The 56799-nt window shown below is 57.3% G+C and carries 61 protein-coding genes (1 of these 61 only partly in view); 59 read left to right on the plus strand and 2 right to left on the minus strand.

Going from position 1 to position 56799, the window contains the following annotated elements; all coding sequences use genetic code 11:
- The 8 genes from ETC00_RS20490 to spoVG form a co-directional block, all read left to right on the plus strand.
- Positions 1–261: hypothetical protein (locus ETC00_RS20490; protein ID WP_216369538.1), on the plus strand; the 261-nt coding region annotated here is incomplete at its 5' end.
- Between the two features lie 128 nt (positions 262–389).
- Positions 390–662, plus strand: a complete 273-nt coding sequence (veg, locus tag ETC00_RS16340; RefSeq protein ID WP_029098036.1) for a biofilm formation stimulator Veg — start codon at positions 390–392, stop codon at positions 660–662.
- Positions 663–833: 171 nt separating this feature from the next.
- Positions 834–1016 carry a small, acid-soluble spore protein, alpha/beta type gene (locus tag ETC00_RS16345; RefSeq protein WP_029098035.1) on the plus strand — a complete coding sequence of 61 codons (183 nt, stop codon included), beginning with the start codon at positions 834–836 and terminating at the stop codon, positions 1014–1016.
- A gap of 271 nt (positions 1017–1287) precedes the next feature.
- Positions 1288–2445: a YdcF family protein gene (locus ETC00_RS16350; protein WP_171567195.1), complete on the plus strand. Its 1158-nt coding sequence runs from the start codon at positions 1288–1290 to the stop codon at positions 2443–2445.
- An 88-nt stretch (positions 2446–2533) separates the two neighbouring features.
- Positions 2534–3412, plus strand: coding sequence for a 4-(cytidine 5'-diphospho)-2-C-methyl-D-erythritol kinase (gene ispE / locus ETC00_RS16355; protein ID WP_171567196.1), 879 nt, complete (start codon positions 2534–2536; stop codon positions 3410–3412).
- A 58-nt stretch (positions 3413–3470) separates the two neighbouring features.
- Positions 3471–4301 carry a pur operon repressor gene (gene purR, locus ETC00_RS16360; protein WP_171567197.1) on the plus strand — a complete coding sequence of 277 codons (831 nt, stop codon included), beginning with the start codon at positions 3471–3473 and terminating at the stop codon, positions 4299–4301.
- A 7-nt stretch (positions 4302–4308) separates the two neighbouring features.
- Positions 4309–4692, plus strand: a complete 384-nt coding sequence (locus tag ETC00_RS16365) for a RidA family protein (protein WP_171567198.1) — start codon at positions 4309–4311, stop codon at positions 4690–4692.
- A 190-nt stretch (positions 4693–4882) separates the two neighbouring features.
- A complete protein-coding gene (gene spoVG, locus ETC00_RS16370; RefSeq protein ID WP_029098031.1) occupies positions 4883–5170 on the plus strand; it encodes a septation regulator SpoVG in 288 nt (95 codons plus the stop codon).
- 121 nt (positions 5171–5291) lie between these two features.
- On the opposite strand, the gene ETC00_RS16375 is transcribed toward spoVG, so the two are convergent.
- Positions 5292–6308, minus strand: coding sequence for a CobW family GTP-binding protein (locus ETC00_RS16375; RefSeq protein WP_171567199.1), 1017 nt, complete (start codon positions 6306–6308; stop codon positions 5292–5294).
- Between the two features lie 267 nt (positions 6309–6575).
- On the opposite strand from ETC00_RS16375, the gene glmU reads away from it, so the two are divergent.
- The 27 genes from glmU to nadA all read left to right on the plus strand — a co-directional run bounded on the left by glmU (position 6576) and on the right by nadA (position 36429).
- Complete coding sequence (glmU, locus tag ETC00_RS16380) at positions 6576–7958, plus strand: bifunctional UDP-N-acetylglucosamine diphosphorylase/glucosamine-1-phosphate N-acetyltransferase GlmU (RefSeq protein ID WP_171567200.1); 1383 nt, start codon at positions 6576–6578, stop codon at positions 7956–7958.
- Between the two features lie 24 nt (positions 7959–7982).
- A complete protein-coding gene (locus ETC00_RS16385; RefSeq protein WP_171567201.1) occupies positions 7983–8933 on the plus strand; it encodes a ribose-phosphate diphosphokinase in 951 nt (316 codons plus the stop codon).
- 89 nt (positions 8934–9022) lie between these two features.
- Positions 9023–9646, plus strand: coding sequence for a 50S ribosomal protein L25 (locus ETC00_RS16390; RefSeq protein ID WP_230077608.1), 624 nt, complete (start codon positions 9023–9025; stop codon positions 9644–9646).
- 105 nt (positions 9647–9751) lie between these two features.
- Complete coding sequence (gene pth, locus ETC00_RS16395; protein WP_171567203.1) at positions 9752–10318, plus strand: aminoacyl-tRNA hydrolase; 567 nt, start codon at positions 9752–9754, stop codon at positions 10316–10318.
- A 115-nt stretch (positions 10319–10433) separates the two neighbouring features.
- The gene (locus ETC00_RS16400; RefSeq protein WP_171567204.1) at positions 10434–10664 is read left to right on the plus strand and encodes an anti-sigma-F factor Fin; all 231 of its coding nucleotides are present in this window, start codon (positions 10434–10436) and stop codon (positions 10662–10664) included.
- A gap of 143 nt (positions 10665–10807) precedes the next feature.
- On the plus strand, positions 10808–14356 hold the full coding sequence (gene mfd / locus ETC00_RS16405) for a transcription-repair coupling factor (protein ID WP_171567205.1): 3549 nt from the start codon (positions 10808–10810) through the stop codon (positions 14354–14356).
- 36 nt (positions 14357–14392) lie between these two features.
- Positions 14393–15451: a peptidylprolyl isomerase gene (locus tag ETC00_RS16410; protein ID WP_171567206.1), complete on the plus strand. Its 1059-nt coding sequence runs from the start codon at positions 14393–14395 to the stop codon at positions 15449–15451.
- 273 nt (positions 15452–15724) lie between these two features.
- Positions 15725–16267, plus strand: a complete 543-nt coding sequence (spoVT, locus tag ETC00_RS16415) for a stage V sporulation protein T (RefSeq protein WP_171567207.1) — start codon at positions 15725–15727, stop codon at positions 16265–16267.
- Between the two features lie 144 nt (positions 16268–16411).
- Positions 16412–18049, plus strand: a complete 1638-nt coding sequence (locus ETC00_RS16420) for a putative polysaccharide biosynthesis protein (RefSeq protein ID WP_171567208.1) — start codon at positions 16412–16414, stop codon at positions 18047–18049.
- A gap of 30 nt (positions 18050–18079) precedes the next feature.
- The gene (gene yabN, locus ETC00_RS16425; RefSeq protein ID WP_171567209.1) at positions 18080–19555 is read left to right on the plus strand and encodes a bifunctional methyltransferase/pyrophosphohydrolase YabN; all 1476 of its coding nucleotides are present in this window, start codon (positions 18080–18082) and stop codon (positions 19553–19555) included.
- Between the two features lie 21 nt (positions 19556–19576).
- Entirely contained in the window at positions 19577–19870 is a 294-nt protein-coding gene (locus ETC00_RS16430; RefSeq protein WP_029098019.1) for an RNA-binding S4 domain-containing protein, read from the plus strand.
- 90 nt (positions 19871–19960) lie between these two features.
- Positions 19961–20629 (plus strand): tetratricopeptide repeat protein, encoded by a 669-nt coding sequence (locus tag ETC00_RS16435; protein ID WP_171567210.1) that lies wholly within the window; start codon positions 19961–19963, stop codon positions 20627–20629.
- A gap of 162 nt (positions 20630–20791) precedes the next feature.
- The gene (locus ETC00_RS16440; RefSeq protein WP_216369541.1) at positions 20792–22831 is read left to right on the plus strand and encodes a copper amine oxidase N-terminal domain-containing protein; all 2040 of its coding nucleotides are present in this window, start codon (positions 20792–20794) and stop codon (positions 22829–22831) included.
- A gap of 151 nt (positions 22832–22982) precedes the next feature.
- Positions 22983–23267, plus strand: a complete 285-nt coding sequence (gene yabP / locus ETC00_RS16445) for a sporulation protein YabP (RefSeq protein WP_171567212.1) — start codon at positions 22983–22985, stop codon at positions 23265–23267.
- Positions 23264–23836: a spore cortex biosynthesis protein YabQ gene (yabQ, locus tag ETC00_RS16450; protein ID WP_171567213.1), complete on the plus strand. Its 573-nt coding sequence runs from the start codon at positions 23264–23266 to the stop codon at positions 23834–23836. Before yabP ends, yabQ begins: the two co-directional genes overlap by 4 nt.
- Positions 23837–23857: 21 nt before the next feature.
- The gene (locus ETC00_RS16455) at positions 23858–24166 is read left to right on the plus strand and encodes an FtsB family cell division protein (RefSeq protein WP_171567214.1); all 309 of its coding nucleotides are present in this window, start codon (positions 23858–23860) and stop codon (positions 24164–24166) included.
- Positions 24167–24208: 42 nt separating this feature from the next.
- A complete protein-coding gene (locus tag ETC00_RS16460; RefSeq protein ID WP_171567215.1) occupies positions 24209–24574 on the plus strand; it encodes a S1 RNA-binding domain-containing protein in 366 nt (121 codons plus the stop codon).
- 293 nt (positions 24575–24867) lie between these two features.
- Positions 24868–27342: a stage II sporulation protein E gene (spoIIE, locus tag ETC00_RS16465; RefSeq protein ID WP_171567216.1), complete on the plus strand. Its 2475-nt coding sequence runs from the start codon at positions 24868–24870 to the stop codon at positions 27340–27342.
- A 72-nt stretch (positions 27343–27414) separates the two neighbouring features.
- Positions 27415–28170, plus strand: a complete 756-nt coding sequence (locus ETC00_RS16470) for a vWA domain-containing protein (RefSeq protein ID WP_171567217.1) — start codon at positions 27415–27417, stop codon at positions 28168–28170.
- Positions 28160–29083, plus strand: coding sequence for a serine/threonine protein kinase (locus tag ETC00_RS16475; RefSeq protein WP_171567218.1), 924 nt, complete (start codon positions 28160–28162; stop codon positions 29081–29083). Before ETC00_RS16470 ends, ETC00_RS16475 begins: the two co-directional genes overlap by 11 nt.
- A 16-nt stretch (positions 29084–29099) precedes the next feature.
- Positions 29100–29849 (plus strand): threonine/serine exporter family protein, encoded by a 750-nt coding sequence (locus tag ETC00_RS16480; protein ID WP_171567219.1) that lies wholly within the window; start codon positions 29100–29102, stop codon positions 29847–29849.
- A 6-nt stretch (positions 29850–29855) separates the two neighbouring features.
- A complete protein-coding gene (locus ETC00_RS16485; protein ID WP_216369542.1) occupies positions 29856–30323 on the plus strand; it encodes a threonine/serine exporter family protein in 468 nt (155 codons plus the stop codon).
- Positions 30295–31722: a tRNA lysidine(34) synthetase TilS gene (gene tilS, locus ETC00_RS16490; protein WP_171567257.1), complete on the plus strand. Its 1428-nt coding sequence runs from the start codon at positions 30295–30297 to the stop codon at positions 31720–31722. The genes ETC00_RS16485 and tilS overlap by 29 nt, the downstream gene beginning before the upstream one ends.
- Entirely contained in the window at positions 31719–32258 is a 540-nt protein-coding gene (hpt, locus tag ETC00_RS16495; RefSeq protein ID WP_171567220.1) for a hypoxanthine phosphoribosyltransferase, read from the plus strand. Before tilS ends, hpt begins: the two co-directional genes overlap by 4 nt.
- Positions 32259–32327: 69 nt before the next feature.
- Positions 32328–34253 carry an ATP-dependent zinc metalloprotease FtsH gene (ftsH, locus tag ETC00_RS16500; protein ID WP_171567221.1) on the plus strand — a complete coding sequence of 642 codons (1926 nt, stop codon included), beginning with the start codon at positions 32328–32330 and terminating at the stop codon, positions 34251–34253.
- A gap of 267 nt (positions 34254–34520) precedes the next feature.
- Positions 34521–35390, plus strand: a complete 870-nt coding sequence (locus ETC00_RS16505; protein WP_171567222.1) for an HAD family hydrolase — start codon at positions 34521–34523, stop codon at positions 35388–35390.
- Positions 35391–35484: 94 nt separating this feature from the next.
- Positions 35485–36429, plus strand: a complete 945-nt coding sequence (gene nadA / locus ETC00_RS16510; RefSeq protein ID WP_171567223.1) for a quinolinate synthase NadA — start codon at positions 35485–35487, stop codon at positions 36427–36429.
- Positions 36430–36550: 121 nt separating this feature from the next.
- On the opposite strand, the gene ETC00_RS16515 is transcribed toward nadA, so the two are convergent.
- Positions 36551–37042, minus strand: coding sequence for a PCYCGC domain-containing protein (locus ETC00_RS16515; RefSeq protein WP_171567224.1), 492 nt, complete (start codon positions 37040–37042; stop codon positions 36551–36553).
- A 169-nt stretch (positions 37043–37211) separates the two neighbouring features.
- On the opposite strand from ETC00_RS16515, the gene ETC00_RS16520 reads away from it, so the two are divergent.
- The 24 genes from ETC00_RS16520 to ETC00_RS16635 form a co-directional block, all read left to right on the plus strand.
- Positions 37212–38219, plus strand: a complete 1008-nt coding sequence (locus tag ETC00_RS16520; RefSeq protein ID WP_171567225.1) for a metal ABC transporter substrate-binding protein — start codon at positions 37212–37214, stop codon at positions 38217–38219.
- A 139-nt stretch (positions 38220–38358) separates the two neighbouring features.
- A complete protein-coding gene (locus ETC00_RS16525) occupies positions 38359–39129 on the plus strand; it encodes a metal ABC transporter ATP-binding protein (RefSeq protein WP_171567226.1) in 771 nt (256 codons plus the stop codon).
- A gap of 31 nt (positions 39130–39160) precedes the next feature.
- Entirely contained in the window at positions 39161–40000 is an 840-nt protein-coding gene (locus tag ETC00_RS16530; protein WP_171567227.1) for a metal ABC transporter permease, read from the plus strand.
- Between the two features lie 30 nt (positions 40001–40030).
- Complete coding sequence (locus ETC00_RS16535) at positions 40031–40453, plus strand: Fur family transcriptional regulator (RefSeq protein WP_171567228.1); 423 nt, start codon at positions 40031–40033, stop codon at positions 40451–40453.
- A gap of 306 nt (positions 40454–40759) precedes the next feature.
- A complete protein-coding gene (gene nadB, locus ETC00_RS16540; RefSeq protein WP_171567229.1) occupies positions 40760–42382 on the plus strand; it encodes an L-aspartate oxidase in 1623 nt (540 codons plus the stop codon).
- The gene (gene nadC / locus ETC00_RS16545; RefSeq protein ID WP_171567230.1) at positions 42372–43217 is read left to right on the plus strand and encodes a carboxylating nicotinate-nucleotide diphosphorylase; all 846 of its coding nucleotides are present in this window, start codon (positions 42372–42374) and stop codon (positions 43215–43217) included. Before nadB ends, nadC begins: the two co-directional genes overlap by 11 nt.
- An 11-nt stretch (positions 43218–43228) precedes the next feature.
- The gene (locus ETC00_RS16550) at positions 43229–43993 is read left to right on the plus strand and encodes a type III pantothenate kinase (RefSeq protein ID WP_171567231.1); all 765 of its coding nucleotides are present in this window, start codon (positions 43229–43231) and stop codon (positions 43991–43993) included.
- A 572-nt stretch (positions 43994–44565) separates the two neighbouring features.
- A complete protein-coding gene (locus ETC00_RS16555; protein ID WP_171567232.1) occupies positions 44566–44724 on the plus strand; it encodes a hypothetical protein in 159 nt (52 codons plus the stop codon).
- 122 nt (positions 44725–44846) lie between these two features.
- Positions 44847–45575 carry an RcpC/CpaB family pilus assembly protein gene (locus tag ETC00_RS16560; RefSeq protein ID WP_171567233.1) on the plus strand — a complete coding sequence of 243 codons (729 nt, stop codon included), beginning with the start codon at positions 44847–44849 and terminating at the stop codon, positions 45573–45575.
- Positions 45572–46975, plus strand: a complete 1404-nt coding sequence (locus ETC00_RS16565) for a CpaE/TadZ family protein (RefSeq protein ID WP_171567234.1) — start codon at positions 45572–45574, stop codon at positions 46973–46975. The genes ETC00_RS16560 and ETC00_RS16565 overlap by 4 nt, the downstream gene beginning before the upstream one ends.
- A 13-nt stretch (positions 46976–46988) precedes the next feature.
- Positions 46989–48473, plus strand: coding sequence for a TadA family conjugal transfer-associated ATPase (locus ETC00_RS16570; RefSeq protein WP_171567235.1), 1485 nt, complete (start codon positions 46989–46991; stop codon positions 48471–48473).
- Between the two features lie 12 nt (positions 48474–48485).
- Positions 48486–49385, plus strand: coding sequence for a type II secretion system F family protein (locus tag ETC00_RS16575; protein ID WP_171567236.1), 900 nt, complete (start codon positions 48486–48488; stop codon positions 49383–49385).
- Positions 49386–49389: 4 nt separating this feature from the next.
- The gene (locus tag ETC00_RS16580) at positions 49390–50298 is read left to right on the plus strand and encodes a type II secretion system F family protein (protein ID WP_171567237.1); all 909 of its coding nucleotides are present in this window, start codon (positions 49390–49392) and stop codon (positions 50296–50298) included.
- 65 nt (positions 50299–50363) lie between these two features.
- On the plus strand, positions 50364–50540 hold the full coding sequence (locus ETC00_RS16585) for a pilus assembly protein (RefSeq protein ID WP_171567238.1): 177 nt from the start codon (positions 50364–50366) through the stop codon (positions 50538–50540).
- Positions 50537–51016 carry a prepilin peptidase gene (locus ETC00_RS16590; protein ID WP_171567239.1) on the plus strand — a complete coding sequence of 160 codons (480 nt, stop codon included), beginning with the start codon at positions 50537–50539 and terminating at the stop codon, positions 51014–51016. Before ETC00_RS16585 ends, ETC00_RS16590 begins: the two co-directional genes overlap by 4 nt.
- A 4-nt stretch (positions 51017–51020) precedes the next feature.
- Positions 51021–51440 (plus strand): TadE/TadG family type IV pilus assembly protein, encoded by a 420-nt coding sequence (locus tag ETC00_RS16595; RefSeq protein WP_171567240.1) that lies wholly within the window; start codon positions 51021–51023, stop codon positions 51438–51440.
- Complete coding sequence (locus ETC00_RS16600; protein ID WP_171567258.1) at positions 51440–51946, plus strand: hypothetical protein; 507 nt, start codon at positions 51440–51442, stop codon at positions 51944–51946. Before ETC00_RS16595 ends, ETC00_RS16600 begins: the two co-directional genes overlap by 1 nt.
- Before the next feature lie 92 nt (positions 51947–52038).
- Positions 52039–52656: a DUF4046 domain-containing protein gene (locus tag ETC00_RS16605; RefSeq protein WP_171567241.1), complete on the plus strand. Its 618-nt coding sequence runs from the start codon at positions 52039–52041 to the stop codon at positions 52654–52656.
- 106 nt (positions 52657–52762) lie between these two features.
- Positions 52763–53041 (plus strand): hypothetical protein, encoded by a 279-nt coding sequence (locus ETC00_RS16610; protein WP_171567242.1) that lies wholly within the window; start codon positions 52763–52765, stop codon positions 53039–53041.
- 146 nt (positions 53042–53187) lie between these two features.
- A complete protein-coding gene (locus ETC00_RS16615; protein WP_171567243.1) occupies positions 53188–53946 on the plus strand; it encodes a hypothetical protein in 759 nt (252 codons plus the stop codon).
- A 3-nt stretch (positions 53947–53949) separates the two neighbouring features.
- On the plus strand, positions 53950–54822 hold the full coding sequence (locus ETC00_RS16620; RefSeq protein WP_171567244.1) for a CpaE/TadZ family protein: 873 nt from the start codon (positions 53950–53952) through the stop codon (positions 54820–54822).
- Positions 54819–55607, plus strand: a complete 789-nt coding sequence (locus ETC00_RS16625) for an SAF domain-containing protein (RefSeq protein ID WP_171567245.1) — start codon at positions 54819–54821, stop codon at positions 55605–55607. The genes ETC00_RS16620 and ETC00_RS16625 overlap by 4 nt, the downstream gene beginning before the upstream one ends.
- Entirely contained in the window at positions 55604–56725 is a 1122-nt protein-coding gene (locus ETC00_RS16630; protein WP_171567246.1) for a CpaE/TadZ family protein, read from the plus strand. Before ETC00_RS16625 ends, ETC00_RS16630 begins: the two co-directional genes overlap by 4 nt.
- Positions 56722–56799 carry the start of an ATPase, T2SS/T4P/T4SS family gene (locus ETC00_RS16635; protein ID WP_171567247.1) on the plus strand. Its footprint extends 1272 nt past the window's final position, so 78 of the gene's 1350 nt are visible here — the first part of the coding sequence; it begins with the start codon at positions 56722–56724; its stop codon lies off the right edge, out of view. The genes ETC00_RS16630 and ETC00_RS16635 overlap by 4 nt, the downstream gene beginning before the upstream one ends.

A 56799-nucleotide genomic window follows, 5' to 3' on the forward strand; every position in this document is an offset into this window, starting at 1 on the left:
GCCAATTGGCTATGGAAGGCAGGCAAAGGGAGGCACAATGCCTTTCATTTTCGCTTCATTTTCGAATACATACAGGACAAAAACTCCCTCGACTGCAATGGCAACGAGGGAGTTTGTCTGCAATCTGGAACGCCCCTTGGATACAAGGGGCGTTTGGTATTTTTGGGACAGTCTCAACCATTTGGGAAAATGATAATCAGAGGACGAAAGCGGCTAGGAATTTTAGTAGCCGGACGTGGTTTTTTTGGACAAACCATGTGACAAAAATCTGCTGATTTCACGAAAAAAACACCGTTGACAAGAGTTGATGTTGGTTGCTATAATTTTTTATTTCTTTGACAAAATAAGCATAGGCTGTTATAATGGAATCAAGCGAGGTGGATGAGATAATGGCAAGAAACGCGTTACTTGACATTAAACGCAGTTTAGACGAGCACATTGGCGAACGCATCCTGCTGAAAGCCAATGGCGGTCGCCGCAAAACCGTCGAACGGACGGGCATCCTCGAAGAAACATACCCCTCTGTATTCGTAGTAAAGCTTGATGACGACCAATTGTTTGAGCGAGTTTCATACAGCTATGCTGACATCTTGACGGAGACAGTAGAATTGACAGTGTGCCGTGACAACGAGCACATTCGTATTACTTTTGTACAGCAGTAGGGCCCTGGCGGCTCTGCTGTTTTGTTTTTTTCTCCTGCTGTTCCCTGGCTTGGTACTCGATATTATATCCGTTCGGCGCCATCGTTGTGTCGGCTGAATCGAGAGGATGGCCGGGGTTTTTTTGTCCGACCTCGCGCATACTAAGGCTGTCAACGAGAAAGGGAGGATGTTATGGGTCGCAGACGAGGCATCATGTCTGAAGCGTTCAAGATGGAGTTGGCCAAAGAGCTGGGGTTTTACGACACGGTAAAAACTGAAGGCTGGGGCGCCATCACCACGCGCGATGCCGGGAATCTGGTCAAACGCGCGATTCAGATTGCCGAGGAAGCGTTAGCCAAACAGAATGCCAAATAAACTCGTTGACAGGCCGGGGAAACCCGGCTTCTTCCTGCGTTTTTGGTTTCGCGGCAGTTGCTCCGCATTGCCTATTATGATAGAATATTCAGAAAAATACACACGCGTGTCACTAGGCGAACTAGGCATGAGCGAACGGAAGCGGCAAGGGGCGAGTCCCTCTGCTCTGGACGCTCATGCTTTTTTCAGGAGGTGAAAGCGGGCAGCAGACCGGGAACAGGCGAGGGTTACGCACCAAACAGATCGATCAGCGACAGGAGGAATGGGAAGTATGTGGAAAAGCAAGGGAATCGTACGGGGAACAGTGGCCGCTTTTGTCATCTCTACGGCGCTCTATACACCAGTTCCGGCCCAAACGGAGGCGGTATCTCCCGAGCCGCCGCCATCAGCGTCTGCGGAAGCGCCGGCGAGCGTCATCCAAAACGACGAGCCCACATCCGTCCGCATCAATCAGTTGGTCGACACGGCCATGTACTACTACTGGCACGGCGGCGACCTGCAGCAAGCGGAAAAGGAAATCTTCAAGGGCATCACCCTGAAAGGCAAATACGATGTGGTCGAACACGCCTTTCGGGAAGCGACGATCCTCGATCCGTACAATCTGGATCTGAAGTTTTCGCTGGCGTCGACGCAGGTCATCCAGAAAAAGCTGCCCGAAGCCCTGCAGACGTACCGGCAGATCCTGCGCCTGGACCCTGACAATTTCAACGCCACCCTGCTGTTCGCCGTCTACTCCAAGGCGAACGGAGACGAGCGGGCGTTTCAGGAGGCCGTGTCCAGGCTGCGGACGATCGATCCGCAAAGGACGGCCGCCTATCTGGAAAAGCTGCGGGCGACAGACGAGATCCTGGCCGGCAGGCTCAACACCGCGGTTCCGGCCGGGCTGCCGCAAACCCGGCACGCGATCGTGATCCTGGGCTACGCGCTGGCGGACGACGGTTCGATGCGCCAGCCGCTCGTGGACCGGCTGAAAACGGGCCTGGCGGTCGCCAGACAATACCCGCAGGCCAACATCATCGTTACCGGCGGAGTGCCAAAGCAGGGCGTCACCGAAGCGGACGCGATGAGCCGATGGCTGGTCTCCCAAGGGATTGACCAGGACCGCATCCTCCTGGAGAACAAGTCGACGGACACGGTGGAAAACGCCCTGTTTACGATGGCGATCCTGGAGCGGGAAGGGATCCGCGACGTCACGCTGGTGACTAGCGCGAGCCATATGAGACGGGCATTGACCGTCTTTCGCGAAGCCGGCGAATTGTACGCGAAGATGAACGGCAGCAGCGGGAGCGTCAGATTTAGCCATGTGGCCAGCCTGGATTACCCGACGATCGAGGAGGCGCAGCAGGTGACGAAAGACGAGCGACTGGTCACCTACCGTGACCTGTTGAGAGCTTCGGGCATCTGGGCGTATCCCGGAAAACAGCGATAGGCTTTTCTTCCGTCCAACTGGCACGGCAGAGAACCCCTGTGCTACAATAAGAGACTAGAAAATCTGAACGTAGGCAGAGGTGAACAACATGCGTATCTCGGTCAAAGCGCCCGCCAAAATCAACCTGACTCTCGACGTGCTGGCCAAACGGCCGGACGGTTATCACGAAGTGGAAATGGTGATGACCACAGTGGACTTGGCGGATCGCGTAGACCTGACCTTGCGCCAGGACGGCGCCATTACGCTGGACTGCTCTGCCAGTTTTGTACCGGACGACATACGCAACCACGCCTACAAGGCGGCGGTGCTGCTGCGTGAACGCTATCAGATACGTCAGGGCGTACATGTGCATATTGACAAACAGATTCCGGTAGCCGCCGGACTGGCCGGAGGAAGCAGTGACGCGGCAGCCGCCCTGCGCGGCCTAAACAAGCTTTGGAATCTCGGGCTGAGTCTGGACGAGCTGGCCGCCATCGGGGCGGAAATCGGGTCCGATGTGCCGTTTTGCGTCTACGGCGGCACGGCACTCGCCAGGGGGAGAGGCGAGCAGATCACCCATTTGCCGGCTCCCGCTCCTTGCTGGGTCATATTGGCGAAACCGCCGATCGGGGTCTCCACGGCTGACGTGTACGGCCGATTGCGCGTTCAGGAGATCGCCCGCCATCCTTCCACAGAGCAAATGATCAGGTCGATTCGCGAACAGGATTTTTCACTGATGTGCCGCTCCATGGGTAACGTGCTGGAAGAGGTGACGTTGGACATGCACCCGCAGGTCCGGCAGATCAAGGAGCTGATGGAACAGTCGGGAGCGGACGGGGTGCTGATGTCGGGGAGCGGACCGACCGTGTTCGCCCTCGTGCAAAAGGAAGCGAAGGTCCACCGTATCTACAACGCGCTGCGCGGATTTGTCAAAGACGTGTTCGTGGCCCGCATGCTGGGGATGCCTGATGGGGAAATGCTTGCATGATCCCGTATGGAAATGATAAATTAGCACCATAATATTCGGTTTTTTTGGAGGAAGAATCATGAAGAAAATGCGCAGAAGTGCGCGTCTGGTCGACATGACGCAGCACTTGCTCGCCCATCCCCACACGCTGATTCCACTCACCATGTTTGCCGAACAGTACGGAGCGGCAAAGTCGTCCATCAGCGAAGACTTGTCCATTATCAAGGAAGCGTTTGAGAGCCAGGGTGTGGGTGCGCTGCGAACGGTAGCGGGAGCGGCTGGCGGCGTGAAGTACATTCCTCAGATGAAGACGGAACAGGCCCTTCACTTCATGCGCGAACTGATCGGCCATTTGGAAAATCCCGACCGCCTGCTGCCGGGCGGCTACCTGTACATGTCTGACATCCTCGGCCATCCGGCCACCATGGCCCGGATCGGCAAGCTGTTTGCCACCGCCTTTGCCGAAAAGAACGTGGAAGTGGTCATGACGGTGGAAACCAAGGGGATTCCGCTCGCCTACGCAACGGCCGCCTATCTGAACGTGCCAGTTGTGATCGTTCGGCGCGACAACAAGGTGACGGAAGGATCCGTGGTCAGCATCAATTACGTGTCCGGCTCGAGCAAGCGCATTCAGACGATGTCGCTTGCCCGCCGCGCGCTGGCCGAACAGTCCCGTGTCCTGATCGTCGACGATTTCATGAAGGCCGGCGGCACGATTCGCGGCATGATCGATCTCCTGCAGGAGTTCCGCGCCACTGTGGTGGGCTGCGGCGTGTTGGTGGAGACGGCTGACGTCACGGATCGTCTCGTGGACGAGTACGTTTCGCTGGCCAAGCTGCGCGATGTGGATGTGAAGGGCAAGCAAATCGAGATCGAGCTGGGCAGTTATTTTCACAACAGAGAGGAGTAATGAACAGATGGCGATTTCATTTGTTTCGACGGACAAGGCGCCGGCGGCAATCGGTCCGTACAGCCAGGCGGTCAAGGCAGGCCCGTTTCTGTATGCATCCGGTCAAATCCCGCTGCGCCCGGACGGCACCCTGGTCGAAGGGGATATCGTGGACCAGGCGCACCAGGTGTTTGCCAACATCAAGGCGATCCTGGCCGAAGCCGGGCTGTCGCTCGCTGATGTGGTGAAAGCGACTGTGTTTATCAAGGACATGAACGATTTTGGCCGGCTGAATGACGTGTACGCCGAATACTTTGGCGATCACAAACCGGCCCGTTCTACGGTGGAAGTGGCTCGTCTGCCGCGCGACGTCAAGGTGGAAATCGAAGTCATTGCGTACGCAGGAGAATAATGGAGAATCGTGTAGAATAATCAAAAAGTCCGACACCAGGCCGTGTCGGACTTGTTTTTTGCGCATTTGTCCCGCAGGGGAGAGAAAAATTATCGTTTTTTTTTTCAAAAATTCGGTAACCTAGCAGGAATATTTACCCAGAGCGTGGAAATAATCCTAAACGCTTTGATAGATAAAGGGAGTGAACTTAATGGAAGTAACAGACGTAAGACTTCGCCGAGTGAATACGGATGGTAGAATGAAAGCCATTGCGTCCATTACGATTGACCATGAATTCGTGGTTCATGATATCCGTGTCATTGACGGGAACAATGGCATGTTTGTTGCGATGCCCAGCAAACGCACCCCGGATGGGGAGTTCCGCGACATCGCACATCCGATCTCCTCTGCCACGCGCGAAAAGATTCAGGCTGCTGTGCTGGCTGAATACGAGCGCGTCGGTCAGGAAGAAGAGAACACCATCGAAGCAGGCGCTTGATTCAAGTCCAGCAAAAAGCACCCGGTCTCGACGACTGGGTGCTTTGTTCTTGCCGAAGCAGCCGGACGAAAAGCCAGGCGAGGCTGTTCCACCGGTCCCGGTCCTGTTGCCGTTTTCGCCGCTAATAGCAGGCCTCCAGATCGGCTATGATTTTTTCCCTGTCCAATCCTTCGCCGATAAAGACGGCTACCATCTTCGGACCGAAGTTTTCGAACGGAAACAGGTGCACCTGGTTTTCGGTGTGCTGAAATGAAATCAGTTCCTCCCTTCCTTTAAACAGCACGTACCCTTTGGCGCGGTAGACGTTTTTCGGCAGATCCCAGAGAAAATCCTCAAACTTGTCTGCGTCTACCGGTCCAGTAAAATGGTAGGAAAAGGTTTCGATGCTGTTGTACAGCGACGGCTGACCGGCTGAGAAGCCGAGCGATCGTTTTACTTTATCCAGGGTGGACATTCGTCCTATGCTTTTTTGCACAGGAGTGCCGGCCTTGTCACGGGCCTGTATGGCTGCACTGCGTTCGGCGGCGCGTTTGATGTTCAACAGTTCCCGCAGGTCCATGTCGCTCTGGATCGTCTGGTGGATCGGAGCGTGCGGATTCAGCTCCAGCAGCTTGGCCTTTACTTTTTCCAACACATCCGGGGTGACCAGATCGATTTTATTTAATAGAAGCAAATCGGCGTACTTCACCTGGTTGCGGATCGTCTTGACCAGCGTGCTGCTCGACTGAAAACGGGAGATAAGGCTGCGGAAGCGGGACGCGTCCACGACGCTGATGATTCCCTTGAGCTCCAATCTGTCGTACAGCTCCGGATGTGTCAGTGCGTCCACTACATCGACCGGATCGGCCACGCCGGTGGTTTCGATCAGGATGTGGTCAGGCTCAAAGGAAGCGAGAATGTCCTTCAGACCTTCCGTCAGCTCCCCGCGAATGGAGCAGCAGATGCAGCCGTCCAGAAGCTTTTTTACCGGAAAGCCAAAACCCTGAATCTGCTCGCCGTCGATGTCTTCATCGCCCATTTCATTCATCAGGACCACGACCCGACCATCCTGGCTTTGCAGATAGGCCAGCAGTTTTTGTAACAGCGTCGTCTTACCGCTGCCCAGATACCCGGTCAACATGTATACGCCAGCGCTCAACGCCACCATCCCCCTTGCCTTGTCATGTAACGGTCAGAACACGGAGGGCGGAGTTGGGAAAAATGTCAAAAATGTTACATTTATATTTTCGCAAGAGACTGACAATTCCCTTGAAGACCCGCTCTCGGTTCACTTCCCATCATAATCCAGGTGGGAAACAGGCGTCAAACGACTAAAAATCGCCATGGGAAACCAGTGCCTACCGTCTTGAAATCACCATTTGATTAAGATATAGTCATTGTGGAACTTATACGTTGGAGGGTTGACATGTCTAAGATCCATGCCGTGGTACTGGCTGCCGGTCAGGGAACGCGGATGAAATCGAAGCTGTACAAAGTTCTTCACCCCGTCTGCGGCAAGCCCATGGTCCAGCATGTGGTGGACACGCTGGCTTCCATGCGGGTGGAGGATGTCATCGTCGTCGTAGGTCATGGTGCTGACGCTGTTCGTTCCAGATTGGGCGACCGCGTCACGTACGCTTTGCAGAAGGAACAGTTGGGTACGGCTCATGCCGTACAGCAGGCGGTACCGTTTTTGCAGGCGAAAGAAGGAACTACGTTTATTTTGTACGGAGATGTACCCCTCCTGTCCGAGGAGACGCTCACTGCTCTCTTGCGCTATCACGAAGAGCAGCAGGCAGCTGCAACTGTACTGACTGCTGTCGTCCCGGACCCGACCGGTTACGGACGCATCGTGCGCAGTGAAACAGGTGAGGTGCAGGCGATCGTCGAGCACAAGGACGCAACTCCAGAGGAACGGGTGATCAGAGAAATCAACACAGGCATATACTGTTTTGACAATCAAAAATTATTGAAAGCCTTGGCACAAGTGAAAAATGACAACGCTCAAGGTGAATACTATGTGACGGATTGTATCGGCATTCTGCGGGAAGCAGGAGAAAAGGTGGCCGCGTTTGAAGCGGTTGACCCGGATGAAACGATGGGCGTCAACGACCGCTCGCAGCTGGCCGAAGCCGAAGCATACATGCGCAAACGCATCGCCGTGCGCCATATGAAAAACGGCGTGACCATTGTCGACCCCGCATCCACGTACATCGAAGCGGACGTGGTGATCGGTGCGGATACGGTGATTCAGCCCGGAACGTATTTGCGCGCAGGGACAACCATCGGCGCCGATTGCGTGATTGGTCCGCAGGCGGATTTGAGCAATGTGCAGGTGGCAGACCGTGTCACCATCTCCTACTCCGTCATGGTCGACGCTCGTGTGGAAGCAGACTCCACGGTCGGACCGTTTGCTTATGTGCGGCCGGGAACGGAAATTGGCCCGAGTGTCAAAATCGGCGACTTTGTCGAACTGAAAAATGCGAAAATCGGCAAAGGCACCAAGGTACCGCACCTCAGCTACGTAGGCGACGCCGAGATTGGCGAGGGTGTCAACATCGGCTGCGGTACGATTACGGTCAACTATGACGGCGCCGTCAAACACAAAACAGTCGTAATGGACGGCTCCTTTATCGGCTGCAACACCAATCTTGTTGCGCCGGTTACTGTGGGACAACAAGCGTATGTAGCAGCGGGTTCCACCATTACACAGGACGTGCCGGACGAAGCGCTGGCCATTGCTCGAGAGCGTCAGATAAACAAGCCGGGTTATGCTAACAAACTGCCACGCAAAGGCAAGAAGGATTAACAACGGGGGGTTTTTTTAACTATCATGGCTAACTACCGCGATCCCAAACTGAAAGTCTTTACGTGCAACGCAAATCGCCAACTGGCAAAAGAGATTGCGGAGCACATCGGTGTACCGCTGGGCAATGCGGAAGCAGTCCGCTTCAGCGACGGCGAGTGTCAAATCAAATTGAACGAAAGCGTTCGCGGTTGTGACGTGTTTGTGATTCAGCCAACATGTGCTCCCGTTAACGAACACCTGATGGAACTGCTTGTGATGGTCGATGCGCTGAAACGCGCCTCTGCCAAGAGCATCAACGTCGTGATTCCGTATTACGGGTACGCCCGTCAGGACCGGAAAGCCCGCGCGCGCGATCCGATTACGGCCAAACTGGTCGCCAATCTGATCGAGACCGCAGGGGCGCACCGCGTCATCACGATGGACCTGCACGCGACGCAAATCCAGGGCTTTTTCGACATCCCGGTCGACCACCTGTTGGGCGTACCGATTCTGGGGAAATACTTTGCCGAAAAAGGCCTGCAGGACATCGTCGTCGTCTCGCCTGACCACGGTGGCGTAACCCGTGCCCGCAGGCTGGCGGAGCGCCTGGAAGCGCCGATTGCGATCATCGACAAGCGCCGTCCGGAGCCAAATGTTGCAGAAGTGATGAACATCGTCGGGAACATCGAGGGTAAGACAGCAATCATCATTGACGACATCATCGATACGGCTGGCACGATTACGCTGGCGGCCAACGCGCTGGTGGAAGCAGGTGCGCGTGACGTGTACGCGTGCTGCACGCATCCGGTGCTGTCCGGCCCGGCCATCCAGCGAATCAACGATTCCAAGATTAGCGAATTGGTAGTGACCAACACCATCCCGTTGAGCCAGGATCGGATGATCGACAAGATCAAGGTGCTGTCTGTGGCACCGATTATCGGGGAAGCGATCATCCGCGTTCACGAAGAGCTGTCTGTCAGCAAGCTGTTTGATTAGTACAACCCGGTCAGACGATTGAAATACGCCTCCGCTGGACAAGCTAGGGAGAAGGAAGAATCTGCTAGATGTCCAGAGGAGGTTTTTTTGTGGAAACGATCAAGGCGATCATCCGCCGCAAGGGAGAACAGCCGACGAACAACGAACTGCGACGCCAGGGCTGGGTCCCGGCTGTCGTCTACGGAAGCGACGTCCAGAACCTGGCGATCCAGGTGAATGGACGGGAACTGGATCAGGCCCTGCGCCATCAGTCCACCAACAAGCCATTCAAGCTGGTGGTCAACGGCAACGAACACCCCGTGATGGTCTACGAACTGCAGCGTCATCCCGTGAAGGGCAACATTCTTCATGCTGACTTCAAAAAAATCAATATGAATGAAAAAGTGCACACCAGCGTCCCGGTGCTGCTGGAGGGTGACCCGGAACTGGGGGTGGCCACCTTGGTCCGCCACAGCGTGGAAATCTCCTGCCTGCCCGGCAGCATTCCCGAAGCGTTTACCGTGAATGTCGACGGCCTCAACATCGGCGACGTGGTGCTGGCCAAAGATCTGGAGATTCCGCCCGACGTCGATCTCGGGATTGACGAGATGGAAGTGGTCGTAAGCATCCTGCCGGTGAAGGCCAAGTCGGACGAAGCAGTGGAGGCGGAACAGTCGGCCGAGGCTGTGGCCGAAGAGGCCGGATCGCCGCCAGAGAAAGCCAAAACCACATAGAGTGGCTCCTGCCCCGGATGTTCGGGGCTTTTTTATGTAGGTGTCACCGCCTTGGCGGAGCTTGGTTTTCTATGTACAATGAGGGGAGGTTAGGAGGGAACAACCGTGAAAGTGATCATTGGGCTGGGCAACCCCGGCAAAAAATATGAAGATACAAGACATAATGCAGGGTTTATGGCCATAGATAAAATTAGCGATAAGTGGAACATTCCCGTACAACAGCACAAGTTTCGCGCCATTGTTGGCGAGGGCCGGATCGAAGGGGAAAAGGTGCTGCTGGTCAAACCGCAGACTTACATGAATCTGTCCGGGGAGTCCGTTATCGAGGTGCTGTCGTTTTACAAGCTGACGCCGGATGATATTGTGGTAATTTACGACGATTTGGATCTGCCTTGCGGCCAGCTTCGCCTGCGGTTAAAGGGCAGCGCTGGCGGACACAACGGCATCAAATCGCTGATCCAGCACATGGGTACCCAGGAGTTCAAGCGAATCAAGGTGGGCATCGGTCGCCCCGAACCGGGAAGGAGTGTAAGCGATTACGTTTTGCAGACTTTTTCTGCCGCCGAGCGCCCGGTGATCAACGCTGCCGTGGAGCAGGCGGCTGAGGCTGCCGCGATGTGGACGAGAGAACCGTTTGAGCTCGTGATGAACCGCTACAACAGTCGGAAGTAACACGGTTAAGCGTCTGAACGTCAAAAAACCGCTCACGCCATGCGGCTTGATCAAGTATGTTTTTCCACCCCCTCGACCATACTAAGCGGTAGATTCGCCTGGGGGTGTATTGCGAGTGAGCATTCGCTATGTCTGCCGCTGCTGCGGCATCAGGATTGCGGAATTTGACGATGCGCGTGTGACGGAAGCACAGTTGGGGTTGGATTCCTTGACCCCGGAAGAACGTGCTCTTATAATAACCAAAGAACCTGAGGGGGACACGGTTGTCAGCATCACGTGCGCCTACTGTCGTGAGGCGCTGGATCTGCATCCGGAGCTTTCCCTGATCGGTAATCCGCTCCAATAACACTCCTACAGCTGCATCCTCTTATAAATAATATATGGAGGAAGCGAAATGCTTTCGGTGGAAGGCTTGCAAGGACAAGGCCTTGGCTTCTTGAGCTAAGGCTTCTTTTCGCATGACAGAAAATCCAGAGAGGGGACTAATGAATGCAAGTCATCATTAACCCGATAAAACGGGACGCCAACATCGGGACAATTGTCGCCGGCCTGGAAAAGGGGCTGCACGAACAGCTCGTCTCCGGTCTGGCCGGTTCCGCCCGGCAAGCGCTGATGGTGGCGCTCAAACAGATGGCGGGCCGTCCGATGTGCGTCATCACCCATAACATGTTTCAAGCGCAAAAAGTGTACGAGGATCTGATCGAACTCCTCCCCGCCGACGAGGTGCTGCTCTTTCCCGGAAACGAATTGATAGGCTCCGAACTGGCGATCGCCAGTCCCGAGATGCTGGCGCAGCGCGTACACGTGTTCAACCGTTTAGCCCGAGGCTTTACGGGTATTTTGGTTGCGCCGTTCGCCGGCGTACGCCGTCTGGTCGTGCCGCCTCACATCTGGCGGGACGCGCAGATCGAACTGCGGGTCGGCGAAGAACTGGACATTGACGCGTTTTTGCTCCGCTGTGTGGAGTTGGGGTACGAGCGCGTCGACATGGTGGAGCGAAAAGGTGAATTCAGCGTGCGCGGCGGGATCATTGACCTGTACCCGATCGACTCGGAATGGCCGGTGCGGATCGAGCTGTTTGATGTGGAAATCGACTCGATCCGCACATTTGACATGGGAACGCAGCGCTCGCTTACGTCCGTCCAGTCGTTTACAATCGGGCCGGCCAAGGAGGTCTTTGCCACGACCGCACTCTTGCAGGAGGCAGCTGTCCGGCTGGAGCAAAAGCTGGGCGAAACCGTATCCAAACTGACGGACGGGGCGGCCAAGGAAAAAGTGGTGCAAAAAATCGGCGCCGACGTGGAACGGATGATGCAGGGACAGCGGTTTTCCCATCTCTATTCCTACATCTCGGTCCTTTACCCGACGAACGATACGCTGCTTTCCTATATGCCGGCTGACACGGTGCTGATCGTGGACGAACCGTCCCGCGTGCTGGATACGGCGGCGCAGCTTCAAAAAGAGGAGGCGGAGTGGCTGACCGGCCGGATCGCCGAAGGGGAGTACATGGCCAATTTGAGCTTGTCCCGCTCCTACGAGGAGACCGTGGGCGCGAAAAAGCGGCAGATCGTCTACCTGTCTTTGTTTTTGCGCCAATCGCCCAAAACGCAGCCGCAAAACATCGTCAATCTCACCTGCCGGACGATGCAAAACTTCCACGGCCAGATGAACGTGCTGAAGACGGAGCTGGCCCGTTGGAAAAAATCGCAGGACCAGATCGTTTTCGTTGCCGCCGATCTGGAGCGGGCCAAGCGTCTGGAACGGGTGCTGCATGACTACGAGATGGAAGCCGACCTGCTGACCGAGTCGGTGGAATCGGTTCCACCCGGTCGTCCGACCATTATTATCGGCAACCTGCAAACCGGGTTTGAACTGCCGTTGAACAAGCTCGTCGTCATCACCGAGGGGGAAGTCTTTACCCCCAAACAGCGCAAGGCGCGCAAAGTCCAACAGACGATGACCAACGCCGAGCGGATCAAAAACTACCTGGAGCTGAAACCGGGCGACTACGTCGTGCACGTCAACCACGGGATCGGCAAATACCTGGGGATCGAAACCAAAGAAATTCTCGGAATTCATAAAGATTACTTGCATATTCAGTACGCCGGCGGAGACAGCCTGTTTGTGCCGATCGACCAGATTGACCACGTGCAGAAATACGTGGGCAGCGAAGAGTCGGAGCCGAAAATCTACAGCCTCGGGGGCAGCGAGTGGAAGCGCGTCAAGAACAAGGTGAAGTCCTCCGTCAAAGACATTGCGGAAGACCTGATCAAGCTCTACGCGGCCCGGGAAGCGGCTGTGGGCCACGCCTTCTCGCCTGACACGGCGGAACAGCGGGAGTTTGAGGCGATGTTTCCCTACCAGGAGACGCCCGACCAGCTCCGGGCGATCGCTGAAGTCAAGCAGGACATGGAAAAGCGTCGGCCGATGGACCGTCTCGTCTGCGGCGACGTGGGTTACGGCAAGACAGAGGTGGCCATCCGGGCGGCCTTCAAGGCGGTCATGGACGGCAAGCAGGTGGCGGTGCTTGTGCCCACCACCATTTTGGCGCAGCAGCATTACGAGACCTTCCGCGAGCGTTTTGCCGACTACCCGATCCGTGTCGAAGTGCTCAGCCGGTTCCGCTCGCGCAAAGAGCAGAACGCCGCGCTGAAAGGGCTGAAGGAAGGCACGGTGGACGTCGTCATCGGGACGCACCGACTGCTGTCCAAAGACGTCCAGTTTCGCGACCTGGGACTATTGATCGTCGATGAAGAACAGCGTTTTGGTGTCACCCACAAGGAAAAACTGAAACAGATGAAGACCAACGTGGATGTGCTGACCCTGACCGCGACGCCGATTCCACGGACACTGCACATGTCGATGATCGGCGTGCGCGACCTGTCCGTAATCGAGACGCCGCCGGAAAACCGCTTCCCGGTGCAAACCTATGTCATGGAGTACGGCCCGGCGCTGGTGCGGGAGGCGATCGAACGGGAACTGGCCCGTGGTGGTCAGGTCTTTTTCCTCTACAACCAGGTGCAGGGGATCGAGCAGATGGCGGAGCAAATCGCTGCGCTCGTGCCGGACGCCCGCGTCGCCGTGGCGCACGGCCAGATGAACGAGAGCGAGCTGGAAGGCATCATCCTGGACTTTTTGGAAGGCAATTACGATGTGCTGGTCAGCACGACGATCATTGAAACGGGCGTGGACATCCCCAACGTGAACACGCTGATCATCTACAATGCGGACAAAATGGGCTTGTCCCAACTGTACCAGCTCCGTGGACGGGTTGGCCGGTCCAACCGGATTGCCTATGCCTACTTTACCTACCAGCGGGACAAAGTGCTGACCGAAGTGGCGGAGAAGCGGCTGCAGGCGATCAAGGAGTTTACCGAGCTCGGCTCTGGCTTTAAGATCGCGATGCGCGACCTCTCCATCCGCGGCGCCGGGAATCTGCTGGGCGCCGAGCAGCATGGATTCATCAACTCGGTCGGGTTTGACCTGTACAGCCAGATGCTGAAAGAGGCGATTGACGAGCTGAAAGGGGAAGTGAAGCAGGAGAGCGTCTCCCCGGTGGAGATCAACCTGCAGCTGGACGCCTACATCCCGTCGCTCTACATCACCGACAGCCGGCAGAAAATCGAGATGTACAAAAAATTTGTGGCCGTCTCCTCCCTGGAGGACGTGGACGACCTGGCCGAGGAACTGCTGGACCGCTTCGGCCCCGTGCCGAAACCGGTGGAGAACCTGCTCACGATCTCACGCCTGCGGGTGTACGCGCTCAAGCACCACATCACCGAGATCAGCCAGAAAAATCCGGACGAGATCAAACTGTATCTGCATCCCAGCCAGAACAACAACATCGACGGCGGCGCGTTGTTCGCACTGGCCAGCAATTGGAACAGGCGATTGGGGCTCTCGGGTGGACAACAGATCGTCATTACTGTTAAAGTAAAAGGGTTACGGGAAGATGAAGGCGTGCAGCTTGTCGAAAAGCTGCTGCGTCAATTTCACTTGGTGCGCAAGGACACCAGTACGGAAAGCACCGTCTCCTGAGGGAGAACGGGCTTTTCGGGAAGGGAGAGCCATTCCATGAAACGATCTGTAGCCATTTTGTCTTCCGCCGTCCTGGTCGTGGCACTGCTGACCGGATGCGGAGGAGACAACAACACAGATGCTTCCAACCAGACCAACCAGAACCAAGCAGCAGGTGACCAGGCAAACGATCCGCTGGCGCAGTTTCCCAAGCTGAACCTGCCGTTCAAAGTGGATCAAAATGCCGCTGTCGTCGAGTACCAGGGAGGCACGCTCAGCGGGAAGGAATTTGAGACGTTCCTGCGAGTGATTAACTTCCTCAATCCGATGCAGGGGCAAATGATCGAAGTGGCGGATCAGGAGATGTTAAAAACGTTCGCCCGTGAATTCACGGCGACGAAAATCCTGGCCGCCAAAGCCGACGCTGCGATCGAGAAAGAGTCCAGGGAGACGGCTGAGAAGAGCTTCGACAAGATCAAAGAGCAGTATCTCAGCCTCCTGGGCAACGACAATGCCAAGTTTGACAAGCTGATGGAGAATCAGGGCGTCACCAAGAATCTCGTGATCGATCAGATGACGCTCATCAACAACTCGATCAACGTGCTGAAAAAGAACATTGATGACGCGGCGTTGAAAAAGATGTACGACGGCATGAGCAAGGAATCGCTGACCGTCGCCTCTGTCCGCCACATCCTGATCTCCACCGAAAATCGGAAACCGGAAGAAGCGCTCAAACTGGCCAACGATCTGGCGGCCCGCCTGAAAAAAGGGGAGGATTTCGCCAAACTGGCCAAAGAGCACAGCGACGACCCGGGCAGCAAGGACACGGGCGGTCTGTACGAAGACGCCGACGTGAGCCAATGGGTGCCGGAGTTCAAGGACGCGGCCCTGAAACTGCCAATCGGGCAAATCAGTGATCCGGTAAAAACTGATTACGGCTACCATGTAATGAAGGTGGAAAGCCGGAAACAAAAGAGCTTTGACGAGATGAAGGAACAGCTTCGCGCGCAGGCGTTGGAGCAGGAGTACGACAAATTCGGCAATACCGAGCTGGACAAGCTGATTACCAAGTACAACCTTCCGGAAGTGAAACAGCCTGCGGAACAGGCCAAATAGGACGGGTCTTTTGAGTGCAGGCCTTTTGGCCTGGAAATGCAACGTCTTCAGTCTGACAGGGAACTCAGGTTCCCTGTTTTTTCGTTTTCTCGCATATTCTTGAAGCTCCGGCGAATACTATAGTCACTCGCTACCGCCCGGGGGAGAGTAACAAAATCAAACTGGAAAATGTTGCAGTCGTCACTCGTCGTTAAAATGAGAATCTGAGGAAAAAATACAGGTAACCACCAACTCTTTCACAACCCACTTCTCACGAAAGCGAGGCAACATGACATGAAAGCAACTGGTATTGTTCGTCGCATCGACGACCTCGGCCGGGTCGTGATACCAAAGGAGATTCGTCGCACCCTGCGCATTCGCGAAGGCGATCCGCTGGAGATCTTCGTGGACCGCGACGGGGAGGTTATCCTGAAGAAGTATTCGCCCATCGGAGAACTGGGTGATTTCGCCAAGGAATACGCTGACTCGCTGTACGAAAGCCTGAACCATATCATCCTGATTTCCGACCGCGACAGCGTCATCGCCGTGTCCGGCGCATCCAAGAAGGAGTACCTGGAGAAGCCGATCGGCAGCATCGTGGAAAAATGCCTGGAAGAGCGGAAGACGCGCGTCGAAAAGAATTCGGGCACGTATGAAATTTGCCGCGACCTGCAAGAAACGTACGGGTCCTTTGTGATCGCGCCGATCGTGGCCGGCGGCGACCCGATTGGTGCGGTGATTCTCCTCACGAAAAACGAGGGGACCAAGATGGGCGATCTGGAAATGAAAATGGCAGAGACAGCGGCCGGTTTCCTGGCCAAGCAGATGGAGCAGTAACACGTCAAACAGCCTCGTGCGGCGGGGCTGTTTTTTTTTTTACGTCCGGAGGTGGAGGACGCGTCAATCCCCCGCTTTTCTTCCCGTTGATCGGTTGTGATATAATGGACGCAGTTTGTGTTTTGAGAGGAGAACATCACGCGCATGGCTCAGGAAAAGGCATCCGTCCAATTTGTAAAAGGAGCGGCCATATTGGGGGCAGCCGGGCTGGTCTCCAAACTGCTGGGTGCAGTGTACCGCATCCCGTACCAAAATATTGCCGGCGACATCGGCTTGTACGTCTACATGCAGGTGTATCCGCTGTATACCACGCTGTTGATCCTGGCGACGGCCGGGTTTCCCATCGCCATCTCCAAGATTGTCTCCGAACGCATCGCGGTCGGGGATGTGCTTGGCGCGCGCAAGGCGTTTCGCGTTGCCAGCGTCACACTTGTGGTGCTGGGGTTCTTTTTCTTTGCGCTGCTGTACGGCGGAGCACCGCTGATCGCCAGCTTCATGGGGGATGAACACCTGGTCACCCCACTACGGGCGGTCGCCTGGTCGCTGCCGATCGTGCCGATGGCAGCCATTTTGCGAGGGTACTTTCAAGGACATCAAAACATGATGCCGACCGGGGTATCGCAGGTGATTGAACAGCTGATCCGGGTTGTTTTCATTCTGTTGGCCGCTTTCTGGGCCATGAGCGTCTACCAGGACGCCTATTTGGCAGGAACGGGCGCAGTTTTCGCCGCATTTCCCGGGGCGGTGGCGGCGGTGCTTGTCCTGTTGTGGTACTGGAAAAGGGACAAGCAGTCCGGACCGATCGGGGAGGGCGTGACCCAATCGGCCGACGTGGCTGTCTGGGGCAACCGGCAGGTGCTGAAAAGCCTGTTGTTTTACGCCCTGCCAATCTGCATGGGGGCGCTGGTGCTGCCCCTGATCCCGCTGGTGGACTCGCTGACCGTCGTCAACATGCTGCAGTGGAGCGGCATGGAGGAAGAATTGGCGAAAGTGGCAAAGGGCGCCTATGACCGGGGGCAGCCGTTGATTCAGTTTGGCACGTTTTTCGCCACTTCCCTCTCGCTGGCGCTGGTTCCGGCGATCAGCGAGGCGGCGGCACAGCGGCAGTACCGGCTGATTGCCGGCCGTTCGGAAGTGGCGATCCGGCTCACCTTTTTGCTGGGACTGCCGGCTTCGGTCGGACTGGCGCTGCTGGCAGAGCCGGTCAACATCATGCTCTACGGCGACGACAAAGGGACGGAAGCGCTGGCCATCCAGGCCTTTACCATCCTGTTTGCCACGCTGAGCATCGCCAGTGCCGGCATCCTGCAGGGAATGGGACGGGTGATGCGCCCGGCCCGCAACCTGCTGATCGGAGTCGTCTTCAAACTGGTGCTGAACCTGGCGCTGGTGCCGTTCTGGGGCATTGCCGGGGCGGCGTTTGCCACTGTGATGGCGTATCTGGTCGCCATGGGGCTCAACGTGTTGGGAGTCGTCAAGTACACCAAGGCGCGCATCGGTTTGCGGCAGATTGCCAAGAAGCCGTTTTTGTCGGTGCTGATCATGTCCGTCGTCGTGCTTGTGGTGGAATGGGGATGCATGATGCTGGCGCCCGGCGCGCTTTCGTCCAGCCGGCTTGCCTACACGCTTACGGCCCTGTTAGCGGTCGGGTGTGGCGCAGTGGTCTATTTGCTGGCGCTGTTGAAAACGGGCGGATTGACGCGGGACGATCTCCGCTTCCTGCCGAAGGGGGCACGGATCGTTGCGCTGCTGGAACGGATTGGTCTGCTGCGCGGACAATGAGTTGAGAAGGAAAACAAGGAGGGACGGCGCATGAGTGATGCGGCGGGCACGATTACGGTCGTCGGACTCGGCGCGGGCGATTTGGAACAACTGCCGTACGGGGTCTACCGTACATTGAAGCAGGCTAAAAAGCTCTACCTCAGAACCCGGGAGCACCCGGTGGTGGCCAGTCTGGCCGCGGAGGGTGTCGCCTACGAGTCGTTCGACGAGATTTACGAACAGCACGGGACATTTGCAGAGGTGTACGAACGGATTGTCGAGACGCTTCTGGCAAAAACGGCAGAGGAGGGCAGCATTGTCTACGCTGTGCCCGGTCATCCGCTGGTGGCGGAGCGAACTGTCCAACTGCTGCTGGAGCGGGAGGCGAACGGAGAGGTCCGTGTTGTGATCGGAGGCGGACAAAGTTTTCTCGATCCGCTGTTTGCCCGCCTGCAGATCGATCCGATCGAGGGGTTTGCCCTGCTGGACGGCACGGACATGCGGGCTGATCAGGTAAATCCGATGCTGCACACCATTATCGCTCAGGTGTATGACAGGTTTGTGGCCTCCGACGTCAAGCTGACGCTGATGGAGGTACTGCCGGACGAGCATCCAGTCACGGTGGCGACCGCAGTCGGCGTAGCCGGACAGGAGCGGATCGAAACGGTGCCGCTGTACGAGCTGGACCGGCTGGATCACTTCGGCAACCTGACACTGGTCTACGTGGCGCCGACGCAGGACGAGCGGGTGCGTTACCGGCAGTTTGCCTATTTGAAAGAGATTGTCGCCATCCTGCGCAGCCCGGATGGCTGTCCATGGGATCGGGAGCAGACCCATCAGAGCATCCGCAAGAATCTGATCGAAGAGACGTACGAGGTGCTGGAGACCATCGACGACGACGATCCCGACGCGATGTGCGAAGAGTTGGGAGACCTCCTGATGCAGATCATGCTGCATGCCCAGATGGCGGCGGAGGACGGCTACTTCACTGTAGACGACGTCGTCGCCGGGCTAAACGAAAAGCTGATTCGCCGTCACCCGCACGTGTTTGGCGACAAAAGCGCAGGCAACGCGGAGGAAGCGTTGGCCAACTGGCAGGAAATCAAGGCCCGGGAAAAGGCGGCCAAAGGCATCGAGCCTGGCTCCCGGTCGCAGTTGGACGGCATTCCGCGCGACCTGCCGGCGTTGATGTACGCCTACAAGCTGCAGAAAAAGGCGGCAGAAGTCGGGTTTGACTGGGACGACATCGCCGACGTTTTCGGGAAAGTGGAGGAAGAGTTCCGGGAGCTGCGGGAAGCTGCGCCGGAAGAGCGCGCCGGTGAACTGGGCGATCTGCTGTTTGCGGTCGTCAATCTCGCCCGCTTCCTCAAGCTGGACCCGGAGGAAGCATTGGCGAAGACCAACCGCAAATTCAAGCGCCGCTTTGCCTACATCGAGGAGAAACTGCGCCAGGCAGGCCGTACCTTTGAAGAGACCAATCTGCAGGAGATGGACGCCTGGTGGGAGGAAGCAAAACACCGCGAATAAAAGAAGGGGGGAACCGTGTCCATGAGGTTGGACAAATACCTGAAAGTGTCGCGGCTGATCAAACGGCGCACCCTGGCCAAGGAAGTGTGCGATCAGGGGCGCGTGGAAATCAACGACCGGCCTGCGAAAGCCTCCAGCACTGTCAAGATCGGCGACAAACTGGCAATTCGCTTCGGCCAGAAGATCGTCGTGGTCAAAGTGGAGGACATCAAGGAGAACCCGCGCAAGGAGGAGGCCGCTTCCCTGTACACCGTAGTAGGCGAAGTGCCGGTGCCGCGCGACGAAAAGGAAGAAGAGGACTACCTCAGAGGGTAGTCTTTTCTTTTTCTCACAAAAATTGACAATGACCAGGGAGCCTCTTATAGTAATAGCGAACAACTTACGCGAAGAATAGAGGGAGAAACTGTGGGGAAAGTCTTCTTGTTTTCGATCTTGTGGTGGCTGACCGGCAACCCGTTTGCCGCCCTGATCATCATTTTGCTTCTTTTGTATCTGCTTGATCTTCGCTTTGTCCGGCTGCTGCCCGACATTACCAAACCGTTTCGCCAAAACCGGCGTCTGGCTGCGCTCAAGCGTCAGGTAGCGCTCAATCCGCACGACACCTCGGCAAAGCTGGAGGCCGCCCGGCTGCTCATGGAGAGGCGGCGGTACGAGGAGGCATTGGCCTATCTGGAAGAGATAGCGCCGTCGATGGGAGAATCGGCCGAGTATCTGAGCGATCGCGGCATCTGCTGCCTCAAATTGGGCCGGGTGGAGGAGGGAGAGCGGCTGCTTCAGCAAGCTCTGACGATCAATCCGCGCGTCAAATACGGGGAACCGTACCTCCGGCTGGGCGAAGCCTATGCCGCCCACAACCAGCGCGAAAAGGCGCTGGGGTTCCTGGAAGAGCTGGCGTCCATGCACACGTCGTCGTGCGAGGTCTACTACAAGCTGGGGAAGCTGTACGCGGAGCTTACGCAGAAGGAACGGGCCAAGCAGGCGTTTCGCGAGGCGGTTGAGGTCTATCGCGGACTGCCGGCCTACAAGCGGCGCATGGAACGGCGGTGGGCGCTGCTGGCGTGGCTGAATCGATGAAGATCGACACGTGAATGCGGCCTTCTGGCCATCAGGGTGCAGCGAACACGGCTGCGGGAAACACCGGAGAAAGCGGTTCGCAGGGATTTGTTACCTGTTTGTAACGACTTCTTTCCCACTCATTTCCTATGATGGAGGGAGTTGCAGGAAAAGGAGGCGTTAATGGTGAACAAAAGCGCGAAAACAGGCTTGTCCGCGTTGTTGGCCGTCACGGTGTTGACCGGGCCGTTCGCGGCAGTTCCGCAGACCGTTCATGCCTTGACCGTGGAAGATGTTTCAGCAGACGATCCGGACACGGATGAGGAGACCGAATACACGATCGAGATTGAAATCGACAAGGACCTGAAGGCCGGAGACGAGATCATCGTCAAGTTTCCCAGCGATTACAAGGTGTACAAAAGTCTGAAACGGTCGGACGTCAGCTTGGAGGATGACCGTGGCCGCTCGATCGACATCAAGAGCGTGTCAGTGAGCAAGACCACCGTCAAAGTAAAAGTGGACGAACGGGTGAAGGCGGACACAACGCTGACCCTGACGATCGACAAGATCACCAATCCGAAAAGCAAGGGCGACTACACCATCAAAGTGGAGACCTCAAACGAGTCGTCAAAAAGCTACAAGGTGTCCGTCGGCAAATCCTCAAGCAGCAACAAAACAAGCAGCAAATCGTTCGAAGTCAGCCAAAGCAGTCAAGATGCGGGAGCTTCCACCTCGCTGACGCTGGGCAAAATCAGCCTGTCCAAGTCGGACAAGTTGAAAAAGGGCAAGTACATCTACGTCGATTTCCCGGCAAAGGACATGCTGCCGAAAAGCATCGACAAATCCGATGTCAAGGTTAACAGCTACAAAGCCCAGAACGTCTCCGTCACGGACAGTGACACCGTGCGAATCGAGGTGCCCAGCGGCGCGGACGGGGACAACTACATCAAGCTGGAGTTTGCCACATCGGCGGATATTCAAAACCCGTCCGAGGCCGGAACCAGCTACGTGTACAAGGTGTCGTACAACAATCGTACGTACGAGTCGGAGAAAGTCGAGATCAAGGATTCCAAAAAGGCGTCCTTTGACGTAGCCCTCTCCGACAAGGCTCCGGGGGCCCGCAGCAGTTACCGGATGGATCTGAATTTGTCCGCCAAAGTGAGCGGCGGCACCGACATCACGGTGGAGTTTCCCAGTGTGGACATGGTCCCGCCCTTCATCTCCGAGTCCGCGATCAAGGTGAACGGCGAACAGGTGACCAACGTCGGCGTCAGCGGCGGAAAGGTTTCTTTTCGCACGCCCAGCCGGTTTAGCAGCAGCAGCAAGCTGAGCATTGAGTTTGGCCTGGATGCCTTTGTGACCAACCCGAAAACAGCGGGATCGTACGAGCTGGTCGTCACGGTGGACAAGAAAAAGTACTGGTCCAAACCGTTCGACATCACCGGTATGGCAGTTCCCGCCGCGCCGGTGGCTGTGGACAACAGCACGGCCACAGTGGGGCTGACCAAAACGGCGGCGCAGGCAGTCACCGGCCTGCAGGTCGGAATCAAGGCACTGGGCATGCCGCTGGAGAAAAACAAGGGCTTTGTCGAAATCGTACTGCCGCTCGAATTCCGCGTACCGGCGTACATCCAGCCGAACAGCGTGACCGTCAACGGGGTTGCGGCCGCGTACGTCGGCGTTCGCGGCAAGAACGTGCTCGTCTACCCGGCGCAAGACCTCCCGGTTAACGTGCCGGTCCAAATCAACGTGCTGGAGTCGGCAGGCATCGCCGCACCGGCTGCGCCGGGCACCTACAGCATCGGGGTTTATACGTCCGAACAGCAGGGAGTGCTGTTCTCCCGCCCGGTTACCATCGTGTCGCCAAACGCAGTCAGCTTCAAGGCAAACGTGGCGTCGTTTACCAAACAGGGCAAGACGCAAGCCCTGGCAGCAGCGCCGTTCACCGTAAACGGCCACACGCTGATGCCCGCGTCTTTCTTCCGCGACGCGCTCGGCATGTCCGTGACCTGGACCAAGTCCTCCGCGCGGATCGTCAGCGGGGGCACTACCATCCAGTTCACGGTAGGGTCCAAGACCGCGACCGTCAACGGCAAGGCGGTGACGCTGCCGGTCGCCGTACAGGCGCGCAACAACATGCCGGTCGTGCCGCTCCGATTCGTCGCCGAGCGGACGCAGTACAAGATCACCTACTACAATGGCAACTACACCGTGTACAAGTAAACACACAAAAGCACGCTGCCCCGTTTCCGTAGAAACGGGGCTTAGTGTTGGGGCAGCCTCACCGTCATCTTCGGTGGGGCTGTTTTTTGGTCTAAAAGGACATCCCCCTCCATACGATGGTACAAGAAGCGGTACGTTAGGAGGGAGCAGGATGAACGACCAGATGAAGCGGCCTCGCCACGAAGTCGTGATGATCAACCGCCGCAGCCTGGCGATTTCCGGAGTGAAAAACGTCGAAAGCTTTGACAGCGAGGAGTTCTTGCTGGAGACGGAAGGCGGCTATTTAACCATACGCGGCCAGAACCTGCATATGAAAAACCTCAGTCTGGAGACCGGAGAAGTGGCGATTGACGGCCTGGTTCACGAAATGGTCTATCTGGAACAAGGGCACGCCAGCGACCGGTCCAGAGGATTCTTCGGGAAGTTGTTCAAGTGAGCATTGCCGTTCAGATTCAAACGGTTCTGGTCATGTCGGCGTGCGGGGCGCTAATGGGGATGGGGTACGATACCTACCACGTCTTGACAGGAAGAAGCAGACTGCCGGCGTGGCTGTTGTTTGTTTGCGACGTGTTGTTCTGGCTGGGCAGCATGGGGCTTGTGTTTTTCATCCTGGTCAAGGTGAATGACGGCATTGTACGGTTTCCCATCTTTCTCGGCATGTTGTTTGGGGCATGGGTGTATTTTGTCATAGGAAGTAAGAAGTATATCCAATTCCTGATGGCCGTGATAAAATTTTGTAAGTGGTTATATCGAACCATTTTGCGGGTGATTGACCTGCTCATCATCCGTCCCATCCTGTTTGTCTACCGCCTGGTCTTCATGTTGCTTGCGTCTTTGTACGCGGCCGTGATGACCGTGTTCGGGTTTGGGTGGAAGCTGGCGCGTTACACCGCGTCTCCTTTTGCCAGATGGGGTCGGCATTTGGGGAAAAAAATGTACCGAAACACAACAGGATTTTGGACCAATTGGAAGAATTGGTTTCACTCTAAGAAGAAGCAGGAGTAACGACATTAGAGGTGGCCTGACATGACTACACCATCCCCCTCTCACGTCAACAGAAAAGGGCAAAAGCGCAGGATACGTCTCTTTCTGTTCTTCGTCCTCTGCCTGTTTGTCTGGATCGGCTACACACTCTACCTCCAGAGTGGAATGCTGTCTGAGAAGGAAGCGGAGCTGGAAACCCTGAAGAAGGAAGCGGCCGAGGTACAGCAGCAGCAAGCGGAGCTGTCTTACAAGGCAAGCCGTCTGTACGACCAGGAGTACATCGCCGAACTGGCGCGAAAAGAGTGGTTTCTCACCAAGCCTGGGGAGAGCATATACGTGATTCCGGAATAGTCGCTCAGGTTATCTACGAGCAGAGGGAGGCTTTCCACTTTCATGGGAGTCGAGGTAGGGAGCAAGCTTGAAGGAAAAGTGACTGGCATCACGAAATTCGGCGCGTTTGTGGAGCTGCCCGGCGGCGTGACCGGTCTCGTGCACATCAGCGAAATTGCGGACACGTATGTGAGGGATATTCACCAGCACCTGAAAGTGGGCGATGTCGTGACGGTAAAGGTATTGCACGTCCGTGACGGCAAGATTGGCCTGTCCATTAAAAAAGCCCGGGACAAGGAGCGGGGGCCGCGTCCCCAGCGGGAGCGAGGAGACGGGTTTGAAGAAAAGCTGAGCCGGTTCCTCAAGGACAGCGAAGACCGCCAGATGTCTCTGCGGAAAAAACGGGACAAGCGAGGACGAGGTCGTTAGCGAAAGGTTTTGACTTTTTTCACTTTTCTTTCTAACAAAAATGCGCAATTTGACGATAAATTGAGGAAGGGCATTTTAAAAACGTGACGAATGGTAATTATTAAGCCCGTTTCGCTAAGCGCGAATCACCTGTCAGCCGACGTTGACCGCCAAAACGTCGGTTTTTTTTGTCCCTTTGCGTCAATGAATTTGTCGCACGATTCTGAGAATGCTTCAAGGTATTTTGACAAAATTTACAAAACCTCCTCCGTATAATGGTAACCACATTGATGCCAGAACGGGGTGGTGTAACGATGATCGCAAACAAAAACATATCCGACACGGGCCATGTATGGGCGCGCCGTGTCTCACAACAATGGGAAGCGGCGACAGGCAGCTGGGGGCAAAAGGTCGCAGATACCGCACAAAAATGGCATGTCCTTCCGATGTTGATGGGCTTTTTGCTCGGACGAGCCCTGATCCTGGAGGAGCTGTCGCCGTTTGTTGTGCCGTATCTCATGGTGATGTACTACCTGCGTCGGGATTGCGTAATCATTTCGGCTGCGGCGCTGATCCTCGGGGCGTTTTCGCAGGCGATTCCGCTGGGCCTGCAGGCGACCATCAGTGTCGCACTTGGTCTGTTCGTATGCAAATGGAGCGAGCGGTTCCGGCGGAAGGATTTTTCCCGGACGCCTCTTTTGGTGTTCGTGACGGTGTTCGTCAGCCATCTGCTGTTTGCTGTCATTACCAATCAGGTAACTACGTACAAACTGGTAATGGTGGCGGTGGAGGGCGTGCTCAGCTTTGTGCTGACGCTGATCTTCATCCAGTCGCTGTCGATCGTCTATTTGGCGAAACCGTACGAACCGCTGAAAAATGAAGAAGTGGTGTCGCTCGTCATCCTGCTGGCGTCGCTGATGACGGGGACGGTGGACTGGGTTGTCGAAGGCGTCTCCATGGAACACGTGCTCTCCCGTTACCTGCTGCTGCTATTTGCCTTTACCGGCGGCGGGACGATCGGGGCAGCGGTGGGGGTCGTCACCGGTCTTATCCTCAGTCTGGCCAACGTCAGCGCGCTGCTGCAAATCAATCTGCTCGCTTTTTCCGGATTGCTGGCCGGACTGCTCAAGGAGGCGGGCAAGGCAGGGGTCTCCGCCGGGCTTTTGATCGGCACGGCGATTCTGGCGATCTACGGCGGGGCGGAGGACACCCTGTACCTGTCGTTGACCGAATCGGGACTGGCCATCCTCCTGTTCGTCCTGACGCCGGCGGCTTTGTGGAAAAAAGTCGCCCGATTCATCCCCGGCACGCCGGAAAACCTGCAATCCCACCAGGAGTACATGCGGCGCGTGCGGGATGTGACGGCGGGGAAAATCCAGCAGTTCGCCGAGCTGTTCACGCAGCTTTCCAAAAGCTTTGCCCAGACGTCCGACGCCGAGGAGCGGGAAGAACAGGCAGACGTCTTCCTGAGCCGGGTGACCTCGTTTACCTGCCAGAAGTGCTGGAAAAAAGAACAGTGTTGGGAAAAGGATACGCAGGCCACGTATCAAGGGATGCGCTGGCTGGCGGAAAAACTGTACGAAACCGGCACGCTGGCCGGCGTTACTCCGCCGCGCGACTGGGAGCGCAAATGTGTCAAGGTGGACAAGGTGTTTACCGTAATGGAGCAGGAATTCGAACGGGAGCAGTCATTTGAGCAGTTGAAGCGGCAGGTGCGGGAAAGCCGCAAGCTGGTGGCCGACCAACTGTCAGGTGTCTCCCGGGTGATGAGCGATTTTGCCCGCGAGATTCAGCGGGAGGGCATGGAGCTGACCCTGCAGGAAAAGCAGGTGTCGCAGGCCCTGGAAGGACTGGGGCTGTCTGTGCGTCGTGTGGAGATCCATAACCTGGAGGAAGGCAAGGTAGACATCGAGATCAGCCAGCCGACCTGTTACGGACGGGACGAGTGTGCCAAAATCGTCGCTCCGATGCTGACCGAAATCCTGGGCGAGAACATCGTGGTGAGGGAGCGGCACTGCGAGCCGCAAAAGGATGGGGCGTGCCGGATGTGCCTTGCTTCCGCCAAAGCGTTCGACGTCGACATCGGAGTGGCCGGCGCCGCCAAGGACGGCAAGCTGTTGTCCGGCGACAGTTTCCGCACGATGGATCTGGGCAACGGCAAGATGGCCTTGGCGATCAGCGACGGTATGGGTAACGGCGAGCGGGCGTATCTGGAGAGCCAGTCGGCGTTGGACATGCTGCAGCAGCTGCTCCGGTCGGGTATCGACGAAAAACTGTCGATCAAGACCGTCAATTCCGTACTGGCGCTGCGCTCCACCGACGAGATGTTTGCCACGGTCGATCTCGCGCTGATCGACCTGCAGACCGCCCATGTCAGGTTTGTCAAAATCGGCTCTACCCCCAGCTTCATCAAACGGGGGGATGACGTCATCACTGTAACCGCCAGCAACCTGCCCGCCGGCATATTGGAGGATATCGAGGTGGATGTGGTTACGCGGACATTGAAGCCAGGCGACCTGCTAATCATGATGTCCGACGGCATTTACGAGGCGCCCCGACACATCGAAAACAGGCAGGTCTGGATGAAGCGGATGATTTCCGAACTGCAGACGGACGACCCGCAGGAAGTGGCCGACCTGCTTTTGGAGCGGGTGATCCGGCAGCACTCCGGCAGCATTGTCGACGATATGACCGTGCTGGTGGCTCGCCTCGACCGTTTTGTGCCGCAGTGGTCGGCCATCCAGGTGCACGGGATGCCCAAGCTGGAACGGCCGCGGGTCGTGAGCTGAAAGGTATGATTCCCTTCCCCTCTGTCGATACTGGTAGCGAAATACAAATATAGGCAGAATGGGGAGATTTTTGTGAAAGAAGCTACACTGCGGCAAATTCTGGTCGTTACAGACGGCTGCTCCAATGCCGGCATAAGCCCGGTGGCAGCAGCGACACTGGCCAGGGAACAAGGCATAACGGTAAACGTCATCGGCGTGATTGAAAAGGGCGATATGGGCGAGCAGGGGGAAAAGGAAATCCGCGAGATCGCAAATGCGGGCGGAGGTCTGTACGACATCGTTTACCCGCAGCAGTTGGCGCAAACGGTGCAGATGCTGACGCGAAAAGCCATGACTCGAACGATCCACCATGTCGTCAACAAGGAATTGAAGGAGATTTTAGGCGATTCCGCCATCGACGTGCTGTCTCCGGAAAAGCGGGTCCAGGTAGCAGGCATGGTGGACGAGCTGGGGGAACGGAGCCGTCTGGACGTGGTCATGCTTGTCGATACGTCCGGCAGCATGAAATCGAAGCTCAGCGCTGTTCAGCAGGCGATCCACGATTTCAGCATCAGCTTGCGCTCACGCAGCGGGCAGAGCCGCATGGCCGTTTGTTCATTTCCTGGGAAACAAAAGCATCTGGATGTGCGCATTCCGTGGACAGATCAGGTAGAACAGGCGCATCAGCTGACGTCCGGGCTGACCATGAGCGGAATCACGCCTACCGGACCGGCGATCGTAGAAGCGATTGCGCTCTTTGAGCACGTACAGCTCCCGGCTTCGCTGTCCGAACGCTTCCGTAACGAACAGGAAGAAGACGACGGCAGTCTGCGCGACCATGTCTTCTAACAAACCGACGATACCCGACCTGCCCCTGCAGTTTTGCGGCAAATGGAACCAAAAGTCGTACCGCGTCCTGCGGGAGCTGGGACGCGGGGCGAATGGCGCCGTGTATCTGGCCGCCCAGGGAGGCGTGCGGCGGGCCGTCAAAGTCGGGGCGGAGGGCATGGACCTTTTAATGGAAGTGAACGTGCTGAAAAGCGTGCAGCAGGGGCGGGATGCTCGCGTGGCGCCGCTGGTCAGCGACGTGGATGATCTGGTCATCAACGGCAAGACCTTTACCTTTTACGCTATGGAATACCTGGAGGGGGAGCAGTTGGATCGCTATGTCAAACGGATGGGGACCGATTGGGTGCCTATCCTGATGATCCAACTGCTGGCCCGGTTGGAGATACTGCACCGACACGGCTGGGTGTTCGGCGACCTGAAACCGGAAAACGTGATGGTCACCCATGCGGACAAGCAGGTTCGGCTCATTGATTTCGGAGGCGTCACCAAAATGGGGAACGCAGTCCGCCAGTTCACGGAGGAGTACGACCGCGCCGCATGGCAGGCGGGTGACCGGCGGGCCGACATCGCGTACGACCTGTTTTCCCTGGCGGTCATGGCCGTGCGTCTGTCGGCAGATCCGGAAATGTGGAAAAGCAGGCGCCAGGAACCGCGTCAAACCAGTCTGCTCTGTGATATAATACGGAACAGTGACAGCCTGTACCCGTATCGGGTTTCCCTTGTAAAAGCGCTTCACGGCAAGTACGCATCTGCAGGGGAGATGCGGTCGGAGATGCTCGCCATCGTGCGCGAGCGTACGATCGGCCATCGGGGCAAACAGGCGTCCGACTCTGCGGGTAAGCTGGTGGGAGGGCTGTTTGTCGCCTCCTTGCTGCTGCTTGCGGGGACTCTGTATTACGCATGGATGATGTGAAGGGTGTGACTTGTCGGTGTCCCCAGACTTGGTTATGGATACGTGCCTGTTGGCAGGCGAAATCATGTTGAAGAACGGCGGCGAGACGTACCGCTCAGAGGAAACAATGACGTTGATCGCGCGGGCGGCCGGTATGGATTCGGTCAACAGCTCGGCGACGCCGACCAGCATTATTCTTTCGTTTCGCATCAATGGGGAGGACCATACGCGTATGATTCGCACCCCCCACCGAACCATTGATCTGAACAAGGTCACGCTTGCCAACGACGTGTCCCGCCGCTTTGTCTCCGGGCAAATCACCTTGCAGCAGGCGTATCGGATGCTTTGTGAAATCGATCAGAAAACAACCATTTATCCGAAGTGGTTGCAGCTTGTGGCGGCTGGCATGGCCAGCGGCTCTTTTGCCATGCTTTCCGGCGGATATTGGTACGAACTGCTGCCGGCTGCGTTGGCGGCCGTAACGGTCAGATTAAGCTCCGATTTTTTTGAACAGTTATTCCGGGTGAAATTTTTCTTTGAGTTTGTCTCCGCGCTGTTGGGCGGAATGCTGGCACTGCTTATCGTTACGCTGTTTCCCGAACTGCGCATCAGCGTCCTCATCATCGGGGCGATGCTTCCGCTGTTTCCAGGTATTGCCATTACCAACTCGCTGCGGGACCTGATGGCCGGCGATCTGGTGGCCGGCGTGTCCAGAGGAGCGGAAGCGCTGCTCACGGCACTGTCCGTGGCAGCGGCGACAGCGGTTACCCTGTGGTTCACGAGGTGAGGTGCGATGATTCTGTTGAAAGGTTTGGGATTGAGCTTGTGTTCTTCGATCGCGTGGGGAATGCTGTTTAACGTGCCCGTCCGTACACTGCTGGCCTGTGGTTTGGCCGGCATGACGGGATGGCTGGTCTTTTCCCTGCTGCCGCTGTGGGGGGCGGAAGTGATGCTCTCCACGTTTGCCGCGGCGACGGCTGTCTCGCTGTTGAGCCAACTGCTTTCCATCTTTCTGCGCGTCCCGTCGACCAACTTTAGCGTAGCCGGCATTATTCCCCTGGTGCCCGGTTCGCTGGCCTACAAGGCGATGCTTGCCTTCGTCAACGGTCAGAACATGGAGGGAATATCGCTGGCTACGCAGACGGCGATGGTGGCCGGTGCGATTGCCTTCGGGCTGATTTTTGGCGTGTCGCTCGTGACCATCTGGAAAGGAGTCCGCCATGCGAAAAAACGTGCTGGAAAACGTGCGCAGCCACATTGAGCGGGAGGGGCTGTTGACGTCGGGCGACACCATCGTGGTCGGCCTGTCCGGCGGAAACGACTCGACGGCGCTTCTGCATATCTTGTGGTCGCTAAATCAACACTATCCCTATGGCTGGACACTGCACGCGGTGCACCTCAACCACGGCTTTCGCGGAGAAGAAGCGAGTGAGGACGCCCGCTGCGCGGAGGCTCTCTGTCGGCGGCTCGGGGTCGCGTTTCACCTGTTTGAACGGAATGTCCCCGCTTATATGGAAGAAACGGGGATGGGGGCACAGGAAGCCAGCCGGGCGATTCGCTACGAGCTGTACAGGCAAGTGGCTCAACGTCACGGCGCGGGCAAAGTGGCGCTGGGGCACCATGCCGACGATCAGGTGGAGACGATCCTGTTTCGGTTGCTGCGCGGAACGAGGCTGCACGGCCTGACTGGCATGCCGCAGCGCCGCTGGCTGGAGGAGGGCAAAATCGAGCTGGTGCGCCCGCTGCTGTCGACCAGCCGGTCCGATCTGGAGCGCTACTGCCGCGAGAACGGCCTTGCGCCGCGTGAGGACAGCAGCAACCGCTCGCGAAAGTACAAGCGCAATCTGCTCAGGCTGGACGTCATGCCGCTGTTGGAGCAGGTGAACGAACGCTACCGCGAACACATCCTGTCGCTTTCGGATGCGGTGCGGCAGGATGAGGCGTATCTGCAGCGGGAAAGCGAACGGCGCCTGGAACAGGTGGTAACCCGGAGGAAACCGGACGCTGTAACGGTTGATATTGACAAATTTCAAACTTGTGACGTTGCTTTACAAAGGAGAATGATTACTCTAATATTAAGTTATCTCTCAAGGCAAACCGAATGGTCTTCGCAGCATGTGGAGGCCGTTTTGCACATGATAGAGGGTAACCGTCCATCAGCCGAGCTGCATTTGCCCGAACAGGTGACCGTACAGCGAATGTACGGGCAGGTTTGTTTCCGGCGTGATGGACGTCATCGCCAGATACACGGTTTTCGATACCCGCTTGTTGTCCCAGGGACGACTTTGATCGCGGAGAGCGGAACCAGGATACATACGGTTATTCGTGAAAGCCCGGTCGATTGGGCACAACTGCCGGACAATGCGGTCGTTTTTGATGCGGATCGGCTTCCCGGGCCGCTGTTCGTACGCAGCCGAACCCCGGGTGACCGGTTCACCCCGTTTGGTGCAGAACATGCCAAAAAGCTGAAAGAGCTCCTGATCGACGCCAAGGTGCCGCTGGCGTGGCGGGACAAACTGCCGCTTGTGGTGTCGGGAGAGGAGTTGATCTGGGTGCCCGGCGTCCGCCGTTCCGCCACAGCGCCTGTCGATGATCAGACCAGGCGGGTTTTGTACATGGAAGTTGAGTTTGGAGAAGATTGGCGGGAGGTTTTATTATGAATGACGACATCAAGAAGATCTTGCTGACACAGGAAGAAATCGCTGCAAAAGTAAAAGAGCTGGGTGACATTCTCAGCGAGGAATACCGGGACAAAAACCCGCTGGTCATTTGCGTGCTGAAAGGGGCCGTTTTGTTCATGGCTGACCTGATCCGGCAGATGAACATCCCCTGCGAAATGGACTTTATGGCCGTCTCCAGCTACGGCAGCGGCACGGAGTCGAGCGGCATGGTCAAAATCCTGAAGGACCTGGACACCTCCGTACAGAACCGGCACGTGTTGGTCGTTGAGGACATCATGGACAGCGGTCTCACCTTGAGCCGTCTGGTGGAACTGCTTCGCCACCGGGAGGCAGCTTCGGTCAAAGTGGTGACGCTTCTGAACAAGCCGGAACGGCGCAAAGTGGACATTTCGCCGGACTACAGCGGCTTTACCATTCCGGACGAATTCGTGGTCGGCTACGGGCTGGATTATGCCGAGCGGTACCGCAACTTGCCGTACATCGGCGTGTTGAAACCGGAAGTGTACACCAAGTAGCTTTGTTGTGAAGACCCTGCTTCCTATGGTAAAATGTGAAAAGTGTCTGTTCGTGAGAGGAGGTAAGGAATGAATCGCTTTTTTCGTAACACCGGGTTCTACCTACTAATATTTCTTGTCACGGTCGGGATCGTGAATTTTATCCTCTCCGGTTCTGATAAGGTTGCGAAACTTACATATCAGGAATTCCGGGTACAACTGCAAGCTAACAACATTAGTGAGCTTTCCCTTCGTCCCGAGGGCAGCACCTATCGCGTGGAAGGTACGTTGCTGAAATCTCAGGGACAGGAAAACGAAAAGTTTATCACGTACGTGCCGTTGTACGATTCGGATATGATCGCGCTGCTGAACGAAAAGATTGATGCACAAAAAGTGAAACGGGTCGAATTTGGCCCGCAGGAAGGGAACAGCATCTGGCTGACGTTCCTGACCTCGATCATTCCTTTTGTCATCATCTTCATCCTGTTCTTCTTCCTCTTGAATCAGGCCCAGGGCGGCGGCAGCCGGGTGATGAACTTCGGCAAAAGCCGCGCGAAGCTGTACAACGAAGAGAAGAAACGCGTTACATTTGACGATGTGGCAGGGGCAGACGAAGAGAAGGCGGAGCTGGAGGAAGTCGTCGATTTCCTCAAGGACCCGCGCAAATTCAACGCAGTCGGTGCCCGGATTCCCAAAGGGGTGCTGCTGGTCGGCCCTCCGGGTACGGGTAAAACCCTGCTGGCGCGAGCCGTAGCAGGCGAGGCAGGTGTGCCGTTTTTCAGCATTTCCGGTTCTGACTTCGTGGAGATGTTTGTCGGCGTGGGTGCATCCCGCGTGCGCGACCTGTTTGAAAACGCAAAGAAAAACGCGCCATGTATTATTTTTATCGACGAGATTGACGCCGTCGGCCGCCAGCGCGGTGCGGGGTTGGGCGGCGGCCATGATGAACGCGAGCAGACGCTGAACCAATTGCTCGTGGAAATGGACGGGTTCGCCGGCAACGAAGGCATTATCATCATCGCTGCCACCAACCGTCCGGACATTCTGGACCCGGCCCTGCTGCGTCCGGGACGTTTTGACCGACAAATTACCGTAGACCGCCCGGACATCAAAGGACGGGAAGCGGTGCTGAAAGTCCACGCCCGCAACAAGCCGCTCGGCGACGATGTGAAGCTGGACGTCATCGCCCGCGGGACCTCGGGCTTTACCGGCGCCGATCTGGAGAACCTGCTGAACGAAGCGGCACTCCTGACCGCCCGGAAAAACAAGAAGCAGATCAGCATGGAAGAGGTAGACGAGGCGATCGACCGCGTCATCGCCGGACCGGCCAAGAAATCCCGCGTCATCAGCGAGGAAGAACGCCGTCTCGTGGCATATCACGAAGCGGGTCACACCATCGTCGGCTATCATTTGAAAAATGCGGAAATGGTGCACAAGGTGACCATCATTCCGCGCGGTCAGGCAGGCGGTTACACCGTCATGCTGCCAAAAGAAGACCGCTTTTTTGCCACCAAGTCCGATCTGCTTGACAAGATCACCGGTCTGCTGGGCGGACGGGTTGCAGAAGAGCTGGTGCTGGGCGACATCAGTACCGGTGCGCACAATGACTTCCAGCGCGCGACGGCAATTGCTCGCAGCATGATCACCGAGTACGGCATGAGCCGTCTGGGCCCGATGCAGTTCGGCCGCAACCAGGGACAGGTGTTCCTCGGCCGCGACATCGGCCACGAGCGCAACTACTCCGACCAGATCGCCTACGAGATCGACCAGGAGATGCAGCGCATCATCAACGAGTGCTACGAGCGATGCAAAGAGCTGCTCATCAAGCACCGCGACCAGCTCGAGCTGGTGGCGACCACGCTCCTGCGCGTCGAAACGCTGGATGCGGAGCAGATCAAGCGGCTGATCGAAACGGGCAAACTGGAAGAAGACGACACGGCAGCGGACAACAGCGATGTCGTAGTCAATATCCAGCCCAAAAAGGACGAAGAGACAAACGAAGAACCGAAGGCATAAGGAGCGCTGTGTGCGCTCCTTTTCGTTTGGAGACAAAGTCCGTGGTGTCATGGGTGATAGGGCCCGCTCGGACCAGGCGGGGTCAGTCGAGGTCTGCCTGCTTATGGGCGGGGAGCACTAGGCCGCCTGGCGTGATCGGGAATTATGCGTCCCTCCTATTGAAACTGGGAACAGAATCGGGTACAGTGAAGGTGAATCAACGGAACACGTACGGAAGGAAAAAGTGCAGGAGCGTCAGCCTGCGCTTTTCTATTAGCAAAGGAGGAGATGGCGTTGTTTTCCCAACTGCGCTTGGCGGCTTTTGACATGGACGGTACGTTGTTGAACGAGGACGCACGGATGACGGAGGCGACTCGGGAGGCGTGCCGTCTGCTCCAGGCCAGCGGCTGCAAGCTGGTGCTGTCGACGGGCAGAACGTACCCGTCGGCCCGACTTCCGATTGACGGCTTTCCCTTTGACGGCTACGTCTGCAGCAACGGGGCGGCCGTGTACGAAGCGGACGGACGGCTGGTGCAGCGCACCTTTTTGCCGGCGGACATGGTGCGGGAAGTGGTGGATACACTTCGGCAGGAACTGCTGTATTACGAACTGCACGACACGGCCGGCAACCGCTGGATGGTGCAGGAAGACCGGGAGCGCATCGAAACGCTGATCGGGGAGGATGCTTCGGTGGAAGGCCTGGAGCTGCGCCGCCATGCGTTTTACGAATGGGCCCGCGTCGCACCGTTGGAGGAGATGATGCGGCTGGTATCGACAGGCGAAGCGGAGATCGTCAAGCTGTTTATCTGGCACCCTGTACCGGAGCAGCTGGAACCGGTGCGTCAGCGCCTGGAACAGTGGGGCGAGTCAGCGGCGATCACTACCTCGGGTCCGTACAACATCGAGGTGATTCCCAAACACGCGTCCAAGTGGGAGGGACTTCTTTATTTTATCCGCAAGTGGGGCTTTACCCCGGAACAGGTCATGGCGTTTGGCGACGCGGACAACGACCGCGAAGCGCTGACCCATGCCGGCTACTCCGTGGCGATGGAGAATGCGGACCCGGCGATCAAAAAAATCGCCCGGTTTATTGCCCCGCACCACAATGAAGACGGGGTCGCCCGGTTTATCCGGGAACGCGTGCTCGGGCGCGGGTAAAAACCAGCAGTTCCCCCAAGGACAATACATTGACAAGGGGGAGCATTGGGATTACAATGGCCCTAAGTTACGACACCATGTAGGGGGATATTCCATGGAAGCCTTGGCGTTAGAGAAGAAAGCGCAGCGAAATGCTGAGTTACGCGAACGGCTGATGCAGTTGAAAAAAGAACGCAATGCCATTATCTTGGCTCACTACTACCAACGGCCGGAGATTCAGGAAGTGGCTGACTATATTGGCGATTCGTTTGGTTTGGCCCAAAAGGCGAAAGAGACCGATGCGGACGTGATACTGTTCTGCGGCGTTCACTTCATGGGAGAAAGTGCAAAAATTCTCAATCCCAACAAGAAGGTGATCATTCCCGACGAGCGGGCCGGCTGTCCGATGGCGGACATGGTCAACGTGGAAGGCCTGCGCCGCCTCAAAGCTCAGCACCCCAACGCCAAAGTCGTGGCGTACATTAATACTTCGGCAGACGTGAAAGCGGAAACATACATCTGCTGTACGTCTTCCAACGCCAAACGCGTGATCGAGTCCATCGACAGTGACGAGATCATCTGGGTGCCGGACAAAAACCTGGGCCACTACGTCTCCCAGTTTACCGACAAGAAAATGATCATCTGGGAAGGGTACTGCAACACCCACGACCAGCTTTCCGTCGAAGACATCATGACGTTGAAACGGCAGCATCCCAACGCGCTGGTCGTCGTCCATCCGGAGTGCCGTCCGGAAGTGGTCGCCCTGGCAGACTACGTCGGTTCCACGACGGGCATTTTGAAGTTCTGCCGCGAGTCCTCCCACAAGGAGTTCATCATCGGGACCGAAGACGGCACGCGCTACATGCTGGAGAAGGACAGTCCGGACAAAACCTTTATCTTTGCGTCGAAGTACCTGGTCTGCCCGAACATGAAGGTAAACAACCTGAAAAAATGCGTGGAAGCCTTGGAAAACATGAAGCCGGAAATTTACGTGCCGGAGGATATCGCCAACCGTGCTCGCGCTTCGTTGGAGCGCATGCTGGAAGTGGCGCCGGCGTAACGACACAGGCGAGCAAACAGGAAAAAACCTGCACCCGTGTGCACGATGCGCGAGGGTGCAGGTTTTTGCTTGTGGGGGCACATGCAGCGGGCGCGTCCCCGGCAAGACAGGGCCCGCGTAATTACGATGGCATCGGGGTAGGCGTCGGTTCGGCGTAGCCTTCCTTGTAGGTGTCGTCGATAAACTGGCGGATTTCCTTGACCGATTTGCCCTCCTGCTTCAGTTTGGACGAGACGATGGCGATTTCCATGCAGACGCCGCAGCGTGTGCCGTGATCGTCCCAGACGATGGAGCCGTCTTCCCGTTCTTCCTTGATAAAGCAGTTGCCGTTGTGCTGATGGCCGGCGCTTTCCCCGCAGCCGCAGTAGCATGGAATGGATTTCAACAGGTCGCGGTTGGCGGCGGCGATTTTATAGGCCGCTACGATCTGGGGGTCCAGATCGTTCAAAAAGCTGGGCAGTTGGTCCGCCGAGGCGGTCAATTCCTGCAGGTCTCCATTGGGGGCGTGCTGTTGGTGACCGGAGTGGTCGCCCTGGGCATTATCCTGCCCGTCGCAGCCGGCAATCAGGGCCGCCGCCAGGAGACTGATGGCGAGCAACGGTTTCCGTTTCATGCGGGACATACCTCCTTGCGACAATCATATCATATCCTTGTGCAGAAAGTGTGAAAGCCAGCAGGTAAATCGGAATAAATCCTATTTACATCCCGGTCATCTGTCTGTATAATTAAGAACGACATCTTGTAAATCGTAATGATTATGAATTTGGAGAGGACGAGTAAGGATGAAAAAGAGCCTGTTAACTATACTGAGTGTCATCACGGCGGCAGCGCTTGCCGGCTGCGGAGCGCAGGACGCCTCCCAAAACGGGCCCCAGACAGATGCGGGCGCGTCAAAACTGAAAGTATACACCTCCATCTATCCGCTGGAGTTCGCGGCCAAGCGGATCGCCGGCGATCACGCCGAGGTAACCAACATCGTGCCGACCGGCGTTGAACCCCACGATTTTGAACCGACGGCACAGGACATGGTCGGCCTGTCGGGAGCCGATCTGTTCATCTACAACGGCAATGGCTTTGAGGCGTGGGTGGACAAGGCGGTCGAGGGTCTCGACAAAAACAAGACGGTTGTGATCAACGCCACGGAAGGATTGGAACTGCTCAAGGCCGCGGAGGATCACCAGCACGGTGACGAACATCAGGAAGGGAGCGCGGAACACGGACACGAGGAGCACGAGGAAGGAGGCTCGACAAAGGCCCACGAGCACGGGCAGTTTGACCCGCACGTATGGCTCGACCCGACCATGCTGAAGGAGCAGGCCGAAAAGATCAAGGCGGCGCTGGCGCAAAAAGACCAGGCGCACGCGGCCGATTACGAAGCGAACTTCAAGCAGCTGGCCAGCGACTTGGACCAGCTTGACCAGGAGTTTCAGGAGATGGTGGCAAAGGCGCCGAAAAAAGAATTTATGGTCTCTCACAGCGCATTTGCTTACCTGGCGCACCGTTATGGATTGAAACAGGTGGCCATCTCCGGACTTAACCCGGCGGATGAACCGTCCCCTTCCGACATGAAGGAACTGGTGGAGCACATCAAGGAGCACAACATCTCCTACGTTCTGTTTGAAACGCTGGTCTCTCCGAAAGTGGCGGAGGTCATCGCCAAAGAGGCAGGCGTGAAAACAGGCACGCTCAACCCCTTGGAAGGACTGACGGAACAAGAAGCTCAGTCCGGCAAGGATTATCTCTCCATCATGCGCGACAATCTGAACATGCTGCGCACAGCGCTGCAGTAAGAAGACGAGGTTGTCCTCCGAGTGTGCTTGCCCGTGCCGGTGAATGCGAAGGATATGTGTATACTTGAGGATTTTGGCTAATCGTAGTAGGATGAAGGGAGCAAATCTGAATAAATCCGATTTGAGAAGGGATTGTCTTATGGAACGGACGCATCACAAAGAGGCCGTGGTACAGCTCACTTCGGTCAGCTTTCAATACGAAGATAAAGTGGTGCTGGACGACGTCACCTTTACGCTGGAGCGGGGGGATTTTGTCGGCATCGTCGGTCCCAACGGGTCGGGCAAATCGACATTGATGAAGCTGATCCTCGGTCTGCTGCCGGCGACCAAAGGGAAGGTGGAGCTGTTCGGTCAGCCGCTCTCCCGGTTCCGCGACTGGACCAAGATCGGTTACGTCGCCCAGCAGGCTGCCCACGGCGCGGGCGGTTTTCCGGCTACCGTGCGGGAAGTGGTCTCCTCCGGCCTGGTGGGCAAGGTCGGGCTGTTCCGCCGCCTGAAGCCGCACCATCACGAGAAGGTGCGGGACGTGGTGGAACGCGTCGGCTTGGCGGAAAAGCTGGATCAGCGGATCGGCAGCCTGTCTGGCGGTCAGCTCCAGCGGGTGTTTATCGCCCGGGCGCTGGTGGCGGAGCCGGAACTGCTGATCCTCGACGAACCAACGGTGGGCGTGGATCAGGAATCGATCGAGCAGTTTTACGAGCTGCTGCGCTCGCTCAAGGAAGAGAACGGCATGACGATGATGATCGTCAGCCACGATGTGGGCGTGATGACCCAGTGGGTGAACAAGGTGGCCTGCCTGCAGCGGCGGCTGCACTTCCACGGGACGGCGGACGAGTTTGCCCACAGTCACGAGCGCATCTTGCAGCAGATGTACGGCGATACGGTGAAGCTGCTCGCTCATCATCATTGACAATCGGGGAACGGAAAGAAGGAGCATGACCATGCTGGCTGACTGGTGGCAGTATGACTTTTTGCGTTACACCCTGCTGTCCGGGGTGCTGATCGGACTGATTTGTCCCATATTGGGGACGTTTTTGATTGTGCGCCGCCTGTCGATGATGGCGGACGGACTGTCCCACGTGACGCTTTCCGGCGTCGCGGCGGGGATGCTGCTGTCCAAAAAGGTGGCGCTGTTTCAAGCGGTCAATCCGCTGTTTTTCGGCATGTTGTTTTCGGTGGCAGGATCGCTGTTTATCGAGCGGTTGAGAAAGGTATACAAATCGTATCAGGATTTGGCGATACCGATCATCATCTCCGGCGGGCTGGGGCTGTTTACGGTATTGATCAGCATCGCCAAAGGATTTAACGCCGACCTGTACTCGTACTTGTTCGGGAAGATCGTCGCCGTGACCAAGGACGACTTGTATGCGCTGATTGGCGTGGCGGCGGTGGTGCTGGTCACCGTGTTTTTGCTGTACAAGGAGCTGTTTGCCGTCTCGTTCGACGAGGAATTTGCCCGCGTCTCCGGGGTGGCTCGCCGGTCGATCAACCTCTGGTTCATGGTGCTGGTCGCGCTGACGATCGCGGCGTCGATGCGGATTGTCGGCGTGCTCTTGATCTCGGCGCTGATCACCATACCGGTGGCGGCCAGCCTGCAGATTGCCGGCAGCTTCCGCCAGACGATCCTGTACGCGATCGTCTTCGCGGAGATGTCCGTGCTGGTCGGCCTCTACCTTGCTTATCTGCTGGACTGGGCTTCAGGTGGTACCATTGTATTGATGGCTGTTCTCATCTTGGTTGCGGTATTGGGAGTGAAACGGCTGAGGGCCGCTCTGCGGTAAGACCATAGTAAGCGGGAAGGAGCGTTGGCGATGACGGTAGAAGAAGCGCTGCAGATATTGAAAGAAAACGGATACAAATACACCGGCAAACGGGAAGAGATGATCCGCATCTGCGCGGAAGAGAAACGGTACCTGTCGGCCAAGGAAATCATGGAGCGAATCAGGGACCACTACCCCTCCCTCAGCTTTGACACAGTCTATCGCAACATCTCCACATTTGTGAAACTGGGCATCCTGGAAGAGACGGAGCTGGACGGGGAAGGAAAGTACCGGCTGGCCTGCTCGGTTGACGGCCACCACCATCATCACGTGATTTGCACGGTATGCGGCAAGACGTCGGCACTGCCCGGCTGTCCGATGAGCGTGCTGCAATCGATCCCGGAGGAATTCCAGGTGACCGGCCACAAATTTGAGGTATACGGTACGTGCAAGGAGTGCCGGCCGGCACAGTGAGCGGCCGTCTGTACAGGAAAAAAGGCGCGCTCTCTGTAAATGGGACGTAATGGATTGGACGCAAGCGAACGCATGAGCGAAACATGCTGCCTGAAAATGGGCGGCATGTTTTCTTTTTTGCCGCTCCCGTTTTTGGGGGAGCCGGGTAGTGACAAATGTTTTCCGCTGGCTGTAACGAGCGGCGATCGGCCATCTGCTTGTTTATCGGGCGGCATACCGGCTTTTGGCGGCAAACGGGTATTTGCTATAATGAGTGGGACAAGATGTGCCATTTGATCACACGGAAGAGAGAAGGGACACAGCGGCATGATTCCCCGTTATATCGTTGACTTTGACCTGCATACGCTGCCTCGTGTAAAAACGGACGTGGCGGTGATCGGCGCCGGGATTGCCGGGTTGTACACGGCACTTCAGGCGAGCGAGTACGCCGACGTGGTACTGATCAGCAAAAAGGGGCTGGACGACAGCAATACCCGCTGGGCCCAGGGAGGGATCGCCGCTGTGACGGCCAAATCGGACTCCCCCGCGCTGCACCGGCAGGATACGTTGATCGCCGGAGCGGGCCTCTGCTCGTACGCAGCGGTGGAGGTGCTGGTGCACGAAGGACCGGAGCGGTTGAAAGAGCTGATCGCGTACGGTACGAAATTTGACAAGGACGCCCAGGGGCGCTATGAGCTGACCAAAGAGGGAGCGCACAGCAAGCGGCGGATCCTGCACGCCCACGGCGACGCGACCGGGGCGGAGATCGTCCGCGCCTTGTCCGCCCGTGTGCGCGATCAAGCCAACATCACCGTGCTGGAAAACCACTTCGCGATCGATGTGGTGACACAGGACGGCGAGTGCGTCGGAGTCATCGTGCAGAACCAGGAAGGCGGCCTGTTTTTCCTCGAATCAAACGCAACCGTGCTGGCGACGGGGGGAGCGGGACAGCTCTACCGCTACACGACCAACCCCGACATCGCCACGGCGGACGGGATCGCGATGGCGTACCGCGCCGGGGCACGGATCAAGGACGTGGAGTTTATTCAATTTCATCCCACCGCGCTTTACTACCCGGGAGCGCCCCGTTTTCTCATCTCGGAGGCGGTGCGCGGGGAAGGAGCCATTTTGCGCAACACCAGCGGCGAGAGGTTCATGGAAAAATACCACCCGCAAAAAGAACTGGCTCCCCGCGACGTCGTGGCCCGGGCGATCGTGTCGGAGATGGAAAAGACCCATTCGTCCTACGTATACCTGGATATTACTCATGAGTCGGAAGAGCTGATCAAGCACCGGTTTCCGACCATCTACCGGTTCTGCCTGCAGTACGGGCTGGACATGGTGACGGACTGGATTCCGGTGGCGCCCGCCTGCCACTACATCATGGGCGGGGTGCAGACGGATCTGAATGGCGAGACCTCCACCAGGCGGCTGTTTGCCTGCGGCGAGGTGTCCTGCACGGGGGTGCACGGTGCCAACCGGCTGGCGAGCAACTCGCTGTCGGAGGCGGTGGTGTTCGGTCACCGCATCGTTCGCCGCATCCGCGAGCTGACGCCGCTGCCCGAGGTGCGTCCGTTTGCCGCGGTGGAGCCAAAGCGGACATCCCGCAGCGTGGACACGCGGGAACAGCGGGTCCGCTTGCAAAAACTGATGCTGCGCCACGTGGGCTTGAAACGGCATGAGAAAGGACTGCGAAAAGCGCTGGACGAGCTGGAGCGCATGCAGCAGTTTTGTTACGGAACGTACAGTGACCGGGAATCGTTTGAGTTTCTCAACCTGCTGAATACCGCCGTGCTGACGACGCGCGCGGCACTGCTGCGGGAGGAAAGCCGGGGCGGTCACTATCGCATTGATTTCCCCAACAAGGACGACCTGATTTGGCGCAAGCACATCATCCAATCGATCGGCGAAGGCGTGCGCGAGGAGAGTGAACAGTACGATGTGGAGTAAACGGGAATTGCAGCGCAAAATCGAAGAGTGGCTGCAGGAAGATATCGGATTTGGCGACGTGACTACAATGAGCACCATCCCGGAAACGGCGCAGGGCGTCGGGATTCTGTACGCAAAGGAAGCGGGCGTCATCGCCGGTCTGCCGGTGGCGCAGTTGGTGTTTGAAACAGTGGACCCGACGCTGTCCTTTACCGCGCTGGTGAAGGAAGGGGCCCGCGTCGAAAAGGGGGAGCAGATCGCCGAAGTGAGCGGTTCGGTCCGCTCCATTCTCAGCGGAGAGCGGCTGGCGCTCAACCTGCTGCAGCGCCTCTCCGGCATCGCCACCCGGACCAGCGAGTACGCCCAAGCGGTCTCCGGCACCAAGGCGCGGGTGGTGGATACGCGCAAAACCACACCGGGGCTGCGCATGCTGGAGAAGTACGCGGTCCGCGTCGGCGGCGGTCACAACCACCGCTACGCCTTGTATGACGCGGTGATGATCAAGGACAACCACATCAAGGGCGCCGGCGGCATTGCCCAGGCGGTGGCTTCGGCCCGGGCGGCGGTTCCGCACACGATGACGATTGAGGTGGAGACGGAGACGCTCGACCAGGTGCAGGAGGCGCTGGACGCAGGGGCGGACATCATCATGCTGGACAACATGCCGCTGGACGTAATGAAACAGGCGGTGACGCTGATTGGCGGCCGCGCCGTGGTGGAAGCCTCCGGCGGCGTCACGCTGGACACAATCCGTTCCATCGCGGAGACGGGTGTGGACGTCATCTCCGTCGGGGCGCTGACGCATTCGGTCAAGGCGCTGGATATCAGTCTCGATCTCAATACACGTAAACGGTAAGGGGAACCCGCATGCTACTGGTGATGGATGTCGGCAACTCCAATATTGTCATGGGACTGTATACGGGCGAAGAGCTGCGGCACCATTGGCGGATCGCCACCGACCGCAACAAGACCGAGGATGAGTACGGCATGCTGGTCCGCAGTTTGTTTGACAGCGTCGGCCTGACGCTGGATCAGGTGGACGGGGTGATCATCTCTTCGGTGGTGCCGCCGCTGAATCTGACGATCGAGCGGATGTGCGACAAATACTTCCGCATCAAGCCGCTGATCGTCGGACCGGGGATCAAGACCGGCCTCAACATCAAGTACGAGTATCCCCGCGAGGTGGGCTCGGACCGGATCGTCAACGCGGTGGCGGCCATCCATCATTACGGCGCGCCGCTGATCGTCGTCGACTTCGGGACGGCCACCACGTTTTGCTACGTGGACGAACGGGCACAGTACTGGGGCGGCGCGATCGCTCCGGGGATCAGCGTCTCCACGGAAGCGCTGGTGAGCCGCGCTGCCAAGCTGCCGCGCTTCGAGATGACCAAACCGCCCAGCGTGGTGGGGCGCAACACGATTACTGCCATGCAGGCCGGAATCTACTACGGGTTTGTGGGCCTGGTGGAAGGCATCGTACGGCGGATTATCGCCGAGAACAAGACCCGCCCCACCGTGGTGGCGACCGGCGGCCTGGCCTCGTTGGTCGCAGATGAGGCATCGTGCATCGACGTGGTCGATCCCTACCTGACCTTGAAGGGACTTCGCCTGATCTACGAACGAAATCAATAAGGGGCGTACGCGCAAAGAAACGCGTGCGCAGTGGAAAGAGAAAGCCGCAGCTTCTTCAGGAATGCTGCGGCTTTTCTCTTTTCGGTGGCTTATCGGCAATAGCTTCTTGTTTACATTTGTGATAAGAAATGGTAATGTTTGGCTGATAGAACATGATAGATTTATAAAAGCGGCATTCTTACAAGCATGACGAGTGCAGGAGAATGGCGATGCTCCGGGCGACTGTACGTGTGCAGGGAATCAACGGGGTGAATGAGGAGAAAATGAAATCTGCCAGTTTTATAGTCATGAGAACGATCGCATTTGGAATCGGCCTTACGTTTCCATTTGTATCCGCTCTTTGGAAGATTGTCATATTGATTCTGTTCTTTATTTTCAGGTTGATAGATATCGAGAGGGAGCGAAAGCCGATTGGCGTCACTTCCTTGTTCTTCTTCGGTATGTTACTTGCCTACGTATACAGACTGTTCTAGCCGCAGCGAGATTTGATTGTTTACGAAAGGACAATTGCAGAGCGGAGCAGTGAGAAGGACTGCAGGGTTGGCGGAACACGTAATCGGGAGGGGAATTTCGTGGGAGAGTGGACCCCTCCGGCGGTTGCCGTTTTGCTTGTGCTGTTACTCCTGGGTATTGTTGCTGCAGCTATAAAAAATCTGTTTACAGATTTTGCAGGGGTTGAAATTGAAGAGGTAATCGAGAAGATGAACGAAAAACCGGCACCAACCGGATAATGAAATCGGTCAGTCCCAGACGTTTTGTCCCCCGTCTGTGCCGCTCCACACCTGGAGCGGCTTTTTTTGTCCCGTTATCCCTTTGTACGCTGATGGCAGCATACAGGAGAGGAGGTTGCGGGATGTCGATACATCCGCTGCGGCTGGTGGCGATCCTGCTGTTGGCGGCCTGCGTGGCGGCCGGTGCGTATCACGTGCTGAAGCCGCACACGATCGCCTACGTCAAACTGCGGCAGGGAGTGGTCAAAGAAAGCGGACAGCGGTTGGAAGCGTCCGACCTGGAGCGGGCGGAGCTTTCGCTTGGCGGCCTGTTTCGCATGCAGTCGTCTCCGGTGCCGGGGCTGATCGCGTGGGAGGAGGCGCCGCGCTTCGTCGGCCTGCCCCTGGCCCGCCGGGTAGAGGGAGGCCGGCCGCTGTTGGCCGAGGATGTGGAACGGCCGGGTGCAGCAGGGCAGGAGCAGGCACTGGGTGCATCCATGACCGGCATCAGCATCCCCGTCGACAACGTATCGGGTGTGACTCCCTACGTCGCTGTCGGGGAGCGGGTACACGTGTATGCATCGTTTGAAGACGACGCCGGCGCCCACACGGGGCTGCTTTTGAAAAACATGCCGATCATCGGCGTCCAGCGGGAGATGGAGGGGGATCATCCCCGGCTGAAGGCGGTGACCCTGTCGCTCAGGATGGACGAGGCCGTTCTGCTTACCCATGCGCTACACTACGGCAAAATCCGCCTGGGCCAGGCGTCACCGGCAGACGGGCAAACAGCAGGTATTGGTGACGCGGCGTTTGCCGCCGCCTTGATCAAGACCAAAAAACGATGGATCGACGGAGAGGAGGAACGTTCGTGAGAAAACGACTGCTGATCGTGGATGACGATCCCGCCGTGGGCAGCGCGCTTGGGGAGCAGTTGGCTGGCAGCCAGTGGCTGGAGCCGTGCGGCCAGGCGGAAAATGTGGAAACCGCCTGGCGGATGCTGCGTGACGTCCGGCCAGATCTGGTGCTGCTGGGCGGGATCAGGGAGGCCGAACGAGGCGTGCTGTGCCAGCAATTTCGGCTGGCGTTTCCCCATTTGGCGTATATCGCCGCATGCGAGCCCCGGGAGCTGGCGTGGGAACCGTTTTTTCGCAACCTGGGCATATGGGTAATCGCCAAGCCGATCCAGCCCGGACAGTTGGAGGCGCTGGCGATGCAGCACGCTTCCCTGCAGGTGCTGCCGATGGGAGGAGTGCAAGCGGGAGGAGCCCCAGCGTTTGCCGCAGAGAGTGGATCTGCGCCCGGTCTTCATGTCGTCGCCGAGGCGAAACCGGTCCAGCCTTACCGGGAAAGCCGCTCGTCGAGCAAGCACCTGATTACCGTCTACGGCCCCAAGGGAGGGGTAGGTAAGACCTTTCTGTCGCGGGAGCTGGCGGTCTATTTTTCCCTGCAAAAGCGGGACGGGCGGCCGCTCAGGGTGCTGGCAGTCGACTTTAACCTGGATTTGGGCACGTTTGCCACGTCGCTCAATCTGCCGCGTTCGCCCAACCTGTTCACCTGGGTGCAGGACATCGATGCCCGGCTGCAGGAACTGGTTCGCCGTCACGGCAAAGATCCGCTGGACGTACGCCCCGAGGAGTGGCAGGAGTATGTCGCGGCCGTGAAGATGCAGCCCGAAGAGGTGGACAAGTACGTCGTTACCTATGAGGAAACGGGCCTTCACGTGCTCACGTCGCCGCGGGACATCCGGTACAGTTTTGAGATTCGCGACTACCACCTGTACCTGATGCTGGAAACGCTCAAACACAGCGCGTACGACGTGATCCTGATCGACACGGCACCCGATACGACGGACGCGACGATCCAGGCGTTGTTTTTTGCCGATCGCGTGGTGATGGTCGGAAATCCCATCGTAGATTCCATTGAAAATATTCAACGGATGTTAAAACTGCTGCGGGAGGCGGAATATCCGGAGGAGCGGATTCAATTGTGCATGAACCGGATGCAGAAGCGGGAGATGTTTACACTGGACGAGATTCGGGCGTATTTTCACCTGCATCCGAGCCAAAAGATCCACCCGATCCCGGATGACGCGGAAGTGAAAAAGTCGATCAACACCGGGACGCCCATGGTGCTTCATCCCGGCAGAAGCGCGGCAAAAGAGGCGATCGAAGCGCTCGGCAGCATCCTGCTGCCGCTGGATTCAGCCAAAAACGACAGCGTCAAGGGAAAAGCGAAAGAGCGGCCCGCCTTGTTGAAATGGCTGTGGCGGTAAGGAGGGAAACGTGATGAATTTTGACCGAAAAACGCTGCTGGGGATTCAAACGGCAGGACGAGAGCGGTTTGACCTGCGATCCCATGTGCGGGAAACGGCGCGCGCGCCGCAAACGCTAAACGAGCGGATGCACATGCAGCAGCCGGTCGGCGACAAGCGGATACCGGCGGAGACAGAGGCGGCCGTCCGGACGCAAATTGTGGAGAAACACGGAAAGCGGCTGTGGGAGGAAAAGCATCAGCCGGCGTATCTGGAGGAACTGTCCCGCGATATCCGCCTGCTGCTGGAGACCAGCACGTCGCTTGCCTCCGCGCATTTGGAAGTCGAGGTGGAGCGGCTGCTGCGCTCGCTGATTGGCTGGGGCCCCTTGGACCCGTTGCTGGAGGACCCGGACATCACGGAAATCCTGTTTCACCGCTACGACCGCCTGGTGGTGGAGCGCAAGAGCACGGGAAGGTTGGAAGTGCCGGATGTTCCCGTGTTCCGGGACGAGGAGGAGATGCTCCGCCTGCTGGAGCAGATCGCCGCCTCGATGGGTCGGGAGTTTAACGAAACCAGGGCGGAATTAAATACCCAGCTTCCAGACGGCTCACGCATCTCGGCAGCCCACCGCTCCATTTCGCCGGACGGCCACATGCTGACGATCCGCAAACACCGCGATTTGCTGACAGAGGCGGACTATTTGGCCTACGGTTCGATCTGCGAGCCGATGCTTCGCTTTTTGCAGTGGGCGGTCGGCTTGTCCCGTGCATCCGGGCTGGTCAGTGGCGGGACGGGGTCGGGCAAGACCCATCTGCTCAATCTGATCTCGCAATACGTGCCGCACCACTTGAGCATCATCACGATCGAGGACGTGCTGGAACTGAAACTGCAGCATCCGTTCGTCCGCCGCTTTCTGGCCAAACCGCCCAACCATGAGGGAAAAGGCGGGTTTTCCATCCGGGATTGTGTCCGTCTTTCGCTGCGCAAACGGCCGGACGTGATTATCGTCGGCGAGGTGCGTGGAGGGGAGATCGTCGACATGCTGTGGGCGATGAATACCGACCACCCGGGCAGCTGGAGCACGGCCCACGCCAATTCGCCGCGTGCGCTGGTTGACTCGACCCTGCCCATCCTGTTCGGCAAAGCGGATGAGACGTACAGTTCGTTGGAGCGCAACTTGATGATCGGTTCGGCGCTCGACCTGATTGTGCAGGTCAAGCGGTTCGAGGAGGACGGCAGCCGCAAAGTGGTGGCGATCACCGAAGTGGTGGGAACCGGTCAGTCGCACGAGGAGCTGATCCGGCGGGCCTGCAACGTTCGGCAGGTCATCGCCGAACGCGTATATTTGCAGGACATCTATGTGTACGAACCGACAGGGATACGGGACGGCAAAGTGGTGGGACAGTTCAGATGGACCGGCTACAAGCCGGAGAAACTGGTGCGGCGCTGGCTGGAAAAGGGATTGCGGCCGGAAGAGGCGGAACAAGTCTTTTTTCCGACGCCCATCCCAATGTAGGAGGGACAAATCATGGTCGATATCGGGATGGTGATTGCCGCCGGGGCAGGCACGGGAATCGTCCTGCTGCTGCTTCCCCGCCGTTTCTGGCAGGGGGGATCGGCAGGCAGGCACGCAATCGTCGAACAGCTTCAAAAGGAGCGAAAGAGCGTGTGGGACCGGTTGGATGAGCGGCTGCAGCGATCGGGTTCAGGAATGGAGGTCCATCAGTACGTGGCGCTGGTCTGCCTGTTCGGACTGGCTGCATACGGAGTGAGCGGGCAGATTTTGCGTTCCTGGTGGCTGGCGCTGCCCGCCCTGCCTGCCGGCATTCTGTTTGCGGAGCGGCTGGTCAGCGTATTGGGAGCGAGGCGCAAAGACCGGTTTGAAGAGGATAACGTAAAGGCGATTCGCCTGATGGCCAGCTCGCTTCGCACCTCTCCGTCCTACCTGCACGCATTTGAAGAAGTGGCGGCCAGTCCGTACGTGAACAAGACCGTCACGGACGAATACCGCCGGGTGGTGGAGCTGCTGCGGGCGCAGGTGCCGCTGGAACAGGTGATGGCTGCCTTTTACCGGCGGACGGGCTCGCCAGATGTCCGTTACTTGTCGACCATCGTGCAGATTCAGCGGGAAATGGGCGGAGACATGGCCAGAACGCTTGATCTGGCGGCGGCCACCATCCTCAGGCGCCGCCAATCGCTGCGCAGGCAGAGGGCGGCGACGGCGCAGATCGTGGCACAGGTCAACGTGCTGAGCGTCATGCCGTTTGTCTTTGTCACCGCCTTGTACGTAAATAATCCGCACCATTTTGATCCGCTGACGGCAACGATTCAAGGACGCCTGTCCATTCTGGGCGCGCTGCTCTCCATTCTGATTGGCGGGGAAGTGATTCGCCACCTCGCCCGCAAAGGCATTCACAAAGGAGGATGACCATGTGTTGTTGATCAGCGCGCTGGCCGGGGTGGCCGTGCTCTTGTTTGGGCTGCCGGCCTGCCTGGAAAAGACGGCTGCGGATGAGGGAGATTTGTTTGGGCGGCTGGAGCGGGAGCGGCAGGCCCATTTGGCGGAATCGTTTCGCCGTCGGCGGTCCTCCTGGACGATCGTACGCCTGTTGGAGCGGCGCGAGCGGTGGCTGGATTGTTTATGCCGATGGACGGGCGTGGACCGAAAGAAAACGGCGGACATGCTCTACCGGCTGCGCTCCCCAATCACGGTGACGGAAGTGGCCCTGGCCAAGGCAGTGGGCGGTGCCGTCTTGCTGGGAGCGGCCTTGCAGCTGGCTGCCCGGCTGTACAGCGGGCGGGAGTGGAGTATGCTGGCTGCCTGGCCGATGCTGGGGGCCGTCCTGGCGTTTTTGCTGCCCACCCTGCTCCTGGAATGGGCGGACAAGCGGGCGAAGGCGGAAATGGCGGAACAGGTGCCGGTCTTTTTCAGCATTGTGCAGGCGCTTGTCGAGGCGGGCATGCCGATACAGGCAGCGGTCAAACAGGCGGCCCGCCGCTTTGACGGGAGGCTGGGACGCGAACTTGCCAGGCTGGAAGTGGAAGAGAAGCGCTGCGGCAGTTGGCGCAAGGCCCTGGAGGAACTGGCCTTTCGCTGGGAGGTGGATACGCTGACGGCCATCGCCTTGGAGATCAACGAGGCGATCAGCAAAGGCGTCAGCGTGGCTCCCATGCTGGCCGTCCTGGTGGAGGAGCAGGTCCGCCAGCAGGAAGATGCGGTTTCCGCCCACATGAATCGGCTGAGCGTCCGGCTGCTGCCGTTTGTAATCGTGATGATGGGCGTCCCTTTGCTGTACCTGGTCATGGGGCCAGCATTCATGGGCATTGGCGCGCGGCTGTAATTTTTTTTTGCGGTGCCCGCTGTCTTTTGTCAGAGTGATAATACACACCGCAAAGGAGGGATTGTATGTCGCTCGTTCGCGAATACGTGCGCAGATTCGCCCGGGAGGAGGATGGCGTCACGATTGTGGAGATGGTCATTATCATCGCCGTCATCCTGATTCTGATCATTCCCACGCTGGCTACCCTGGGGGAAGCGGAGGACGCCAAGTTGAAGGAACTGGAGGAAAAGCTCAGCAAATGAAAGAGGCGGTCTTGTTCGCCCTGCTGGCGGCCGCTGCGTGGTCTGACTGGCGCTGCCGCAAGGTGCCGAACAGGTTGACCATGCCCGCAATGGCCGCTGGTCTGCTTTATCAGTGGCAGAGCGGAGCGGGATGGCTGGCGTTGGGCGGATTGCTGGGGGCGTTTTTGCTGACGGTCGGGCCGGTCGCGGTGCGAGGCATGGGGATGGGCGACCAGAAGCTGCTGATGGCAGTCGGCGCCTGGACCAGTTGGGCGGAGGTGTATCCGCTGTTTTTGCACTCGCTGCTGCTGTGCCTGGCAGTAGTCTGCTGCCGTCCGAAGACGTGGCGGCGGCTGCGCTTCAATCTGCACGGACTGGCGGCGGGCTGGATCGCGCATCGGCAGTTGTGGCTGCCTGGTCGTGCAGAATCCGCCCTTGTTTTTCCCTATGCGGTTTTCCTGCTGGCCGCTTATTTGCTGCAGCCGGCCTGGAGGTAAGCAGATGAAAAAACGTTGGAGCCGTTTCGTATGGGACGAGCGTGGCAGCCAGCTCTTGGAGTTTGTACTGGTATTTCCGCTCGTCTGGATACTGTTTGTATTTACGTTTGACCAGTTTACCATTCTCTACAACCGGCAAAAAGCGCTGGAGGCCGCCTATGAGGCCGGGCGGATCGCCGCCGTGCAGCCCAATTACGGATTGGCGCAGTACCACGCCAGGGAACGGGGCGAGGCGGAGCTGGAGCAGGGCATTGGCATGACGTGGGGGGAGGTGCGGCTGTCGCTTACGGGCGGGACGTGGAAAAAAGGAAATCACGTCGAGGCGAAGGCGACGATCGCATTTCGCCTGCTGGCATCCGGCACGCCGCAGGAAGTGACGGAAAGCTACCACGTAATGATCGAAAACGCGGAGGAAGGAAGTTGATGCGCTTGCGCGGGATAAGCGAGCGATTGGTTGATGAGCGCGGGTCCATCACGTTGACCGCGCTCTTTTTTCTCCTCTGTCTGGGCGGACTGGTATCGCTGCTGCTACTCACAGGCCAGGCGGGATTGTTGAGCATGCAGGCGCAGCAGACGGCTGACATCGTGTCCAAAGGGGCGCGGGCTGCAGGAAAGTGGGTGTACATCGACGATGAGGGCAGCAAGCGGACGTATCTGTTTGCCACGACGAGGGAAGCGAGGCGGAACAAGGCCGACATCGTTCGCGGCGCGAGGGAGGAGGCGGAGATTCTGTGGCGCCTGAACAGTCCGGCCATCAAACGGCGGGCGGATGAAGCAGTGATCATTCATCAAAAGGGAGAGCAAAAACATTTGTACCGGCAGGGCATTTATCACGTACGCGTGGAGGTTTTCAGCCAACTTCCCCTCCTGTGGCAGGAGGTCGAAGCCGGGATGGACAGAACGTCCCAGTCGGGCATCTATGATTTTTGAACCAGATAAGCGCGGGTGAACTGTTATTTTTGTCCTATTTCTGCATGGTAACGTAACAATATATTCCAGAAATGGGACAGGAGTGAGGAGCAGTGCCGTCAAGAATTGTCGAACGGTACAAGCGTATTCTCAACGGAGAACAGAAGCGCTTTTCGCCGTACGAATTTGAAGATGCACAATACCGCAAGCAAAAAGTGCAGCTTGTCTTGCGGTACGCGATCGAACAGGTAAAAAAATGGACACCGGAGCAGGCGCGGAAGGAGATGAGCATCAAGGACGTCAAGGAACTGAAACTGCATCTGGTCCGCGAGTACATTGAGCCGCCGATCGAGGCGAAGCCGCAGGACGTCTACTACATGGTCGAATACGCGTATCCGTACCTTCCGCGAATGACGGAAAAACAAAAGGTGCTGTGGGTGTACCGGGAAGTGCTGGCGGGCGTCCGCCGCCACTTTCCACCGCTGTACTTTCAGAGTGTCAAGGGGGAGGAACGGGCCAAAATCTGCTTTGACTACATGTGCCGCGAACTGATGAAGCTGCAGGACCTGCGGCAGCTTCCCCGCATCTTCGGAAAGACGGAGCAGGCATACAGCCTGCTGAGAAAGTACAAGCTGAAAATCCTGGTCGATACCCTGTATTTCTCCCCTTTCGACATGATCACCGACATGTATCCCGAACTGGCCGATCCTGAATTGTGGAACGAACCGTAAAATTTATTTGCGTCCATGCGCTGTCTTTTCATACGGTAAAGGTAGTTTCATAGGCTTATAAGCACATGAAACGGCCGTATGTTGGTGAGAAAAGGAGGCGTTGCGCATGGCAACAGTAGAAGCTCACCACAAATGCTCCGCAAACGTGGAGCTGTTTTTGGGCAGGCGAGTCCGCTACCAAAAGCACAAACCCGGCAGGCATCTGTCGCTGGACCGCATGCCGCAGGGTTTCTTCCAGATCGAGTCTGTGCACCGATTTGGAAGCAGAGTTGTACTCAATGACGGGGCAGTGACGATGGAGAGTGCTCCAACCGTCATGGAGCGCGGGGGAAGAATCGCTCTTCTGCTCGCGACGGGAGAGGAACTCTACTTTTACGTGGAGTAGACCTCTCGGGATTCGCCTTGCACGGGTGCGTGCGAGGCGGATCATCCCCCATTTTTCCGATATGGAAAAATAATTTGACGAAGCGCGAGAGATGTAGCAAAATGTCTATAAATGTATAAATTTGTAAATATTGGGGGTAATTTGAAGTGATTGTGAATAGCGCAATCGAATTGGTCGAACGCTGCTACGAACAAACGAATTGCCTGATTTCACTGGAAGAGTTGAAAGAAGTGTTCATCGCGTACGTGTTCGGCAGTTACCAGGAAGAGTTCGTTGCCCGCTACGGACTGGATCGCTTTTACGAACACCTAGACCAGCTCCGGTTAACCACATGCCGCAAAGACTTTGACCAGGCGGTGGAAGACTGGTATCTGCTCCAGTACGGCAGCCGATCAGATGAGGCCAACTACCACGACATTTTGTTCTCGCTCGTCAAGGAGGCGATTGTGCAATACAAGTCGGAAAATCGCAGCGCACTGATTCGGGACGTGACCAAACTGTTGACGACACCCACGGGATTTATCAAGCGCTGGCAGATGGGACAGGCCCGCGAACGGACGCTGCCCGCCTACTTCAAATACCTGATGAAGCTCGGGATTCGCACGTACGATGACATCGAATCATTGGTGGACATGTGGCTGGTGGAGTATCCCAATGCGTTTGACAAGAAGCAGCAGCAGCTTTTTGCCAACCCTCCGCGAAAAGGCAGGCCAAACAACGTGGAACTGGCCCTGCTGCAGGACATGGTCAGCCAGGTAAAGCAGGAGCTCACCCCGCAGGAGCGCGAACGGCTCCGAAAAATCTACTACTATCACCGCAAGTCGCTGACCATGAAGGAAATGGTGGAAAAATTTAAAAAGTACCTGCTGACGAAAGAGAATCAGAAGGGTTCGCAGGCGGGGTAAGCGATGTTTCAGCAGGTAAACCGCTTCGTCACCCAGTTCCGCGAACTGGAGAAGAGGGAATACGCCCGATCCCGGGAAGAAGAGCGATTGTGGCAGTCATTAAAGGACAAACTGTCAGCCTCTTTGACGGAAGAACAACCTGCAGCGGTGCGCCGCTGTATCGCCGTAACCGGGTTGTACGCCCAGGCCGGCGCCAGTTTCCTGGCGGCCAACGCGTCGTTTTTGCTGGCCGGCAGCGGAGTTTCCGTCACGCTGTGCGAACTGCCCGGTACCGCTTCCTATTATTACTTCGCGCTCGACTGCGAACGCAGAGCGCATCATCGCTTCAAGAACTCATCCGCATCCGTGCTCCTCATGCAATCCAATCACTTGCGCATCTTGGTGGATACCCCTTTGTCGAATGAATCATCAACTCCGACCGACACGGCGGACTGGCTGCTGAGAATGACCAAAGAGAGCGCCACGGTCGTCATCGATTTGTCTTCGCGCTGGAAAGAAGAACAGGCCGTCCGGGTAATGGATCTGGCTGACGAAATCTGGGTCGTGTTCGATTCCGACCTGGCCAGGTTTACCCGATTGTTTCTGACAGAAGAAACGCCCTCGTGGTGGGAGAAACACGGCGAAAAAATCAGGCTGATCGCAAACAAATGGAACGAATATCTGAGCCGCTCCGCCATCATGAAAAAGGTGGAAGGAACCATCTCGCTCTGGAACAGCGAACGTTTTGCTCCAGGCATTGACGCGGTCATTCCCCTGATCGACAGCGAGAAAACGGCGGCTGCCCAAGCAAAAGCCAGCCTCTTGCTGGAGCTGTACACGGAGGAGGAACATCGGTTCCTACCGCTGCTACACTCGGAAAAGGGAAGGATGTTATGAAAAAGCAGACGCTGCTGCTCATCAGTTTGCTCTCGTTTCTCTTGGCCGGTTCCTGCTTTTACGCGGCGACCCGGTATATCGACGCGCTGGCCATTGAACGGCTGTTTGCGCCGGTGGTAAAGGTGGCCGAAGGAAAACAGATCGACCCCTTTGAACCGATCACGCGAGAGGACGTGGTGCTGGTTCAGGAAGAAGTGGACGAGATTTTGCCCGGGTCTTTTCAATCGCTGGAGAGCGTATTGGGAAAACGCAGTTCCCAGACGATCTACGCCGGGGAACAAGTGCTGAAACAGAAGCTGACCGATACGCAACTGCTGCCGGAAAAGGGGGAGGCTCGCTACGAATTTCCGCTGACGTCTATCGAACCCATCACCGAGCTGCGAAAAGGGGACCGCGTCAAGATTTGGGTAAAGTACAAGCCGCCGACGGAGCTGGAGCATTTGCCCGAACCGACGCATTTTCGCAAGACGAACGCGACGGCCGACCTGCTGTTTGAAAGCCGGTTGGCAACGGTGAAGGACAGCAACGGTACGGAGATATACACGCTGAAGCCAAGCATGCTTCCAGGCCCCGATCACATGGATGCTGTGTTTAACGGCTCCCGGGAAAAACCGCTCTTGAACGGGGAAAAGCGTTACCGCGACTACCGTGCGCAGCCGACCGCCTTGACGGCTTATATCGGCTTCAACCTTTCCGATCAGCAGTATGTCGCATTGAGCGAAGCCATGATGTACGGGACCATTCAGATTGGTCAAATTTCCGATGCGGAGGATCGGACCCCATGAGAACCCTTGTATGTTTTCCGATGAAATCACTGGTCAAAACCTACCTGCCGACGGAATGCGAGTCGCTGGTTGCAGAGTCGGCCGAAGAGTATTTTCGCCTCGCCAAACTGTACCGACCGGAAGCAGCGGTGCTGTTTTCCGAAATGTTTGACGAACCGGTCTGGGAGTGGCTGCCGCGTGTGCAGGAGGTTCTCCCGGAGGGTGTGCCCGTTATCATCGTGCCTTTGTACAAGGATGAATCCCTGATCGCAACAGTCATGGAGAAAATCGATCCAGCCGGATTGTACATCCTTCCGGCCACTCTCAACCAGGAGGAGATCCGGGAAAAAATCGCGCTGATACTGGGCGTTACGCAGCAAAACGAGGAACTGCCCGCCGCAAAGGGCGACGGCATTGTCTACACTTTGATGAGCTACGGTTCCTCAGGCATCACCACGTTTTGCATCAATTATCCGATTCTGCTGGCAAAGCGCAATCCCGACAAGCGCATCGTCGTTCTTGACATGAACGCGCAAAAGCCGGATTTGACCCGTTTTTTCAAGCTGCAGCAGCATCATCTGGCGTTGTTTCGGCCAGACCTGCTGGAAATGCGCACAGCGCTGGTCCGCAAGTGGGAGCGAGGCTGCAAACAGATCAGCCACTTGCCCAACCTCTACTATGCCAGCGCCACATGCAACTGGAAAAGCGGAGAGATCTCCAATTTGCTCACGGCCCTGCGCCAGCAGTTCGATTACATCTACATCGACTGGGGATACTGCTTTCCGGAGACGGAGGCCTTGCACCGGTTGATTTACGAGTCCGACCGCAATCTGTTTTTTGTGCGGGCTGATCCGTTTGGCATCGAGAACGCAAAGGCGTGGATTCATGCCTGGGCAGAGCGGGGGGTGAAGTATCAGGTGATGCTCAGTCATCTGGACAAGGGGCAGACGTACCGCATCGGTGAAGGAATCTCCGTATATGGAGTGGTGCCGCGCATTTCCAATGCCCGGCTGATTCAATCGCACCGCAGTCACAGCGTGCTGGTGGAAGAAATCTTTCCGCCCAAGCCGTACGTCACCAGCCTGCAGGCGATGGTGGATGCGGTACATGCGGACGAAGGAGCTGTGGTTTGCCGATGAAAACCGCTATCCGACAATGGAACGCATCGCAGCTCAAGGATGTGGAAGACCTCAAGCAAGCAGCCCGCGACTAC

The organism is Brevibacillus sp. MCWH (assembly GCF_013096935.1).
In the GTDB taxonomy this organism is placed as follows: Bacteria; Bacillota; Bacilli; order Brevibacillales; family Brevibacillaceae; genus Brevibacillus; species Brevibacillus aydinogluensis.

Excerpts from the sequence above, each read along its gene's own strand:
- veg (WP_029098036.1), top strand. The coding sequence starts at position 390 with ATGGCAAGAAACGCGTTACTTGACATTAAACGCAGTTTAGACGAGCAC.
- ETC00_RS16345 (WP_029098035.1), top strand. The coding sequence starts at position 834 with ATGGGTCGCAGACGAGGCATCATGTCTGAAGCGTTCAAGATGGAGTTG.
- ETC00_RS16350 (WP_171567195.1), top strand. The coding sequence starts at position 1,288 with ATGTGGAAAAGCAAGGGAATCGTACGGGGAACAGTGGCCGCTTTTGTC.
- ispE (WP_171567196.1), top strand. The coding sequence starts at position 2,534 with ATGCGTATCTCGGTCAAAGCGCCCGCCAAAATCAACCTGACTCTCGAC.
- purR (WP_171567197.1), top strand. The coding sequence starts at position 3,471 with ATGAAGAAAATGCGCAGAAGTGCGCGTCTGGTCGACATGACGCAGCAC.
- ETC00_RS16365 (WP_171567198.1), top strand. The coding sequence starts at position 4,309 with ATGGCGATTTCATTTGTTTCGACGGACAAGGCGCCGGCGGCAATCGGT.
- spoVG (WP_029098031.1), top strand. The coding sequence starts at position 4,883 with ATGGAAGTAACAGACGTAAGACTTCGCCGAGTGAATACGGATGGTAGA.
- glmU (WP_171567200.1), top strand. The coding sequence starts at position 6,576 with ATGTCTAAGATCCATGCCGTGGTACTGGCTGCCGGTCAGGGAACGCGG.
- ETC00_RS16385 (WP_171567201.1), top strand. The coding sequence starts at position 7,983 with ATGGCTAACTACCGCGATCCCAAACTGAAAGTCTTTACGTGCAACGCA.
- mfd (WP_171567205.1), top strand. The coding sequence starts at position 10,808 with ATGCAAGTCATCATTAACCCGATAAAACGGGACGCCAACATCGGGACA.
- ETC00_RS16410 (WP_171567206.1), top strand. The coding sequence starts at position 14,393 with ATGAAACGATCTGTAGCCATTTTGTCTTCCGCCGTCCTGGTCGTGGCA.
- spoVT (WP_171567207.1), top strand. The coding sequence starts at position 15,725 with ATGAAAGCAACTGGTATTGTTCGTCGCATCGACGACCTCGGCCGGGTC.
- ETC00_RS16420 (WP_171567208.1), top strand. The coding sequence starts at position 16,412 with ATGGCTCAGGAAAAGGCATCCGTCCAATTTGTAAAAGGAGCGGCCATA.
- yabN (WP_171567209.1), top strand. The coding sequence starts at position 18,080 with ATGAGTGATGCGGCGGGCACGATTACGGTCGTCGGACTCGGCGCGGGC.
- ETC00_RS16430 (WP_029098019.1), top strand. The coding sequence starts at position 19,577 with ATGAGGTTGGACAAATACCTGAAAGTGTCGCGGCTGATCAAACGGCGC.
- ETC00_RS16440 (WP_216369541.1), top strand. The coding sequence starts at position 20,792 with ATGGTGAACAAAAGCGCGAAAACAGGCTTGTCCGCGTTGTTGGCCGTC.
- yabP (WP_171567212.1), top strand. The coding sequence starts at position 22,983 with ATGAACGACCAGATGAAGCGGCCTCGCCACGAAGTCGTGATGATCAAC.
- ETC00_RS16455 (WP_171567214.1), top strand. The coding sequence starts at position 23,858 with ATGACTACACCATCCCCCTCTCACGTCAACAGAAAAGGGCAAAAGCGC.
- ETC00_RS16460 (WP_171567215.1), top strand. The coding sequence starts at position 24,209 with ATGGGAGTCGAGGTAGGGAGCAAGCTTGAAGGAAAAGTGACTGGCATC.
- spoIIE (WP_171567216.1), top strand. The coding sequence starts at position 24,868 with ATGATCGCAAACAAAAACATATCCGACACGGGCCATGTATGGGCGCGC.
- ETC00_RS16475 (WP_171567218.1), top strand. The coding sequence starts at position 28,160 with ATGTCTTCTAACAAACCGACGATACCCGACCTGCCCCTGCAGTTTTGC.
- ETC00_RS16485 (WP_216369542.1), top strand. The coding sequence starts at position 29,856 with ATGATTCTGTTGAAAGGTTTGGGATTGAGCTTGTGTTCTTCGATCGCG.
- hpt (WP_171567220.1), top strand. The coding sequence starts at position 31,719 with ATGAATGACGACATCAAGAAGATCTTGCTGACACAGGAAGAAATCGCT.
- ftsH (WP_171567221.1), top strand. The coding sequence starts at position 32,328 with ATGAATCGCTTTTTTCGTAACACCGGGTTCTACCTACTAATATTTCTT.
- ETC00_RS16505 (WP_171567222.1), top strand. The coding sequence starts at position 34,521 with ATGGCGTTGTTTTCCCAACTGCGCTTGGCGGCTTTTGACATGGACGGT.
- nadA (WP_171567223.1), top strand. The coding sequence starts at position 35,485 with ATGGAAGCCTTGGCGTTAGAGAAGAAAGCGCAGCGAAATGCTGAGTTA.
- ETC00_RS16515 (WP_171567224.1), bottom strand. The coding sequence starts at position 37,042 with ATGAAACGGAAACCGTTGCTCGCCATCAGTCTCCTGGCGGCGGCCCTG.
- ETC00_RS16520 (WP_171567225.1), top strand. The coding sequence starts at position 37,212 with ATGAAAAAGAGCCTGTTAACTATACTGAGTGTCATCACGGCGGCAGCG.
- ETC00_RS16525 (WP_171567226.1), top strand. The coding sequence starts at position 38,359 with ATGGAACGGACGCATCACAAAGAGGCCGTGGTACAGCTCACTTCGGTC.
- ETC00_RS16530 (WP_171567227.1), top strand. The coding sequence starts at position 39,161 with ATGCTGGCTGACTGGTGGCAGTATGACTTTTTGCGTTACACCCTGCTG.
- ETC00_RS16535 (WP_171567228.1), top strand. The coding sequence starts at position 40,031 with ATGACGGTAGAAGAAGCGCTGCAGATATTGAAAGAAAACGGATACAAA.
- nadB (WP_171567229.1), top strand. The coding sequence starts at position 40,760 with ATGATTCCCCGTTATATCGTTGACTTTGACCTGCATACGCTGCCTCGT.
- nadC (WP_171567230.1), top strand. The coding sequence starts at position 42,372 with ATGTGGAGTAAACGGGAATTGCAGCGCAAAATCGAAGAGTGGCTGCAG.
- ETC00_RS16550 (WP_171567231.1), top strand. The coding sequence starts at position 43,229 with ATGCTACTGGTGATGGATGTCGGCAACTCCAATATTGTCATGGGACTG.
- ETC00_RS16560 (WP_171567233.1), top strand. The coding sequence starts at position 44,847 with ATGTCGATACATCCGCTGCGGCTGGTGGCGATCCTGCTGTTGGCGGCC.
- ETC00_RS16570 (WP_171567235.1), top strand. The coding sequence starts at position 46,989 with ATGAATTTTGACCGAAAAACGCTGCTGGGGATTCAAACGGCAGGACGA.
- ETC00_RS16575 (WP_171567236.1), top strand. The coding sequence starts at position 48,486 with ATGGTCGATATCGGGATGGTGATTGCCGCCGGGGCAGGCACGGGAATC.
- ETC00_RS16585 (WP_171567238.1), top strand. The coding sequence starts at position 50,364 with ATGTCGCTCGTTCGCGAATACGTGCGCAGATTCGCCCGGGAGGAGGAT.
- ETC00_RS16590 (WP_171567239.1), top strand. The coding sequence starts at position 50,537 with ATGAAAGAGGCGGTCTTGTTCGCCCTGCTGGCGGCCGCTGCGTGGTCT.
- ETC00_RS16595 (WP_171567240.1), top strand. The coding sequence starts at position 51,021 with ATGAAAAAACGTTGGAGCCGTTTCGTATGGGACGAGCGTGGCAGCCAG.
- ETC00_RS16600 (WP_171567258.1), top strand. The coding sequence starts at position 51,440 with ATGCGCTTGCGCGGGATAAGCGAGCGATTGGTTGATGAGCGCGGGTCC.
- ETC00_RS16610 (WP_171567242.1), top strand. The coding sequence starts at position 52,763 with ATGGCAACAGTAGAAGCTCACCACAAATGCTCCGCAAACGTGGAGCTG.
- ETC00_RS16620 (WP_171567244.1), top strand. The coding sequence starts at position 53,950 with ATGTTTCAGCAGGTAAACCGCTTCGTCACCCAGTTCCGCGAACTGGAG.
- ETC00_RS16625 (WP_171567245.1), top strand. The coding sequence starts at position 54,819 with ATGAAAAAGCAGACGCTGCTGCTCATCAGTTTGCTCTCGTTTCTCTTG.
- ETC00_RS16630 (WP_171567246.1), top strand. The coding sequence starts at position 55,604 with ATGAGAACCCTTGTATGTTTTCCGATGAAATCACTGGTCAAAACCTAC.